At 38.5% G+C, this 57,671-nt stretch carries 50 protein-coding genes and 1 tRNA gene (2 of these 51 only partly in view); 23 read left to right on the top strand and 28 right to left on the bottom strand.

What is annotated here, in order from left to right:
• On the top strand, positions 1–29 hold the 3' end of the coding sequence (locus V3564_RS06900; RefSeq protein WP_455480828.1) for a DsbE family thiol:disulfide interchange protein. Its footprint begins 604 nt before the window's first position; 29 of the gene's 633 nt are visible here — the last part of the coding sequence; its start codon lies beyond the left edge, outside the window; it ends in the stop codon at positions 27–29.
• Positions 30–458: 429 nt separating this feature from the next.
• Here V3564_RS06900 and V3564_RS06895 read toward each other — a convergent pair whose 3' ends face one another.
• Entirely contained in the window at positions 459–983 is a 525-nt protein-coding gene (locus V3564_RS06895) for a GcrA family cell cycle regulator (protein ID WP_455480827.1), read from the bottom strand.
• Between the two features lie 467 nt (positions 984–1,450).
• On the opposite strand from V3564_RS06895, the gene V3564_RS06890 reads away from it, so the two are divergent.
• From V3564_RS06890 to V3564_RS06880, 3 genes are all read left to right on the top strand, one after another.
• Positions 1,451–2,659, top strand: a complete 1,209-nt coding sequence (locus tag V3564_RS06890; protein WP_455481479.1) for an acetylornithine transaminase — start codon at positions 1,451–1,453, stop codon at positions 2,657–2,659.
• A gap of 180 nt (positions 2,660–2,839) precedes the next feature.
• Positions 2,840–3,190: a hypothetical protein gene (locus V3564_RS06885; RefSeq protein WP_455481478.1), complete on the top strand. Its 351-nt coding sequence runs from the start codon at positions 2,840–2,842 to the stop codon at positions 3,188–3,190.
• 242 nt (positions 3,191–3,432) lie between these two features.
• Positions 3,433–4,434: an Hsp33 family molecular chaperone gene (locus V3564_RS06880; protein WP_455480826.1), complete on the top strand. Its 1,002-nt coding sequence runs from the start codon at positions 3,433–3,435 to the stop codon at positions 4,432–4,434.
• 869 nt (positions 4,435–5,303) lie between these two features.
• Here the strand turns inward: V3564_RS06880 and V3564_RS06875 are convergent.
• Together V3564_RS06875 and V3564_RS06870 are read right to left on the bottom strand one after the other, a co-directional pair.
• Positions 5,304–5,894 carry a Smr/MutS family protein gene (locus tag V3564_RS06875; protein WP_455480825.1) on the bottom strand — a complete coding sequence of 197 codons (591 nt, stop codon included), beginning with the start codon at positions 5,892–5,894 and terminating at the stop codon, positions 5,304–5,306.
• Between the two features lie 57 nt (positions 5,895–5,951).
• Positions 5,952–6,644, bottom strand: a complete 693-nt coding sequence (locus V3564_RS06870) for a Tim44/TimA family putative adaptor protein (RefSeq protein ID WP_455480824.1) — start codon at positions 6,642–6,644, stop codon at positions 5,952–5,954.
• 184 nt (positions 6,645–6,828) lie between these two features.
• On the opposite strand from V3564_RS06870, the gene V3564_RS06865 reads away from it, so the two are divergent.
• On the top strand, positions 6,829–7,335 hold the full coding sequence (locus V3564_RS06865) for an FxsA family protein (RefSeq protein WP_455480823.1): 507 nt from the start codon (positions 6,829–6,831) through the stop codon (positions 7,333–7,335).
• A gap of 146 nt (positions 7,336–7,481) precedes the next feature.
• Positions 7,482–7,958 carry a protein-export chaperone SecB gene (secB, locus tag V3564_RS06860; RefSeq protein ID WP_455480822.1) on the top strand — a complete coding sequence of 159 codons (477 nt, stop codon included), beginning with the start codon at positions 7,482–7,484 and terminating at the stop codon, positions 7,956–7,958.
• A gap of 49 nt (positions 7,959–8,007) precedes the next feature.
• Here the strand turns inward: secB and V3564_RS06855 are convergent, their stop codons facing one another.
• Positions 8,008–10,308 (bottom strand): NADP-dependent malic enzyme, encoded by a 2,301-nt coding sequence (locus tag V3564_RS06855; RefSeq protein ID WP_455480821.1) that lies wholly within the window; start codon positions 10,306–10,308, stop codon positions 8,008–8,010.
• Between the two features lie 208 nt (positions 10,309–10,516).
• On the opposite strand from V3564_RS06855, the gene mutS reads away from it, so the two are divergent.
• On the top strand, positions 10,517–13,261 hold the full coding sequence (gene mutS, locus V3564_RS06850; protein ID WP_455480820.1) for a DNA mismatch repair protein MutS: 2,745 nt from the start codon (positions 10,517–10,519) through the stop codon (positions 13,259–13,261).
• Positions 13,262–13,552: 291 nt separating this feature from the next.
• On the opposite strand, the gene ilvD is transcribed toward mutS, so the two are convergent.
• The 3 genes from ilvD to V3564_RS06835 all read right to left on the bottom strand — a co-directional run bounded on the left by ilvD (position 13,553) and on the right by V3564_RS06835 (position 16,557).
• A complete protein-coding gene (gene ilvD / locus V3564_RS06845; RefSeq protein ID WP_455480819.1) occupies positions 13,553–15,391 on the bottom strand; it encodes a dihydroxy-acid dehydratase in 1,839 nt (612 codons plus the stop codon).
• Between the two features lie 590 nt (positions 15,392–15,981).
• Positions 15,982–16,057: transfer RNA gene (locus V3564_RS06840), tRNA-Ala, on the bottom strand.
• Positions 16,058–16,176: 119 nt separating this feature from the next.
• Entirely contained in the window at positions 16,177–16,557 is a 381-nt protein-coding gene (locus tag V3564_RS06835; protein ID WP_455480818.1) for a TIGR02300 family protein, read from the bottom strand.
• A gap of 186 nt (positions 16,558–16,743) precedes the next feature.
• On the opposite strand from V3564_RS06835, the gene aroA reads away from it, so the two are divergent.
• The 4 genes from aroA (at position 16,744) to pncB (ending at position 22,391) form a co-directional block, all read left to right on the top strand.
• The gene (gene aroA / locus V3564_RS06830; protein WP_455481477.1) at positions 16,744–18,072 is read left to right on the top strand and encodes a 3-phosphoshikimate 1-carboxyvinyltransferase; all 1,329 of its coding nucleotides are present in this window, start codon (positions 16,744–16,746) and stop codon (positions 18,070–18,072) included.
• Entirely contained in the window at positions 18,069–18,731 is a 663-nt protein-coding gene (gene cmk, locus V3564_RS06825; protein WP_455480817.1) for a (d)CMP kinase, read from the top strand. The genes aroA and cmk overlap by 4 nt, the downstream gene beginning before the upstream one ends.
• A 120-nt stretch (positions 18,732–18,851) precedes the next feature.
• Complete coding sequence (gene rpsA, locus V3564_RS06820) at positions 18,852–20,552, top strand: 30S ribosomal protein S1 (RefSeq protein WP_455480816.1); 1,701 nt, start codon at positions 18,852–18,854, stop codon at positions 20,550–20,552.
• 564 nt (positions 20,553–21,116) lie between these two features.
• Positions 21,117–22,391: a nicotinate phosphoribosyltransferase gene (gene pncB, locus V3564_RS06815; RefSeq protein ID WP_455480815.1), complete on the top strand. Its 1,275-nt coding sequence runs from the start codon at positions 21,117–21,119 to the stop codon at positions 22,389–22,391.
• A 362-nt stretch (positions 22,392–22,753) separates the two neighbouring features.
• On the opposite strand, the gene V3564_RS06810 is transcribed toward pncB, so the two are convergent.
• The 10 genes from V3564_RS06810 to nth all read right to left on the bottom strand — a co-directional run bounded on the left by V3564_RS06810 (position 22,754) and on the right by nth (position 32,491).
• Entirely contained in the window at positions 22,754–23,140 is a 387-nt protein-coding gene (locus tag V3564_RS06810) for a YbaN family protein (RefSeq protein WP_455480814.1), read from the bottom strand.
• 409 nt (positions 23,141–23,549) lie between these two features.
• A complete protein-coding gene (locus tag V3564_RS06805; protein ID WP_455480813.1) occupies positions 23,550–24,455 on the bottom strand; it encodes a metal ABC transporter permease in 906 nt (301 codons plus the stop codon).
• A 7-nt stretch (positions 24,456–24,462) separates the two neighbouring features.
• Positions 24,463–25,317 (bottom strand): metal ABC transporter permease, encoded by an 855-nt coding sequence (locus V3564_RS06800; protein WP_455480812.1) that lies wholly within the window; start codon positions 25,315–25,317, stop codon positions 24,463–24,465.
• A complete protein-coding gene (locus V3564_RS06795) occupies positions 25,314–26,144 on the bottom strand; it encodes a manganese/iron ABC transporter ATP-binding protein (protein WP_455480811.1) in 831 nt (276 codons plus the stop codon). Before V3564_RS06795 ends, V3564_RS06800 begins: the two co-directional genes overlap by 4 nt.
• Positions 26,141–27,049 (bottom strand): metal ABC transporter substrate-binding protein, encoded by a 909-nt coding sequence (locus tag V3564_RS06790; RefSeq protein ID WP_455480810.1) that lies wholly within the window; start codon positions 27,047–27,049, stop codon positions 26,141–26,143. The genes V3564_RS06795 and V3564_RS06790 overlap by 4 nt, the downstream gene beginning before the upstream one ends.
• Before the next feature lie 280 nt (positions 27,050–27,329).
• Positions 27,330–29,744: a phenylalanine--tRNA ligase subunit beta gene (gene pheT / locus V3564_RS06785; RefSeq protein WP_455480809.1), complete on the bottom strand. Its 2,415-nt coding sequence runs from the start codon at positions 29,742–29,744 to the stop codon at positions 27,330–27,332.
• Between the two features lie 31 nt (positions 29,745–29,775).
• Positions 29,776–30,861, bottom strand: a complete 1,086-nt coding sequence (gene pheS / locus V3564_RS06780) for a phenylalanine--tRNA ligase subunit alpha (RefSeq protein ID WP_455480808.1) — start codon at positions 30,859–30,861, stop codon at positions 29,776–29,778.
• 96 nt (positions 30,862–30,957) lie between these two features.
• Positions 30,958–31,359: a 50S ribosomal protein L20 gene (gene rplT, locus V3564_RS06775; RefSeq protein WP_455480807.1), complete on the bottom strand. Its 402-nt coding sequence runs from the start codon at positions 31,357–31,359 to the stop codon at positions 30,958–30,960.
• Between the two features lie 33 nt (positions 31,360–31,392).
• Positions 31,393–31,596 carry a 50S ribosomal protein L35 gene (rpmI, locus tag V3564_RS06770; protein WP_455480806.1) on the bottom strand — a complete coding sequence of 68 codons (204 nt, stop codon included), beginning with the start codon at positions 31,594–31,596 and terminating at the stop codon, positions 31,393–31,395.
• A gap of 154 nt (positions 31,597–31,750) precedes the next feature.
• On the bottom strand, positions 31,751–32,491 hold the full coding sequence (gene nth / locus V3564_RS06765; protein ID WP_455480805.1) for an endonuclease III: 741 nt from the start codon (positions 32,489–32,491) through the stop codon (positions 31,751–31,753).
• 118 nt (positions 32,492–32,609) lie between these two features.
• Between nth and V3564_RS06760 the strand changes: the two genes are divergently transcribed.
• Both V3564_RS06760 and V3564_RS06755 read left to right on the top strand, forming a co-directional pair.
• Positions 32,610–33,038, top strand: coding sequence for an Hsp20 family protein (locus tag V3564_RS06760; RefSeq protein WP_455480804.1), 429 nt, complete (start codon positions 32,610–32,612; stop codon positions 33,036–33,038).
• A gap of 29 nt (positions 33,039–33,067) precedes the next feature.
• Entirely contained in the window at positions 33,068–33,319 is a 252-nt protein-coding gene (locus V3564_RS06755; protein ID WP_455480803.1) for a BQ00720 family protein, read from the top strand.
• Between the two features lie 495 nt (positions 33,320–33,814).
• Here V3564_RS06755 and V3564_RS06750 read toward each other — a convergent pair whose 3' ends face one another.
• Both V3564_RS06750 and V3564_RS06745 read right to left on the bottom strand, forming a co-directional pair.
• The gene (locus V3564_RS06750) at positions 33,815–34,402 is read right to left on the bottom strand and encodes a transglycosylase SLT domain-containing protein (protein WP_455480802.1); all 588 of its coding nucleotides are present in this window, start codon (positions 34,400–34,402) and stop codon (positions 33,815–33,817) included.
• Positions 34,403–34,504: 102 nt separating this feature from the next.
• The gene (locus tag V3564_RS06745) at positions 34,505–35,689 is read right to left on the bottom strand and encodes a DNA recombination protein RmuC (protein WP_455481476.1); all 1,185 of its coding nucleotides are present in this window, start codon (positions 35,687–35,689) and stop codon (positions 34,505–34,507) included.
• 90 nt (positions 35,690–35,779) lie between these two features.
• Here V3564_RS06745 and def point away from each other — a divergent pair, with 90 nt between their 5' ends.
• Genes def through truA form a run of 3 tightly spaced genes read left to right on the top strand, consistent with a single transcriptional unit; the run spans position 35,780 to position 37,984 of the window.
• Positions 35,780–36,310: a peptide deformylase gene (gene def, locus V3564_RS06740; protein WP_455481475.1), complete on the top strand. Its 531-nt coding sequence runs from the start codon at positions 35,780–35,782 to the stop codon at positions 36,308–36,310.
• Complete coding sequence (fmt, locus tag V3564_RS06735; RefSeq protein ID WP_455480801.1) at positions 36,310–37,239, top strand: methionyl-tRNA formyltransferase; 930 nt, start codon at positions 36,310–36,312, stop codon at positions 37,237–37,239. The genes def and fmt overlap by 1 nt, the downstream gene beginning before the upstream one ends.
• A gap of 1 nt (position 37,240) precedes the next feature.
• Positions 37,241–37,984 (top strand): tRNA pseudouridine(38-40) synthase TruA, encoded by a 744-nt coding sequence (gene truA, locus V3564_RS06730; protein WP_455480800.1) that lies wholly within the window; start codon positions 37,241–37,243, stop codon positions 37,982–37,984.
• Between the two features lie 32 nt (positions 37,985–38,016).
• Here truA and V3564_RS06725 read toward each other — a convergent pair whose 3' ends face one another.
• On the bottom strand, positions 38,017–38,883 hold the full coding sequence (locus V3564_RS06725) for an LOG family protein (RefSeq protein WP_455480799.1): 867 nt from the start codon (positions 38,881–38,883) through the stop codon (positions 38,017–38,019).
• 106 nt (positions 38,884–38,989) lie between these two features.
• Here V3564_RS06725 and dapD point away from each other — a divergent pair, with 106 nt between their 5' ends.
• A complete protein-coding gene (gene dapD / locus V3564_RS06720) occupies positions 38,990–39,838 on the top strand; it encodes a 2,3,4,5-tetrahydropyridine-2,6-dicarboxylate N-succinyltransferase (protein ID WP_455480798.1) in 849 nt (282 codons plus the stop codon).
• Between the two features lie 78 nt (positions 39,839–39,916).
• Here the strand turns inward: dapD and lepA are convergent, their stop codons facing one another.
• The 5 genes from lepA to dnaK all read right to left on the bottom strand — a co-directional run bounded on the left by lepA (position 39,917) and on the right by dnaK (position 49,277).
• Positions 39,917–41,722, bottom strand: coding sequence for a translation elongation factor 4 (gene lepA / locus V3564_RS06715; RefSeq protein ID WP_455480797.1), 1,806 nt, complete (start codon positions 41,720–41,722; stop codon positions 39,917–39,919).
• A gap of 522 nt (positions 41,723–42,244) precedes the next feature.
• Positions 42,245–43,141 (bottom strand): DMT family transporter, encoded by an 897-nt coding sequence (locus V3564_RS06710; protein WP_455480796.1) that lies wholly within the window; start codon positions 43,139–43,141, stop codon positions 42,245–42,247.
• A gap of 31 nt (positions 43,142–43,172) precedes the next feature.
• Complete coding sequence (gene argB, locus V3564_RS06705) at positions 43,173–44,078, bottom strand: acetylglutamate kinase (RefSeq protein ID WP_455480795.1); 906 nt, start codon at positions 44,076–44,078, stop codon at positions 43,173–43,175.
• A 1,994-nt stretch (positions 44,079–46,072) separates the two neighbouring features.
• The gene (gene dnaJ / locus V3564_RS06700) at positions 46,073–47,221 is read right to left on the bottom strand and encodes a molecular chaperone DnaJ (protein WP_455481474.1); all 1,149 of its coding nucleotides are present in this window, start codon (positions 47,219–47,221) and stop codon (positions 46,073–46,075) included.
• Between the two features lie 157 nt (positions 47,222–47,378).
• Positions 47,379–49,277 (bottom strand): molecular chaperone DnaK, encoded by a 1,899-nt coding sequence (gene dnaK / locus V3564_RS06695; RefSeq protein ID WP_455480794.1) that lies wholly within the window; start codon positions 49,275–49,277, stop codon positions 47,379–47,381.
• Positions 49,278–50,164: 887 nt separating this feature from the next.
• Between dnaK and V3564_RS06690 the strand changes: the two genes are divergently transcribed.
• Positions 50,165–50,707, top strand: coding sequence for a copper chaperone PCu(A)C (locus V3564_RS06690; protein ID WP_455480793.1), 543 nt, complete (start codon positions 50,165–50,167; stop codon positions 50,705–50,707).
• Positions 50,708–50,842: 135 nt separating this feature from the next.
• Here the strand turns inward: V3564_RS06690 and lysM are convergent, their stop codons facing one another.
• On the bottom strand, positions 50,843–51,298 hold the full coding sequence (gene lysM / locus V3564_RS06685) for a peptidoglycan-binding protein LysM (RefSeq protein ID WP_455480792.1): 456 nt from the start codon (positions 51,296–51,298) through the stop codon (positions 50,843–50,845).
• A gap of 375 nt (positions 51,299–51,673) precedes the next feature.
• Here lysM and V3564_RS06680 point away from each other — a divergent pair, with 375 nt between their 5' ends.
• The 5 genes from V3564_RS06680 (at position 51,674) to V3564_RS06660 (ending at position 55,554) form a co-directional block, all read left to right on the top strand.
• Positions 51,674–52,396, top strand: a complete 723-nt coding sequence (locus tag V3564_RS06680; protein WP_455480791.1) for a response regulator transcription factor — start codon at positions 51,674–51,676, stop codon at positions 52,394–52,396.
• A gap of 39 nt (positions 52,397–52,435) precedes the next feature.
• The gene (locus V3564_RS06675; protein WP_455480790.1) at positions 52,436–54,220 is read left to right on the top strand and encodes a stimulus-sensing domain-containing protein; all 1,785 of its coding nucleotides are present in this window, start codon (positions 52,436–52,438) and stop codon (positions 54,218–54,220) included.
• Between the two features lie 23 nt (positions 54,221–54,243).
• Complete coding sequence (locus tag V3564_RS06670; protein ID WP_455480789.1) at positions 54,244–54,708, top strand: HPr kinase/phosphatase C-terminal domain-containing protein; 465 nt, start codon at positions 54,244–54,246, stop codon at positions 54,706–54,708.
• Positions 54,709–54,842: 134 nt separating this feature from the next.
• Entirely contained in the window at positions 54,843–55,241 is a 399-nt protein-coding gene (locus tag V3564_RS06665; RefSeq protein WP_455480788.1) for a PTS sugar transporter subunit IIA, read from the top strand.
• A gap of 16 nt (positions 55,242–55,257) precedes the next feature.
• Positions 55,258–55,554, top strand: coding sequence for an HPr family phosphocarrier protein (locus V3564_RS06660; protein WP_455480787.1), 297 nt, complete (start codon positions 55,258–55,260; stop codon positions 55,552–55,554).
• A 1,295-nt stretch (positions 55,555–56,849) separates the two neighbouring features.
• Here the strand turns inward: V3564_RS06660 and grpE are convergent.
• Positions 56,850–57,512 (bottom strand): nucleotide exchange factor GrpE, encoded by a 663-nt coding sequence (gene grpE / locus V3564_RS06655; protein ID WP_455480786.1) that lies wholly within the window; start codon positions 57,510–57,512, stop codon positions 56,850–56,852.
• A 125-nt stretch (positions 57,513–57,637) separates the two neighbouring features.
• Positions 57,638–57,671 carry the final stretch of a heat-inducible transcriptional repressor HrcA gene (hrcA, locus tag V3564_RS06650; protein ID WP_455480785.1) on the bottom strand. It continues 1,037 nt past the right edge of the window, so the window shows 34 of its 1,071 coding nt (coding positions 1,038–1,071); the start codon falls outside the window, past its right edge; the stop codon is at positions 57,638–57,640.

Raw genomic sequence — 57,671 nt, 5'->3', positions numbered from 1 at the left:
ATGCGTTGATTCATAAAGATAATTCATAATTTTCCCATATCGAATGAGTACACAGTTAGATTTTCTTATTTCAAACTCCTTTATGATAAATCATCAAAAATGCTTGCTTTCATGTCGCAATAAGAAGTGGTGTGTGGATAAAAATTGTTTGAGAAAAAATTCAACATATCTCTTATGAACTATTTTAATATAAAAGCAGGTGCAACATTAAAAGCTAGGTAATAATAATGATGGTACTGATTTGTGCCTTCATAAGCGAAAAAATGATGGGATTAAAAGTAAGAGAATATATCTTTGAGACAAATGCATGAATGAACAACACAATGGGCACGCTATTTTAGCGAAAAACATAATCTCATAAAAAACACGAAAAAATAACACCTGAATGAGCTCCTTTATGAAAGAATCCACACTCATTCAAAGCTCCACTTTCGCAAATTTTTCTCTCACTGCGAATGTTATACTCTTATCCGTCGTCTTTCAGATATTGGTTGAAATGCTATTTTAGCGTGAAAAGCGCAATAAGGACCATTTTCGCCAGAATCGGCACCACAAAAATGAAAATCTGACGACAAAGGATCCCCAACTGGCCACCTACATGTATTTTCACTCAATTGCAAAAGATTAAGCTGGCGCGATATAGGCACAACTACATTTGACTTCTCGGGCATATTAGTTTCTGTCACATCCTCCACAAACTTCGGATTTACAGCTGTTTCTTCAACACTGCAAGACGCAGCATTTGTTGGCAATACCGTCGATGTGGTGCGACGCATACGCGAAGATGATGGGCTAGCAGGTATCTTTTGTGCACGCGATACTCCCTGTGCTGTCTTACCACGTCCCGGTAACTTTAATCGGTGCACTTTACCGATTACTGCATTCCTGCTGACCCCACCTAACTGAGCTGCAATCTGACTTGCACTTAACCCCTCACTCCAAAACTTCTTAAGAAGTTCAACGCGTTCACATGTCCAACTCATACCAACACTCCATTCTGATCACCTCATTGAGATGCTATCCCTTTTGCACCTTCAGATGTTTGAATAATATTTCCAATGAGCTGAATGAAAAAAATGTACACTCTATCCAAGCACAAAAAATTCCTTCAACTATGGAACTTATAAATCGAAACACAATCTTGCTTGCTGATTTAAACTACAATATGCACTGACTCTATGACAAGAGGCTTTCCTTCTTGAAGAGTCTATTTAGAATGTTTTCCCCAACTTGCGAATCAAGTATGGGCAAAATTATCGTATTTTCTTAAGACTTTTTCTAACAACTGCTTCTTTACAAAACCTTTTCAGTGCAATGATCTATAATGTAAAAGTAACTATTGATCGTAATGAAACGCTGATCGCGCTGTACCTAAAGATACAAGCTTATTCCATTTGCAGCATTGTTTTGTTTATTGTATGACAGAGTTCAAAATATAAAGGGAATAATGATGAGCACTACCGCTATACAGCCACTTTACGAATGTTTTGCTCGACGTAATTTGCATTTCAAACAAGGCAATGGTGCGTGGCTTATTTCCGATAAAGGTGAACATTATCTTGATTTCACATCTGGCATTGCTGTCAATGCACTGGGGTATGCACATCCAAAATTAGTTGATACTCTCAAAATACAAGCTAAAAAACTTTGGCATATTTCCAATCTTTTTCAATCACCTGAGCAAGAAGCTCTCGCTGCACGGCTTTGCGCAAACAGCTTTGCTGACAAGGTTTTTTTCTGCAATTCTGGTGCTGAAGCACTAGAATGTGCATTCAAAACCGCTCGTCACTACCATTATGCATCTGGCCACACAAAACGCATTGAAATTATTACTTTTGAGGGTGCATTCCATGGGCGCACACTTGCAACGCTTGCTGCTACCGGACAAGAAAAATATCTTGAGGGCTTCGGACCCAAAGCTGATGGATTTATTCAAGTTCCTTTTTGTGATAAAATTGCTTTGCGTAATGCTATCAATAAAAATACCGCTGCCATTCTTATTGAACCCATTCAGGGAGAAGGAGGAGTACGAACGGTATCTCATGAATATTTAAGGTTTTTGCGCAAAATATGCGATGATAATAATCTGTTATTAATTTTGGATGAAGTCCAAACAGGTATTGGACGAACAGGGAAGTTTTTTGCTTATGAATGGAGTGATATCACACCTGATATTCTTACCCTCGCAAAAGGACTGGGTGGTGGATTTCCGTTGGGAGCTTGTCTTGCAACAGATAAGGCTGCAAAAAGTATGACACCAGGAACCCATGGATCAACCTTTGGAGGAAATCTTCTCGGAATGGCTGTAGGCAACAGTGTTCTTGATATCATATTAGAAGCAGGCTTTCTCCACCACGTTCAACACATGGGGAATAAATTAAAAAGTGGACTTTCGAGCATTCTCAATATCTATCCTGATATTATCTGCGCAATTCAGGGTGTGGGTCTTATGATAGGCATTCAGTGTGTTGTTCCCTCCAATGTTGTTGTCAGTGCCTTGGAAAATGAATATGTTCTAAGTGTCAGTGCCAACAACAACGTGGTGCGCCTATTGCCTCCCCTTATTATAACTGAAGAAGAAATAGATGAAAGCTTGCATCGTATTAAAAAAGCAATTGCTTATCTTTCGAAAACAAACAAAAAAAGACAAATATCATAAACATGGTAAACGCTTTTCGCCGCTTCAGCGACTTATCTATTTTAACCCTGCTAGTCGCACGCACTGTTATCAATTATGTGAAACCCTTCAAAGTATCTTTCAAAACAGGAAAAGGTTCAAAACCTTTTGTTAGTAAAGCATTAGCAATAATTTTAAAAAAAACCGTCCACACGAACCCGTATTCCATCCCACATCAGCATACATCAGTCTGGTACAGACAAGATCATGCCAACGGGCTCAGAGATGCAGGTTGGTTATAGTAAAACCATAGCCGAAACAGTACGTGTGTTATCGCGTTTTATGAATATTGTTACATTACACACAACAATACACCACCGAATACTCAAATTGGCACAATACGTACAAATTTCTATCGTTAATCCCCTTATAGATAACACACATCTTTACCAAATTTTAGCGGATATCTTGACTTATGAAGAACACTGCAAGCCAATTGCTAGAAAAATATTTGCATGGATTGTAGCTAGCAATAATGTGTTTTACTCCTTAGTCAAAGCAACTGCTCTATAAAGTCAATAAAATTTTAATAAAATTAGCCAGACCTATGCTCTTTTCATACATTATCTTCCCGCTCATCATGGTAAAAAAGCTTTCTATACTGTGATAGATGAATTGCATCTGTTGTTTTTGATGAAGCAGAAAATCATCTCCATGCTTAAAAATCAAAGCTTTATTGATGTTTAAAAGATGCTTTTTTCTCTCTATAACACCCCGAATAGCCTGCCAAAACAAATCATATAAAAGGTAAAGATATGAATAAAAAAACCACAAATGAAGCCTCTCTCAACAACATCTTCTGGAATGAAGATGATACCGCTATCCCCTTTCAAGTCGAAAAACTTGATATTCGTGGACGTGCTGTACAACTTGGCGAAAGTGTAAATTCTATTCTCACAAGACATCAATATCCCGAACCAGTTTCTTACCTTCTAGCAGAGGCATTAGTTTTGACCGTTCTGCTTGGAACTTCCCTGAAACTTAAGGGAAAATTTATTTTACAAACTCATTCTAATGGACCAGTAAATATGTTGGTATGCCACTTCTCTCCACCTTCCAGTCTACGCGGTTATGCTCGTTTTGATAAAGAACAGTTAAAACAAGCAATAGCTAATGAACAAATATCTTCAGAAACACTTCTGGGAAAAGGTACTTTAGCCTTTACTATCCACCAAGACGCTCATATGCAGCCCTATCAGGGAATTGTCGCATTAGATGGATCAAATTTACAAGAAGCTTCCCGTATTTATTTTGACCAATCAGAACAAATTCCCACCGATATCCGTTTGGCAGTTGCTATATTGCTCAACAGAGATCAGCAAGGGAAACAACAGAAAAGCTGGCGAGCAGGAGGTATTTTGACCCAGCTCTTACCCAAAGCATCGTCTCATCATAAAATATACGAACTTGATAAAAAACTAGAAGAAACTAAGACTCATACACAACTTGAAGATCAATGGCAAGAAGCAAAAGCACTGACAGCAAGCATTGAAAGTGCAGAATTGACAGATCCCCAAGTCGGCAATAAACGGTTATTATTCCGTCTTTTCCATGAACACGGCGTCAGAGTTTTTAATCCCTTTTCTCTTGTGGATCAATGTTCTTGTTCACGCAAAAAAATTAAAGGAATACTGGAGGGATTTCCCATTGATGAACGTAAAAAAATGGTTAAAAATAAATATATTGCAGTCACATGTGAATTTTGTTCAACAACTTATCGTTTTAAACTACAAGAATTTTTTGAAAATAAAACGTAACAGATATTCCTCACAAAAAGAAAGTCTCGATGGCGGCTAAGACCACTTTTATTACCAAAATTGCCAACTGAAGCTTAGCGACAGCTAACATCAACTTTTAAAACATTTTGTATATCTTATTCTCTTAGAGCTAAGCGTTTTCATTACTTACACAATCATACGCCTGTTCAAATCAGTGCTCATTTCATATACTGTTTATAAAAATAGCTTACACTTTAAAATGCAATTTATCCTTTCTGAAAATATCTCTCTTTTACTTTTAACATCTCAAAAGTTATTTTTTTACAATGAACAAGTTTCTGTGAACTCTTTTCTAAGTTTATTAATATATTTATTTTTAATGATAGTTTATCTTTTCCGTATTGAATCAAATCGCTGAGTATAGTCACATTTTTTACTCAAACTTTTTTATTAAGAATCAAAAAGCTATTTACTTACATATCAAAAGAAAATTATCGTGGGAATAAAATAAAACGTATAGAGAACTTATAGCTCTTGTGATTTATCTTAATGCAAGAACAAATATAGCATGAGTTTAGTAAATAAAATGATGATGCTCGTTTGTTATTTTATAAACATAAGAATGGTGGCAACAAATATTTAATCGTTTAAGAAAATGGGTAACCTATCAAAACTCCTGTTGTACTTTGGATGTTTTTTATACAGATTACTTATTCCACAAATATTTTTTGGCGATAATGATAATCCTTTTATAATTATAAAATCGCTTAAACGGAATCGCTACCTGTTAAAATTGGAAGCAATGGCGTGAATATCACAGAAAAACTCTTGCTTCACATTTTTCCAAGCGAGTATGACGCGCAAAATACTCTCTTTGATGAAATTAAATTAAAACAATATCAAAAATATCATATCTGTTCCTCTGGTACAAAACGGCGTAACCGAACATAAAGTGCACCATCGCCCCCATGATGACGAGCGGCACGCTCAAATTCATGGACATAATACCGAAAAGCTGGTGTTGACAACCAATAAGGAACACATTGATACAGAACACCATGGCTCCCATGCGATCGACCTTTTCCTGTGATTACAAGCACATAGCGCAATCCATTTTGCAGAGATGATTTCAGAAAACTTTTTAATAAAAAATAGGCCTCTTCCTGCACACAACCATGAAGATCAATACGAGCTTCAATAGGATAATGACCTTTAGCAATTTTACGATGTGTAACATGGTCTAAGAGACGAACCTTATGTGCTTGCACAACTATCTTCTTTTCTCTTTTATCCTCCATCTTTCTTTGTTGATTTTCCTGAAAAAATGGAAGGATTTGTGTTATACACTGTTTCTTATTTTCGATATTCATAACATCTTCTGGGATAGAAGGATGAGATTTATCATAAAGCGGTACTATAGTACGACAAACCTTCTCCCATAAAAGACGATCTTGTAAGATCAATGGATCCTTTCTTTTTCTCCTTTCATCCGTAGCCATTTCAATTTTTAATCTCTAATAAATCTTATTCATACAATTTTATGGATGAAAGACGCTTCAATTTTCATCTTCTGTCGCAAAAAGCTTCCAATTTAGATCCGGCGATAAACTATTGCGAACAAAAGTCCAAACATCTCTAATTTCTACAATCGCATCAGGATCACCGTCTATACGTTCTTCCTGCTCATTGTAAGTCACAGAAATCATTTCACTGACAATCCGTACAGTCACGAATTCTTCCTTTGCTCGCATTTCTGCTACCACAAATTCAATCTTATTAATTCCAACAAAAGTAAACTGGACTCTTTCATTGTTTTTTTCGCGTTCCTCAATAACTGCACAAAAACTCTCAAAAACATCTTGAGACAGCAATCTCTTAAGTTGTTCACGATCACCCTTTGCAAAAGCTGTTAAAATCATTTCATAAGCAATTTGTGCACCCTTTATAAAAAGTTGAGGAGAAAAATGAGGATCACTCTGACGGAGTGTCCGCAAACCTTCATTCAAAGCACTTCCTTCTGGTGCAATTGCATCAATTTCACTAAAGTCACCTTTTTGAGAATTAGTTTGATGAGGGAACGAAACAATATTGTCAGCCGTTTCTGTCTCGCTCTGTTTTTTGGAACAACCTGAATAAGCATCAAAGGGAGGTTTCTCAAAACCAATCCGTTTTCCTAACACATTACGAAGTTGCACAAAAACGACAACCATAATAACGAGAGCTATGACAAGTACAACGTCAAATTCCATGGGTGCTGTCAATCTCCAAACTTAAGATAATCTTATGACAAATATTGCAGTCAATACCATTTATCAATAAACATGTAAAATAGGGAATCTACTCTTCAATACTTTTATAACCTATAAGTTGAAGTTGAAAAGAGATAGCTTCTTAATAATTTTCTGCCACAGATCTTAAAAAGGGAATGTTCATGTGATCAAGTTTTATCCAATAAATCCTCGCTTTTTTATCATTGCTATTCTCGGTGCTCTTTTAATTGAAATCGCCGGTTTTATCTTTGTCGGAAGAGAAATTGGAATTTTGGCAACTTTGAGTTTAATCGTTTTAACAACAATGGCTGGAAGCATTCTATTGCGAATTCAAAGTATTAGCCTTTTAAAAAATATACAGCGTGAACTGGTACAAAGGCGTACATTAGATAATGATATCATCAATGATGCCTTTACCGTTGTTGGTGCGATTTTGCTCATTCTTCCTGGATTTATAAGCGATATTTTTGGAATATTACTTCTTATTAAACCGGTTCGTAACGTTTTCTGGCATTTGTTTGTGTCATTGAAAAATAAACCCAGCGACTATACTAAGAACAATGCCAATGCCAAAAATAAATTTGAAAAAGTAATTGAGCTTAACACCGAAGACTACGAGATCGATAATGTCAAAGAATCACCATGGTATAAAAATGACGATGAACATTGAAATGCCAAGAAGATCTATGACGAATATAAACAAAATAATTGAAAACAAAAAGAGCGTTCCTTGCAACCTTTTGCAAGGCATGATAACCAGCTTTGTCCTTAGATCTAAAATAGAAGTACACACGTTATGATGAGAGGTTTGTAATTATGGCCGAAAGTGAAATTAACAACAATGGTGGAGAGCCTATTTTTTCTGTATTGACACAATATTTAAAAGATTTTTCATTTGAGAACCCAAGTGCCCCTCGCTCACTACGTGCACGTGAAAATGCGCCACAAATCGACATCAGTATTAATGTCAATGCTAATCCAATTGGTGATGACAATTATGATGTCGTTTTATCGCTCTCAGTCAAGGCCAACGATGGCACCGAAACATTATTTCACGTAGAACTGATTTACGGTGGTGTTTTTCATATTAAAAATATTCCACAAGAACATATTATGCCGCTAGTCTTTATTGAGTGCCCTCGTCTTTTGTTTCCATTCGCTCGACAAATCATATCTAATGCCACCCAAAATGGTGGTTTTCCACCTTTGTGGATTGATCCAATTGATTTTGCAGCCTTATTTCAAAAGCGTATTGCTGAAGAACAAAAAAACAGCCAAACACAATCATCTTAGGGATATGCTGTTTATTATAAAGGCTCTGAAATATCATGAGCCTTTATTTTTATACAATTTTTTTTGCATGATAAGCAGCTAGTGTTGCAATATTGACAATATTCGTATCGTTTCCACTAAACGGTACAACTTGAACAGATCTTTCCAATCCAATTAAGATAGGGCCAATAATGGTTGCTTCACCGAGCTCTTGCAACATTTTGCTAGCAATGGAAGACGCATGATATCCAGGCATCACCAAAATGTTAGCAGGTTCTGTTAATCCCATAAAGGGATATTGCTGCATCAACTTCAAATTGAGTGCTACATCAGCACCCATTTCTCCATCAAATTCAAAATTAACTTTACGTGCATGCAAAATATTAACAGCATCCTGAATATGCTGCGTAACCTGTCCTTTCATATAGCCAAAAGTAGAAAATGATACAAATGCTACCCGTGGTTGATATCCCAAACCACGGACAAATGAAGCCGTCTGCTCCGCTATATCAGCAAGTTCTTCAGCATTAGGATTCTCGTAAACAGCTGTATCCGCAATAAATACAGTTCGCCCACGACAAATAGCCATTGAGATGCCAATTAACCGTTCTTTTGGTCTTTCATCAATCACCCGGCGTATATCGATCAATGCTGTTTCATAATTACGTGTTACTCCTGTAACCATTGCATCAACATCCCCTAATGCCACCATACAAGCAGCAAAATAATTGCGATCATTATTGATGCGACGGTAACAATCACGCAACAGCCAGCCTTGGCGCTGCATCTTTTTATAAAGATAATTAGCATAATCATCAGTGCGACAGGAAAGTTTGGCATTCATAACAGAAATGCCTTCACGCTCAAGATCAATCCCAGCAACAGCAGCAGTTTCCTTAACTTGCTCTTCACGACCAATCAAAACCGCCTGTCCCAATTTTTGATGCACATAGGAAACAGCTGCTCGCATTACTTGCTCTTCTTCACCTTCTGCAAAAACAATTTGCTTGGGAGCTTGACGAACATGATTATACACACCACGCATCATGGAAGAAATGGGATCACGTCTCGCATTCAAATCACGCTCATAAGCTTCTAGATCATCAATGCACTTTTGTGCAACACCGCTTTCCATTGCCGCTTTCGCCACCGCAATTGAAACAACAGTGAACAAACGCGGATCAAAAGGGACAGGGATGATGTAATTCGAGCCAAATTTCAATCGCTTTCCACGATAAGCCTCCGCAACGCTGTCAGGCACTTCCTCATGAGCCAAAGCTGCTATAGCTCTTGCCGCAGCAATTTTCATGTCTTCATTGATGGTCGTCGCACGCACATCAAGTGCACCACGAAATATATAAGGAAAACAAAGGACATTATTAATCTGATTTGGATAATCCGAACGACCTGTCGCTACAATAGCATCATTGCGCACTCTTCTAACCTCTTCCGGTGTAATTTCTGGATCAGGATTAGCCATGGCAAAAATGATTGGCTGAGGTGCCATTGACTTTACCATATCAGAGGTAATTGCGCCTTTAACAGAAACACCGAAAAACATGTCAGCGCCTTCCATCGCTTCAGCGAGAGTGCGTTTATCTGTTCGAACAGCATGGGCAGATTTCCACTGATTCATCCCCTCTTCACGACCTTCATAGACAACACCCTTACTATCACATAATATGATATTCTCAGACCGAAATCCCATTGCCTTAATGAGTTCAATACAAGCAATTCCCGCAGAACCAGCGCCATTACAGACTAACCGTGTATTTTGCATATCGCGCCCCGTTAAATACAAGGCATTAATCACGCCAGCAGCCACAATGATTGCTGTACCGTGTTGATCGTCGTGAAAAACAGGAATATTCATGACTTCGCGTAAGCGACTCTCAATTATAAAACACTCTGGTGCTTTAATATCTTCAAGATTTATACCACCAAAAGAAGGCTCCAAATGACGCACAAGATTAATAAAACTTTCCGTATCATTCGTATCAACCTCCAGATCAATTGAATCAATATCCGCAAAGCGCTTTAAAAGTACTGCTTTCCCTTCCATAACAGGCTTAGATGCCAACGCCCCTAAATTTCCTAAACCTAGGATAGCGGTTCCATTTGATATAACAGCGACAAGATTTCCCTTTGCTGTATAGTCATAAGCTAACGATGGATTTTGAGCGATTGCTTTAACCGGAACAGCGACGCCTGGCGAATAAGCAAGTGCTAAATCATGCTGCGTTGCCATAGATTTTGTTGCAATAATCTCAAGCTTTCCAGGCCGACCACGACTATGAAAATCAAGAGCCTCTCGCTCACTGGCAGTATAAGCCGTTTGACGCGTTTTCTGATCCTGATCATTTTTTTTCATCTCACTTAGCTTTCTCAAAAACAGTGTAAATTCTGTTTAATAATACATGTAATTATCTGATTTTAAAATTTGATTCATATGCTAGAAATCGCTATGCTTATCTTAACAGTTCTCATCATGCGTTCTAATTCAGAGATAGTGAAGATAGACATTGAAGTAAATAAAAAAAGGTATAAAACTCTTCATTGAAGGAAATGAGCGCACAAAAATGGATAAGAAGACTGACCACAAAAATGATTTAATCCCAAATCTTGCGCCATCCCCTGCTCCACATAAAGAACACCTCACACCTATGATGGAGCAATATATAGAAATCAAAGCAGTCAATAACGATTCGCTTCTCTTTTATCGTATGGGTGATTTCTACGAATTATTTTTTAACGATGCGATTGAAGCTGCTCAAGCTTTAGGAATCACACTCACAGCGCGCGGCAAACATTTGGGTAAAGATATTCCTATGTGTGGTGTTCCAGTTCATGCTGCAGATGATTATTTGCAAAAACTAATCTCATGCGGTTATCGCGTCGCTGTTTGTGAACAAACAGAAAGCCCAATAGAAGCTAAAAAACGTGGAGCAAAATCGGTCGTTCGGCGCGATGTTGTTCGTCTTGTTACACCCGGAACCATAACAGAAGAAAAGCTTCTTGACCCAACGCGCGCAAATTATCTTATGACGCTTTCCCGCATCAAAACCAGCGACGGAGAGGAATTTGCCCTTTCTTGGATTGACATCTCAACAGGTATATTCCGTGTAACAGAAAGCCGCCATGAAAAACTTTTGGCAGACATTATGCGTGTAGACCCACAAGAAATTATTGTAGCTGACTCCTTTTTTCATGATAAATCCCACAAATCGCTTTTTAATGTTCTTGATCGTATCGTCTTACCTCAACCAGCAAATCTCTTTGATACAATCACCGCTGAACGCGACATTTGCGATTACTTTAAACTTTCAACTCTTGAAGGTGTTGCCGATTATTCACGCCCAGAACTTTCTGCAATCGCCGCGGCTATTCGTTATATTGAAAAAACACAAATTTCCCATCGCCCTCCTCTCATGCGTCCTGAACGACAAAATGAAAGTGCAACTCTTTTTATTGATGCAGCGACCAGATTGAGTCTTGAACTTGTTCGAACCACATCAGGTCAACGTGATGGAAGCCTACTAAAAGCTATTGATCGCACTGTTACAGGAGGGGGCTCACGTCTTCTTGTTGATCGCTTAATTGCTCCTCTAACTACGCCTTCAGCTATTGATAGACGCTTAGATTCGATTGCTTTTTTCCTGCAAAATACATCTCTTGCAGAAGCTATAAAGCTCATTCTAAAAGGGGGACCAGATATGCCCCGTGCCGTTTCACGTTTGGCTCTTGGACGAGGAGGACCACGTGACATGGCTGTAATTCAACGTGGCTTTGAAATCATTCGTGAACTCAATCAACTTCTTGACAATCAATTACTTCCTCAAGAAATAAGCGATATACAACAGGTTTTTTCACATTTCCCTACCGCTTTGCACTTGCATTTAGAACAAGCATTAGCCGATGATCTCCCACTACTTAAACGTGATGGTGGTTTTATTCGCCCTCATTATCATAAAGAGCTTGATGAAATGCGTGCTCTACGTGATGAATCTCGCCGTGTTATCGCGGAACTTCAAGCACAATATGCTCAAGAGACAGATATTAAAACACTCAAAATAAAGCATAACAACATCTTAGGATACTTCATTGAAGTAACCAATTTACAAGCGCCTGCTCTCACAAATACCCCGCAAGCAAAAGCACGTTTCATTCATCGACAAACAATGGCAAACGCTATGCGTTTTACCACAACAGAACTTGCCGAGCTTGAAAGCCGCATTACTCATGCAGCTGGTCATGCTATGACTCTTGAACTGGAAATTTTTGATATTCTTGTTAATGAAATCACTGAGCACGTTGACTTTATTCGCAAAGCCGCTGAAGCGCTTGCTATTTTAGATGTATCCGTTGCTTTAGCGCATTTAGCTGAAGAGCAAGGTTATTGCCGTCCTAAAATTGATCAGTCACTTACATTTAATATCACCGCAGGACGTCATCCTGTGGTAGAGCAAGCATTACGAAAGCAAGCAGCAGAACCATTTGTTGCCAATAACTGCGACCTCTCTGTACAAAAAAACCATCAATATGCAGCAATCTGGTTATTGACGGGCCCCAATATGGGAGGAAAATCAACTTTTTTACGGCAAAATGCTCTCATTGCTATTATGGCACAAATGGGTTCTTTTGTTCCAGCCACTGTAGCGCATATTGGTGTTGTTGATCGTTTATTTAGCCGTGTTGGTGCTTCTGATGATCTTTCTCGGGGACGCTCAACCTTTATGATGGAAATGGTTGAAACCGCAACGATTCTTAATCATGCTAGTAGCCATTCCCTTGTTATTCTCGATGAAATCGGACGAGGCACATCAACCTTTGATGGACTTTCAATTGCGTGGGCAACGGTTGAATACCTTCATGAAGTTAATCACTGTCGCGCTATCCTCGCCACACATTTTCATGAAATGACAGCACTTACCGAAAAACTTGACCGTCTTCATAATGTAACAATGAAAGTCAATAATTGGAATGGCGATGTCATTTTTCTGCATGAAGTCACGCAAGGAGCTGCTGATCGATCTTACGGAGTACAAGTTGCAAAGCTTGCTGGGCTTCCTCCAGCAGTTATTACACGTGCTACAGATGTTCTACATCAATTAGAACGAGGCGAAATGGCTGGAAAAGGACATAAATTAATTGATGATTTACCGCTATTGTCCCTGAAAGCAACATCTTCTACAAATGAAAAAATAAATAAACCTTGCGCACTTCATGAAGCTTTAAAAGATATCCACCCTGACGAGCTCTCTCCTAAAGATGCTTTAGAAGCGCTTTATCGCCTCAAACAACTTGAAAAAAGTGACCCCTTATAAAAGATCAAAGACAGCGTTCGTTTTTGATTATTTTCACTGCCTTTTATATTTACGCACTCTGTGTATCTACAAAGCATATAGAGGAAAAATTTGCGCAAAATACTTCATAAGCTATATAAGCTATTGGCTCTCATACAAACAAGGATAAAATCCACGCCAGCTCTAAAACATATTCATAATAAATTAAAATATCTCGCTAAACCAATAAATAACCCACTTAGAATATTGGCAAAAGATAAAAAGAAGCTCTCAAAATCTTATTTATCTTCTTTAAGAGAACTTATTGACTTATCAAACATTACGAACCGCACCCTTTGCAGCAGAAGTTGTCATAGCGGCATATGCTTTAAGAGCTTTTGAAACTTTACGCTTACGCTCCTCAATCGGTTTCCACGCTGCCTTTCCCTTTTTTTCCATTTTAGCATGACGATGCATAATTTCAACGTCATCAACTAACATGTTAATGGTACGGTTTGGAATATCAATTTCTATTATATCACCCTCTTCCACTAAAGCAATTGCTCCTCCTTCAGCAGCTTCTGGTGAAATATGTCCGATAGAAAGTCCTGAAGTTCCTCCTGAAAAGCGACCATCTGTTATAAGTGCACAAGCCTTTCCTAATCCTTTAGATTTAAGATAACTCGTTGGATAGAGCATTTCTTGCATTCCAGGTCCACCGCGTGGACCTTCATAGCGGATTAAAACGATATCACCTGACTTAATTTTATCCGTTAAAATCGCCGAAACAGCAGACTCTTGGCTTTCAAAAATTTTTGCTGGTCCCCTAAAAGTTAAAATGGACTGATCAACGCCTGCTGTTTTCACAATACAGCCATCTTTTGCAAGATTTCCGTAAAGAACTGCCAATCCTCCATCTTGCGAATATGCATGTTTAACATCTCGGATCACACCTTTTTCACGATCAAGATCAAGGGTATCATAGCGACAAGCTTGACTAAAAGCTGTCTGTGTTGGAACACCACCTGGTGCTGCACGATAAAATTCATGAATCTCTGGCTCATTAATTTGTTTCACATCCCATCGACAAAGGGCTTCTTTCATCGTTTTCGCATGAACTGTATGAACAGATGTATCAATGAGTCCAGCTGCATCCAATTCCCCTAAAAGCCCCATAATACCACCAGCGCGGTGAACATCTTCCATGTGTACATTAGCAATAGCAGGTGCAACCTTACATAAAACAGGGACACGGCGCGAAAGACGATCAATATCCGCCATGGTAAAATCTACCTCACCTTCTTGCGCCGCTGCTAAAAGATGCAACACAGTATTGGTTGATCCTCCCATGGAAATATCAACAGTCATTGCATTTTCAAAAGCCTTGCGTGAAGCAATAGAACGCGGCAAAACTGTTTCATCACCTTTTTCATAATAATGCTTAGCCAGCGCAACGATCTTTCGTCCAGCTTCTTCAAAAAGCATCTGACGATCTGCATGCGTTGCTAACATGGATCCGTTTCCAGGAAGAGAAAGCCCTAATGCTTCTGTAAGACAATTCATAGAATTCGCAGTAAACATTCCTGAACAAGAGCCACATGTAGGACAAGCTGCACGCTCCATTTCAGCAACTTCTTCTTCTGAATTATGCTCAGAAGCCGCAGCAATCATTGCATCAACTAAGTCAACGTGAAGCTCTTGATCTTTCCATTTAATCTTGCCTGCCTCCATAGGACCGCCTGAAATAAAAATTGTTGGAATATTTAACCGTAAAGAAGCCATCAACATCCCAGGCGTAATTTTATCACAATTGGAAATACATACTAGTGCATCAGCACAATGGGCATTGACCATATATTCAACAGAATCAGCAATAATTTCACGGGAAGGCAAAGAATAAAGCATTCCGTCATGCCCCATAGCAATTCCGTCATCTACAGCAATTGTATTAAACTCCTTCGCGACACCGCCAGCCACAGTTATCTCTTGTGCAACCAGTTGTCCGAGATCCTTTAAATGTACATGCCCTGGTACAAATTGTGTAAAAGAATTCGCAATCGCAATAATGGGTTTGCCAAAATCAGTATCTTTCATCCCTGTTGCACGCCAAAGACCGCGAGCCCCAGCCATATTGCGTCCATGAGTTGATATTCTTGAATGGTAAGAAGGCATTATTTTTCCCCTCAAATAATTCCATTTTTGTTGTGCTACAATTCAGTCCTAAAAACAAGAACTCTCACGTAAGAAATAAAAAAAGCTTTTTATGGAGATATAATAAATCACAAAAATTTAAGCTATATCTAAACCCAACACGCAATAACAATTATTCATAAACCAAATCAACTTTTCTTAAGACAAATTCTAGTAATCACTTGTAAAAGCAATAACTGTAAAAGTAATAACAACTACCTTTTAGCTGTACAAAAATCTTTAGATGAGGGCCACAATATTGGAACAGGCGTTCACTTAGGTTGTAGAAATATTTGTGCGCACTACAAAAATAACACTAATCTGCTTTTTAGCTTTCATGACAACAAAATCTCATAAATAATGGCTTCTGCTCAAGTTAAATCAGCAATCCTACTTGCTGGACTTAATACTGAAACTAAAAAAGCGCATAGTAAATAATCGAGCACAAGTACATTATAAAATTGTTGAAAAATACAAGAAAGAATTGCTCCAGATAGTATAACGCCTCTCAATCAGCGCATAAGTCCTTTTTACAAATACCGACGCTCTATTGAGCAAATATTTGATCTTTTTGGTGGAGCTAAGCGGGATCGAACCGCTGACCTCTTGCATGCCATGCAAGCGCTCTCCCAGCTGAGCTATAGCCCCACATTAAAGATAGGTCTCCCTTAAAAGGACATTCAACAACCCTAGAGAAATTTTGTAGAACGAGAAAAATTGAAGATCAAGAAGAATTTGCATTCAATGAAAAGAATACCTTCTCACTTCTAAGAATCATCATCGTTAGAAACGCCACCTCCGAGAATATCAGCAACGTCATCATTCTCATCATCTTCATCGTGAGACAAAAACGTATCATCGTCATCACCAAGATCAACATCACTATCCTCCAAATCAGGAAGATCGTCATCTTTAGAATCGTCACCATCCTCTTCAAGAAGCATAAAAGCAGATTTTTCAAGTGCTGTATCAAGCTCTTCAGTGTCAACATCTTCTTCACTATTTGCTTCAGCTGCTGCAACCTCAAAATAAGAACGCGGATAAGAAATCCCTGTATAAGGTGACACAATAGGGTCGCGATTAAGATCATAAAACTTCTTTCCTGTTTCTGGATCAATACGCTTAGTTCCAAGATCCTGTTTTGCCATGAGCCATGCCTCTTTGGTTAACTATAATTCTATTAAAAGATAAATTTTATGGTGCTTAATCAAAAAATAATGTCTTTGTCAAAGATAAATACATCATTCCCCGTGGATTTCCTCATGACGCCTTTCAAAGCATGTGCTAAAGGGTGTTTATTTAATAAAATGCAGATAGAGCTAAATAGAACTTCTATGCAAAAAGCAATACCCATAACGGCCTACAAATCTACCAGTCTTTCTGGCAAAATTAAAATACCAGGAGATAAATCAATCTCCCATCGATCTCTTATATTGGGAGGGTTAGCAAGTGGCGAAACACATATTCACGGACTTCTTGAAAGCGATGACGTTCTCAATACAGCTGCTGCTATGCAAGCTATGGGCGCCTGTATCCATAGGAAAAACGGTCTCTGGATCATTCGTGGGACAGGAAATGGCTGTCTCTTAACTGCACAAAAACCTTTAGATTTTGGCAATGCTGGAACAGGTGTTCGCCTAGTTATGGGGCTGGTTGGTTCTTATCATATGAAAACAACTTTTATTGGGGATGCCTCTCTAACCAAACGTCCAATGGGACGTATTCTCGACCCATTACGTTTAATGGGCATTGAAATCGAAGCAACACATGGCAACCATCTCCCTTTAACGCTTTATGGACCGAAAATGGCTAATCCGATTCGCTACCGTGTTCCAATGGCTTCTGCCCAAATTAAATCAGCAATCCTACTTGCTGGACTTAATGCTGCTGGTACAACAACTGTTATTGAACCAATTCCCACTCGAGATCATACTGAAAAAATGTTAAAAGCGTTTGGAGCTGAGCTTGAAGTAGAAGTCAATGCAGAAAATATACGTCTTATTCATTTGAATGGCCAGACACACCTTACTGGACAAACTATTGATGTTCCAGGCGATCCCTCTTCTGCAGCTTTTCCAATGATCGCAGCTCTTCTTGTAGAAGATTCTGATATCACTATTGAAAATGTTCTTATAAATAATTCTCGAATAGGGCTTATTGAAACATTATGGGAAATGGGTGCTAAGATTGAACTTTTGAACCAACGTCAAACAGGTGGAGAAGATGTTGCCGATCTGCGAGTAAAATCATCAATTCTAAGAGGTGTAACTGTCCCCAAAGAACGAGCGCCATCAATGATTGATGAATATCCCGCTTTGGCGGTAGCAGCGGCTTTTGCTGAAGGCAAAACAGTTATGCTAGGAATTGAAGAGTTGCGTGTTAAAGAATCAGATCGATTGTCTGCTATTGCCCAAGGACTAACAATTAATCACGTAGACTGTGAAGAAGGTAAAGATTTTCTCATTGTTCATGGAAAAAACTCAACAAAAGGATTGGGTGGTGGACACGTCACCACACATCTTGATCACCGAATTGCTATGTGTTTTCTTGTTTTTGGACTAGCATCAGAAAAACCTGTTACTATTGATGATAAACGAATGATCGCTACCAGCTTTCCAGAATTTATCCCTTTCATGCAACAACTTGGGGGACAAATTTCTTGAAACCTTTTGTTATTGCAATTGATGGACCAGCAGCATCAGGTAAAGGAACTTTAGCACGAAAAATTGCTGCTCATTATCATCTTCACCATTTAGATACCGGCCTCACTTATCGCGGTGTCGCCCATGCGCTTCTGAATCAAAAATTGGCTCTCAATGATGAAAAAAATGCTGTTGCTTATGCTGTACAACTCGATTTTAACACCTTAAATCCAGCTGTCCTTTCTTCTCACGAGCTTGGCGAAGCTGCTTCAAAAATAGCACTCATACCGGCTGTACGCGAAATTCTTATTACAAAACAACGTGACTTTGCTAAAATTCTGCCAGGCAGTGTACTCGATGGCCGTGATATTGGAACTGTTGTCTGCCCGCATGCAGATATCAAACTCTACATTTTAGCCGATGTCCAAACACGTGCAAAACGTCGCTATCAAGAAATTTTGGAAAAAGGTGTTCACGCAGATTATCATGAGATCCTTACAAATCTCGAACAACGCGATAATCGTGATATAACCCGTAAACAAAGCCCGCTAAAACCAGCAAAAAACGCCCACTTGCTTGATACGTCAGAATTGAGTATAGAAACGACATTCATAACTGTATGCGCTTTTATCGATCCTATCATAAAAGCTCATTGTGGTTGGATGGAGTCGTTACGGTAATTTCTAGCCTAGCGCTAATTTTTCTTCCTATAGGCAAGAAAAAAGGCAAGAGTTTACCTTATATCAACACTAACCTAGCGCTTACACCTTTTACAATAAAGGCGTGTATCAGGAGTTTTTATGTCACAATACAATCCCACAACAGCGGATTTCGAAGCCCTTTTAATGGAATCCTTTCAAACAAATGATCTTAATGAAGGATCCGTTGTTAAAGGCCGTGTCATTGCAATCGAAAAAGACATGGCTATTATTGATGCTGGACTTAAAGTCGAAGGACGCATTCCACTCAAAGAATTTGGAGCTAAAGGAAAAGATGGCTCTTTGCAAGTTGGCGATGAAGTTGAAGTTTACATTGAACGCATTGAAAATGCGATGGGTGAAGCTGTTCTATCACGTGAAAAAGCACGGCGCGAAGAAAGCTGGATTCGTTTGGAAGAAAAATTCAATGCTGGTGCACGCGTCGATGGAGTTATCTTTAGCCAAGTAAAAGGAGGATTTACAGTCGATCTCGATGGTGCTGTTGCTTTCTTACCTCGCAGCCAAGTTGATATTCGCCCTATTCGTGATGTTTCACCTTTAATGCACAATTCACAATCCTTTGAAATTTTAAAAATGGATCGTCGTCGTGGTAATATTGTTGTTTCACGTCGTACTATCTTAGAGGAAAGCCGTGCCGAGCAACGTTCAGAAATCGTACAAAATCTTGAAGAAAACCAAATCGTTGAAGGTGTGGTTAAAAATATCACTGATTATGGTGCCTTTGTTGATCTTGGTGGAATTGATGGCCTCTTACACGTCACAGATATGGCTTGGCGGCGTGTTAACCATCCATCTGAAGTCCTCGCGATTGGTCAAACTATTAAAGTCCAAATTATTCGCATCAATCAAGATACACACCGCATCTCTCTTGGCATGAAACAACTTGAAAGTGATCCTTGGGAAAGCATCAGCGCTAGGTATCCAATCGGTAAAAAAATTACTGGTGCTGTTACCAACATTACTGATTACGGTGGTTTTGTTGAAATAGAGCCAGGAATCGAGGGACTAATCCACGTTTCCGAAATGAGTTGGACAAAGAAAAATATCCACCCAGGAAAACTTTTATCCACATCACAAGAAGTAGAAGTGGTTGTTCTTGAAATTGATCCTTCTAAACGACGTATTTCTCTTGGCTTAAAGCAAACATTCGAAAATCCATGGGTCGCTTTTGCTAATAAATTTCCTGTGAATTCGCAAATCGAAGGAGAGGTCAAAAACAAAACAGAATTTGGTCTCTTCATTGGCCTTGAAGGCGATGTTGACGGTATGGTTCATCTTTCTGATCTTGATTGGAATCGTCCTGGTGAACAAGTCATTGATACTTACAGTAAAGGTGATATCGTTAAAGCTGTGGTTCTTGATGTTGATGTTGAAAAAGAACGTATCTCTCTTGGAATTAAACAACTTTCCAATGATAAAGTTGGAGAAGCAGCAGCCTCTGGTGAACTTCGCAAAGGTGCTGTCGTAACATGTGAAGTTACTGCAGTTAATGACAATGACATTAGTGTAAAATTAATTGACCATAATCTTGAAACAACCATTCGCCGTGCTGACTTAGCTCGTGATCGTGATGAGCAGCGCCCTGAACGTTTTTCAATTGGTCAGAGGGTTGATGTCCGTATTACTGCATTTGATAAAAAAACACGTAAACTCTCAGTGTCTATCAAAGCTTTAGAAATTGCAGAAGAAAAAGAGGCCGTTGCACAGTATGGTTCTACAGACTCAGGTGCTTCTCTTGGCGATATTCTCGGTGCAGCTTTGAAAAAACAAGAACAAGACTAGTGTACAATTGTTAAAATTAAGGCCGCTCATCTTTCTGGCGGCCTTTTTCATTTTTCAAAGAAACTGTCTAATTCTTTCTTCAATTGTCTCGTAAAAAATTATAAATATTCTCAAATAAAAACAAAAAGTTTATTCTTTCCTATGACAGGATACAATCCCTTCTCTGCATTTACCTATAATATTAATCTGCTACTGAGACAAACAAAGAAAACAATCTTCTATCTTGGTGGTACTGGAAATACGCAAGAAGCTAAAAAGTTACCAAGTACGTACAGGTGATTTTTAAGTTATTCAAGAATAACAAAAATAAAAATGGAATGGGGATCTGAAAATATGCTCAGTGTCAATAGTAAAAAATATGCCAAGATTCATGCAGGAGTATAATTACAAAAAATGGAAAAACATGAAATTATATGCACTTTTAAATCTTAAAAACAGAAAAGATAAAAAGCTTTTTTACTCTTGCTCAAAACTATAGAGTTGTTATAGGCTTTTGCGTTCTCTATATTGATCTTTTTGGTACACAAAAATTTTAGATTCCACAAAACCGAAAGAAAAAGGGTTATGAATCACCCAGATATTGCTAGACGCGTTTACAATCATACTTGGAAACTTGATCCCATTATCCGTTCACTTCTTGATACGGATTTTTATAAGCTTCTTATGGTACAGATGATTTGGGGACTTTATCCAAATGTAAATGTCACTTTCTCTCTCATAAACCGCAAAAAAACAATACGTCTTGCCGATGATATTGATGAGGGTGATCTGCGTGCCCAACTTGATCACGCTCTTAGTTTACGCTTTACGAAAAAAGAAATGATCTGGCTTGCTGGTAACACATTTTATGGACGTAAACAAATTTTTGAACCAGATTTTCTTCATTGGCTTGAGAATTTTCAACTACCAGAATATGAACTAACCCGCAAAGATGGTCAATATATTCTTCATTTTCACGGCCCGTGGACCCATAGTTCTATGTGGGAAATCCCCGCCCTTGCCATTATCAGTGAATTGCGTTCACGTGCTGCTATGAAAAAACTAGATCGTTTTGCTCTTGATGTGCTTTATGCACGTGCTAAAGCAAAAATGTGGAGTAAAGTTGAACGTCTCAAAAAATTACCTGATATTAAAATATCCGACTTTGGTACAAGGCGGCGTCATTCTTTTTTATGGCAACGTTGGTGTGTTGAAGCATTAAAAGAAGGTATTGGTGATTCTTTTACTGGGACTTCCAATGTCCTTCTCGCCATGGATACAGATTTAGAAGCTCTTGGTACCAATGCACATGAATTACCCATGGTTATTGCTGCTCTTACCAATAATGATAATGAATTGCGTAAAGCTCCCTACCAAGTCTTACAAGATTGGAATCGTTACTATGGTGGAAATCTTCTTATCGTTTTACCTGATACCTTTGGCACAGAAGCATTTTTACGCAATGCGCCAGATTGGGTGGCTGATTGGACAGGTTTCAGACCTGACAGTGCTCCTCCCATTGAGGGTGGCGAACGCATTATTGAATGGTGGAAAGAAAAAGGAAAAGATCCACGTGAAAAATTATTGATTTTTTCTGATGCTCTTGATGTCAACACGATTGAAAAAACCTATCATCACTTTCATGGTAGAGTGCGCATGGGTTTTGGGTGGGGAACAGATCTTACTAATGATTTTGTAGACTGCGCACCCCAAGAAATTGCAACCTTTGATGCTCTTTCCCTTGTTTGTAAAGTCACCCATGCCAATAGCCGACCAGCCGTCAAACTCTCGGATAATCCTGAAAAAACCACCGGTAACCCAGGAGAAGTGCAACGTTATCTCAATTTTTTTGGTAATTAAAAACGTGTGGCTAAGCCCATAAAGACTTAATCATACGCTCATTTACATAAAATTAAAGATAAATGACTACGAAATCAGTCACTGATGGAACCAGTAAGCAGAATCAATGCGATCTATCATTGTTAATCAAAGTGGCTTGAAGAGCATTTGGTTAAATTATTCGCACACAGTCCTCTTTGGTAATAAAATTCTTTGACGAAAATATCATTCTGTCCAATGAATCGTTCTAAAAAGGCTCATTATCTAATATACACTCTTAATATATAAACATTATCCCTAAATTTTTGAAAAAAAACTCTTTGTCAATAGCTCTAATAAATCAGCAAAGAGCATTTAGCTCATAAAATTTTTTATTTCTATCATTATGAAGATGGACGTGTTATAATATAAATGATGATCAACAGCAGAATAGCCGCAATCAATAAGGCAAACCACAAAGCAGGATGAATCATCACCAAAAAGGATAAGAAACCACATACCATACTTACCACCGCAAAAACTTTAATAACTATGGAAATGGCTCTCTTTTCTTCCCACTGCTTAATAGGCGGACCGAAAACGCGATGATTATGCAACCAATGATGAAAACGCGGTGATGAACGAGCAAAACACCATGAGGCAATTAATAAAAAAGGCACAGTTGGCATAATAGGCAATACTACGCCGATAACACCCAATACAATCATTGCCCAACCTAATATAGAAGTGCAAATACGCAAAAGGTGAGATATCTTAAAATCTTTTTCCATCCTCTAGCGCTATTTTCCTTTACGAAAGACCATTATATATTTTCTTGCTTTTCGCATGCTTTATTGTACAAGCACTACTTAATACTACCTTATACGTAAGCGTATTTTTGTGATAACTTCTTTTACAGTACAAGACAGCTTACGCAATATGATAATTATTTCAAAATTTTCAAGCAGCCGGAATGAATTTTTAGAAAAGAAAAAAATAAAAAGGCTGCATAATAAATCATAATAAATCAACGCAGCCTCTTAATTATGAGTGCAGTCATTGGGGGGAGGAGAATATACACTGCACCCATCCGCTAGATATTAGGAGGAAAACAACCTAGCGCTTCCACCTTGTAGTTACAGCAAGAGTAAAAGACAATACACAAAAATGTATGGCTGGTATGCATGAACTTTATCACACTTAAACTCCTTGAACTGTAACCTGACGCAAGAAAACCGACATGAAAATGGCGACAAAAATTAATGTTAAAATCAACACAATCGTAGAAGCAGAATCAGAACCAAGAAATAAGCTTAGATAAACTCCTAAAAAACCAGAAAAAGCCGCAACAAGTATGGCAATCACCAACATAAAAGAAAACCGCTTCGTGATAAGATAGGCAATTGCTCCCGGCGCTATCAGTAAAGAAATAACGAGAACAATTCCAACAGCTTTCAAAGCCGCAACAATAGTGAGAGAAATCATCGTTAAAAGAGTATAGTGGAGTACCGATATCTGTAACCCCATTGCACGACCTTGAACTGAATCAAAAATATACAGCATAAAATCGCGCCACTTTGCTCCTAGAATAAAAGTAACAATAACAGAAATTATCGCTGTCTGTGTAATATCAAGCCAGTTAACACCCAAGAGATTACCGAATAAAATATGATTCAAATCCAAACTACTATAAATAGCCGTTGCTAAAACAAGCCCCAAACCAAACATAGATGAAAAAACAACACCCATCACCGTGTCCTGTTTGATACGGCTATTACTTCCTAAAAAACCTGTTGTAAGCGCACAAACCATACCCGCAACAAAAGCACCACAAGTAATCAAAGTCATTGTAACATTAGCCGGACGCACATTCTGGAACCAAGCAAATGGCAAAGAAGTCAAAAACGTTATCACCCACGGTGTTGCCATATAACCAACAACGACACCAGGAAAAACCGCATGGGAAATTGCATCGCCTAAAAGTGCCCACCCTTTCAAAATAAGAAAACAAGAAAGCATTGCCATTGGAATAGAAAGGATCATGACAATAAGCATGCCCTTAAGCATAAAAGAAAACTGAAAAGGAAGTAGTAATTGATCAATCATGATAACATTACACCTTTTTTGCCGCTTTTATACGTAAGCGCGCAGCAATAAACCCGTATTTAGGAGCAAAAATAAAAGCTAAAATAAATAGAAATGCTTGAAAAAGCACCACAACACCACCCGTTTGCGCATTCAAAAAATAACTCACATAAACACCTAATACGCTTGTGAATGTCCCAAGCGTAACTGCAATAACTAAAACATTCATAAAACGATCACTTAAAAGATAAGCTGTTGCTCCAGGTGTCACAACAAGACAAATGACCAAGAACGCCCCAACTGTTTGCATAGCGGCAACAGTACAAGCGGCAAGCAGTGTAAAAAAGAGAATCTTTAAAAACTTTACGTTTAATCCAATAGCACGCGCATGCGTTTCATCAAATAAAGAAACGAGGAGATCTTTCCATTTCAAAAGCAATATAAACAAAGAAAAAAAACCAATAAAAGCCAACTGTACAATATCTGATGAACTGACTGCTAAAATATTTCCCAAAACAATTGTATCAATATTAACAGCCATTGGTTTTAATGATTTGAGAAACAACCCAAAAGCAAAAAAAGAAGAAAAAATTAAACCAATAATTGTATCTTCTTTCAACTTCGTCCGCTGGTTAAAAAAGAACATCGCTGCCGCGGCAAGCCCACCAGAAAAAAACGCTCCAAGCGAAAAAGGTAACCCTAAAAGGTAAGCCCCTGCTACGCCAGGAACAATTGAATGGGAAAGCGCATCACCAATCAACGACCAACCTTTTAACATCAAAAAAGCAGAAAGAAAGGCACAAACACACCCAACTAACCCCGAAACCCACATCGCATTAACCATATACTGATAACTTAACGGTTCAAGCAACCAAGAAATCATGCAACATGCTCCATTCTTTGAACATCCTCAGAAAGGAGAGGTTCTTCTCCCTTTATCAAAACATTATTTTTTTTTGCATCTTGAAGGTCAAAAATATGATGGTGCAAAGCGCCACCAAAAGTTTTCTCAAGATTTTTCTTGGTAAAGACGGTTTCAGTTAATCCAGAAGCCAAAACTGTTCCCTTTATTAAGACTGTGTGATCACAAAACTCACGAATAGAGCCTAAATTGTGGGTAGAAACCAATATCACAGCGCCTTCTTTACGCAAATCTTGCAACAAAGCTATGATCTTATCTTCCGTTGTGACATCAACCCCTGTAAATGGCTCGTCCAATAAAATAGCTTTTGCCTGCTGTGCAAGAGCGCGCGCTAAAAAAACGCGCTTTTTCTGCCCACCAGAAAGTTCACCAATTTGACGCTTAGCAAATGCCAACATATCGACGCGTTCTAATGCAACACGGACAGCTTCATAATCCCGTGCCCGTGCATAACGAAAAAAATTCATGTGACCATATCGGCCCATCAAAACAACATCTTCAACGAGAACAGGAAAATTCCAATCAACATCCTCACTCTGAGGAACATAAGCAATAAGGTTTTTTTTCAAAGCCGCATTAACAGGCAAACCAAAAATGCGAATTTTTCCTTTTGATGGTCGCACAAACCCCATAATAGCTTTAAATAATGTTGACTTACCTGATCCATTAACGCCAACCAATGCTGTAATGGAACCTGTTGGGCTTTCAAAATTCACTTCACGTAAAGCCGTGTGTCCATTACGATAAGTTACTGTTATCCCTTGGGCAAATATTCCAGATCCCGTCATTGACCTTTTACTCCATCTAATAAAGCATTACTAATACGTGTGCTTGTAACACGTAATAAATCAATATAGGTTGGTACCTCCCCGTTTTCCTCACTCAAAGAATCAACATAAAGAACACCGCTGTATTTAGCTCCTGTTTCTCTCGCAACCTGTTTGGCAGGTGCAGGGGAAATAGTGCTTTCAGAAAAAACTGCTTGGATATTGTATTTGCGAACCATATCAATAACATGCTTAACCTGCTGTGGTGTCCCTTGCTGATCAGCGTTAATTGGCCATAAATAAAGTTCTTTTAAATCAAAATCACGGGCTAGATAGCTAAATGCACCTTCACTCGTTACAAGCCAACGCTTGTCTTTGGGTACGGCTTCCAGTTCAGCCCTGATTGGATCAACCATTGCGCGAATCTTCTGCTTATAAATTTCGGCATTCTTTTTATAAACAGCAGCATGCTCAGGATCGTACTTCATAAAAGCATCGCGAATATTATCAACGTAAATCAAAGCAGCGGTCGGTGACATCCATGCGTGAGGATTTGGCTTACCACTGAAGGGCCCCTCACCAATTTTAATCGGTACAACGCCCTTTGAAACAACGACACTCGGAACATTCTTGATATTTTGAAAAAACTTTTCAAACCAAAGCTCTAACTCTAACCCATTCCACAATATAAGATTTGCACCTTGTGCGCGCATAAGATCGCGAGGTGTAGGCTGATATTCATGAATTTCAGCGCCTGGTTTTGTAATTGATTCAACATTAGCAACGTCACCTGCTACATTTCGCGCCATATCAGCAATAATAGTAAATGTCGTAACAGCTTTAAACTTACCAGCAGATGAAGCTAAATTGGGCATAAAAAAAATAATACCCCCCAAAACTATGGTAAAAAACGTTTTTACGTTCATTGATCCTCTCTTTATTATTGCTAATGGTTTGCATTACTATTTAGAAATAACAGTTATCTTTCACATTTGCAATGAAGGACTCTTACAAAAAAAACTTTTCAAGATATTTAGAAACATTCTTTCTCACCTTGAACTTGAAAAAAATTAATGATTCACAGAGATGCTGCTTTTGTTATGGAAAAATTATTTCAAGCAGCTCTTAGACCTTGAACGCTAAAAAATAAAGGAGCACTCAAAGTGCTCCCAATTTATAAAATAATCCAATAAAAAATAAATATACTCAACGACGCAGAAATGCACCCGTCGCTTTGGTAACATTTTCCACCACCTTTGCAGCTATTTCTTCTAGGTCTTTATCTGTCAAAGTACATTCAATAGGTTGGATAGCAATCTCAATTGCAATAGATTTTTTATCCTCACCAAGCATTTTATCTTCAAAAAGATCAAAAACCCGTACTGAATGAATAAGCTTCTTATCCGCTCCACTTGCAGCACGGACAATAAGAGAAGAAGCAACCGTCTTATCAACTACAAACGCAAAATCACGCCGCACCATTTGAAAAGGCGACAACTTCAAAGGGGAGCGGCTTTTCGTTGCCTTTTTCTTTGGCTCTGGAATTCGATCTAGAAAAACTTCAAAACCGCATAAAGGACCACTGACACCTAACTTTTCTAATGTAGCAGGATGAAGAACACCAAAAAAACCAAGAACAACCTTTGATCCAAGCTTCATAACTCCTGAACGACCAGGATGATACCAATCAGGTGCTCCCACCTCAATCTGAACCTTGCCGATATCCATATGGCACGCTTCTAAAACAGCTAACGCATCTGCTTTGGCATCAAAAACATCAACTTCTGTCGCGTTTCCATCCCAAAAGCGCCCTGCTCCTTTAAATTGTTCCGCTCCACGACGAATACCACTAGCAACACATTGTTGTTTATCAGGGGTGTCGCCTTCATAGATGCTGGAAACTTCAAACAATGCAAGATCGGGAAAACCACGATCAGCATTTCGCTGTGCCGCCACAAGCAAACTAGGCAAAAGAGAAGGACGCATTACTGACATATCAACAGCAATAGGATTTACTAATTTAAGCTGTGCTTGACCGCCTCCAAAAGCACGCGCCTGACTTTCAGAAATAAAGGACCACGTCACCGTTTCTTTCATACCACGATGCGCTAAAGCCAAACGCGTAACACGTGAACGAAACCTTGAATATGTTAAAATTTGATCTTTTTTCTCTGCAAAATTTTCTAATGGAATAGGCTCAATTTTATCCAGCCCATAAATCCTCATCACCTCTTCCACTAAATCAGCTTTACCAACAATATCAGGGCGCCATGTTGGTACTTTAACCGTAACTACATCTCCTTTCCCCGCAACATAAAACCCAAGCTTTGTTAAAATAGTAATGACTTGTTCACGCTCTATTTCCAAATGCGTCAAACGTTTAATTTCAGAAAAGGGAAAAGCGATCTGTTTGACTTCTAACTGCTGATAACCAACAATCTTTGTCTTGGATACTTCACCACCACAAAACCGTAAAACCAATTCTGTTGCAATCTCAAGCCCTGTTTCCATAAAAGCTGGATCAACTCCCCGCTCAAATCGATAACGTGCATCACTGATAAGTACTAATGCACGCCCTGTTTGCGCAATACTCTGTGCATCCCAAAGCGCAGATTCAATAATAATGCGGCGCGTCGTTTCATCACAGCTCGTTCTTTCACCTCCCATGATACCAGCAATCGAAATAACTCCCTCTTCATCTGCAATAACACAGTCTTGAACGCCCAAATTATAGACTTTTCCATTAAGTGCCTGAAACTGTTCACCTTCATGACCACAGCGTACACTTAAATTCCCTTTAATCTTATCTGCATCAAAAACATGAAGTGGACGGCCAAGATCAAAACATATGTAATTAGTTATATCAACCAGCGCATTAATCGGTCTCAAACCAATGGCACTCAAACGCTGCTGTATAAATTGTGGTGATTCACCATTTTGAACATTACGAACTTCACACCAAGAAAAGCCTAAACATAACGATCGGCCCTGCGAAAAATCTAACGAAACGTGAAGCGGCGTTTCAAAGAAAGTCTCAAATTTTGGCAAAGACAATTCTTTTAATCGCCCGATGCCAGTGGCAGCAAGATCACGTGCAATACCACGTACACCTGTGCAATCAGAACGATTGGGTGTCAAACCAATATCAATGACCGGATCATCTAAACCAGCATAAACCGCAAACGAACTTCCAATAGGCACATCTTCTGGAAGCTCAATAATCCCATCATGCTCACCCGATAATTCAAGCTCCGCTTGTGAACACATCATCCCAAAACTTTCAACACCACGGATTTTGCCTACAGATAATGTCACATCAAGTCCAGGCACATAAGTGCCAGGCAATGCAAGAACACCAACAAGCCCAACACGTGCATTTGGTGCTCCACAGACAACTTGCGTAAGCGTATCAGACCCTGTATCTACAGACAAAATTTGTAATTTATCTGCATCAGGATGTTTAACTGCTGTTAAAACTTTTGCAATTACAAAACCTTTTAAAGAAGAACGATCATCAACATAATCAACTTCAAGACCAATAGCCGTCAGTTTATCGCAAATTTCATCCAAAGACGCATCTGTCTCTAAGTGATCTTTCAACCAAGACAATGTAAATTTCATTTTAAAACCTCACATGAAAGCTATGAAAAGATCACATATTTCTTAAACCAGAAAAAAAGGCAGACATGTCAAAACAGCGAAAGCCATAATGATCTAACCAACGGAGATCAGCATCAAAAAAAGCCCGTAGATCAGGCATACCGTACTTTAACATAGCAATACGATCAATACCCATTCCCCACGCAAAACCCTGATACTCATCGGGATCTAAGCCAACATTCTTTAAGACATGAGGATGCACCATTCCGCATCCTAAAATTTCTAGCCAATCCTGTCCTTCCCCGAATTTTACTTCTGAACCAGAACGATCACATTGAATATCCACTTCCATCGATGGTTCTGTAAAAGGAAAAAACGAGGGACGAAAACGCATCTTCAAAGAAGAGACTTCAAAAAAAGCTTTACAAAAAGTCTCATGAAGCCACATCATATGCGCAATAGTCGAGGTTTTATCAATCACAAGACCTTCCACCTGATGAAACATCGGTGAATGAGTTGCATCTGAATCCATGCGGTAAGTTTTTCCAGGAATAATAATACGTATCGGTGGTTGTCGCTTTTCCATTGTACGAATTTGTACAGGTGATGTGTGGGTGCGCAATAACTTCCGCTCTTGTGTTTTATCAGCATTAAAAAAGAAGGTATCGTGCATTTCGCGAGCTGGATGGTCTTCAGGAAAATTTAATGCAGTAAAATTATAATAATCTGTTTCAATATCTGGTCCCTCTGCAAGAGAAAAACCTATATTCATATAAATGGCTATAATTTCTTCGATCACTTGTGAAATAGGATGAATACGCCCCCTCTCAACAGGAGAAGAACGAACAGGTAAAGTTACATCAACTGTTTCACTAGAAAGGCGTGCATCCATTGCTTGGCGCCTAAGAAATTCACGCTTTTGCATCCATAATTCTAAAATGCGATTTTTTAATCCATTAAGAACTGGTCCAACTTTATGGCGTTCTTCAGCGTCCATCTTTCCTAATGCTTTTAATTTTTCAGAGATGCTGCCTTTTTTACCTAACGCCGCAACGCGCACTGTTTCAAGTGCCTGTTCATCATTAGCTGCTTCTAAAGCTAAACAAATCTCTTGTTCCAGACGCTCAATATCGCTCATATTTTTGCCTATTTTAAAAAAATAAAAAAATCCCGCACTAGCACAACCAGCACGGGACCCCGAATAAATGAATGGCCTTAAGAGAACACGACTGGCTTACTTGACAGCGCCTTCAAAAGCATTAGGCGTTGTATCTTTTAAATATTCCAAAGCCTTCTTTGCAGAAGCTACTAAAGCAGAAAATGCTTCTGCTTCGTGGACTGCTATATCTGAAAGAACCTTGCGATCAACCTCAATACCAGCTTTTGATAAACCATCAATAAAGCGCCCATAGGTTAAACCTTCTGTACGAACAGCCGCATTGATTCTCTGAATCCACAAAGCACGGAAAGTACGTTTCCTATTTTTGCGATCACGATAGGCATACTGCTTTGAACGATCAACTGCTGCTTTAGCTGCACGAATAGTATTTTTACGCCGACCGTAAAAACCTTCAGCCTGTTTAAGAACTTTTTTGTGCTTAGCGTGCGCTGTCACACCTCTTTTTACACGTGCCATGTAATCATCTCCTAAAAATCAAAAGCGTAAGGTTTAGAAACCATTCGGCAAATAATATTGAATAACTTTTTTAGCATCTTGTTCAGCTAAAACCATTGTTCCACGCGCATCACGAATAAACTTATTCGAACGTTTAATCATACCGTGACGTTTACCTGCAGCTGCTACTTTAACTTTGCCTGACGCAGTGATTTTAAACCGCTTCTTAGCGGATGATTTGGTCTTCATCTTGGGCATTTTGCTACTCCATACATTTTTTATTCAGTCAAGTGGACCAATTCATTCAAGCGGACCAACGCTTGAATAAGCATTTAAACAGCCACGGCATGCCCTGCCGGGCGGCTCTAACAGCGTTCTCATAAGCCAGTATATACAAAATAGCAAGACCGTATCAAAAAAAAATCGGAGCTCCATTGCCTTGAACTTCAACCAAAGGTGCTGGAATTGCATTTGTTTTGATTGCTGCTTTACATAAATCGGCAATAATGCATTGCGTACATTGCACTTTACGCGCTTGGCAAATATAACGCCCATGTAAAATAAGCCAATGATGCGCATGACGAAGATAATGAACTGGTATAATCTTTAGCAATTTTTCTTCAACAATTTCTGGTATTTTACCAGGCGCTAAACCAAGACGGTTTCCAAGGCGTAAAATATGCGTGTCTACCGCCATAGTAGGCTGACCAAAAGCAACATTCAAAACAACATTTGCAGTTTTACGCCCTACACCAGGAAGTGCCATAAGTGCTTCACGCGTATTAGGCACTTGGCCGTCATACTGGTCAATTAAACAACTACAAAGTGCGTAAACATTGCGCGCTTTTGCACGCCAAAGACCAATTGTACGAATATAACGTGCAATCTCTTCTTCTCCTAATGCAACCATTTTTTCCGGTCGATCAGCGATGCAAAATAATTCTTTTGTCACTTTATTAACACTCGCATCTGTAGCTTGAGCTGAAAGAACAACAGCAACTAAAAGAGTAAAAACATTGCTATAGATAAGATCACTCTTAGGAGTAGGACGTTGAACAGAAAAACGCCGAAATATTTCTTCAACTTCATCTTTGCTATATAATATTCCAGCAGATTTTCGTGCCTTTGACAATTTTTTTATCCTTTGAGTCATTAAACTCTCTCATCTTCTCTCTTGAAGTTATCACTCATACTCGCCATATGAGAAGAATGCAGCAAACACTTTTTATAGAGTTCGGTCAAGTCGAACTGCTTTGAAGAGGACACTCACAATGGCACATGTGACGCCTTTCTCCAATCCCTTTCTTTTAGGATTTGAAACGGTAGAAAAAACGTTGCGACGTATTGGTAAAGCTGATGAGGCTTATCCAGCCTATAATATTGAGCGTTTACACAAAAATGATGACGCAAGCCATATACGCATAACTTTGGCTGTTGCTGGATTTACAATCAATAATCTCAATATTTTGCTCGACGATAATCAACTAATCATTCATGGTAAGCAAATAGAAAGCCAAAATCATCAATATTTACATCGCGGTATAGCTGCACGCCAATTTCAACGCACCTTTGTTCTCGCAGAAGGGATGCACGTTAAAAATGCCGAGTTGAAAAATGGTCTCTTATCAATTAACTTACATCAACCAAAATTAAAAAAACAAATAAAGCAGATTCCAATCAAAGTCAGCAGTGATGAGTAATAAAAGTCAAAGCGTAAAGGAACAGTGAAATGGGAGAGCATAAACAAAACTTGTTGTTGCAGAACACATTCGACTCTGATGCAAGGCAGGTTGCTTATTTAAAAAAAGTTTGTACAGATGATCTCGCTAGAAATTTTCCAGATCTTCCACCAATGACCCCAGGCATTACAATATGGGCTCTCTTTGGTGAAACAGGTTATCCAATCATTTTATCTGATGAGCGATCTATCGCTCTTGCCGGAGCTAATGAGCATGAGCTACAAATTGTAACTCTCCATTAGATTGCTTCACAAAAATAGATTGCTTCACAAAAAATAATTGGGGCATCTTTATAGACTTATCAGTTCTGTCTGATAAGATATAATAGCAAGCCTTTTTATGGATAAATTGGAAGCAAATAGTTTCAATTTAAGTGAGATCATATCTGTTTTAATCAAGAAGTGCGCTTGCACTTAACTTCGCGCTATCCTTCTTACAGACTGTCAATCTTTTGAGCGATAATATTTGTTCTTTCTTCCTTTTTTCACTCTACTGTCTGGCTTTTATATTGAACTTTTTATCTCTCTATATTGCATTCTCTTTTTAAAAAAGGTTTTAATGAAAAAATCCTCTATGTAATGTTCTCAAATGCATTAGAAGAGTTTCTTGTCATCTAGATTTATTCAATTCGCATAACTAAAAAATCACATTTGCTTATTCGAGCTATAAGAAATTCTGTACTTAAACCAATTTCAAAACCAATATAATCCTTGCTTCATATATTTTTATAATTCTCCTTAACGCCGCCTACATGCCCTCAATTGCTTTTCATATTGTATAGACATTCTTTCCATACGCCGTGCCGCTTGTGCAAGCGCAGCAGTTACATGCCCTCTACTGCGCGCATAAGCACTATGCCCCATATAATAATTTAAATAAAGGTTATACGCATCATTAGCCCTCACACCATTGCGTTGAACACTTTGGCGATGGTACCAAGCAACAAAATCGGCAGCATCTGCAAAATTAGTACGCCGTGCGAAAAACCTTCCCGTAGAGCGGACATACATTGCCCATGTACTATCAAGCGCTTGAGAATAACCATATGCTGTCGACCGACGCTTCCATGGAATAAAACCAAGCAGTTTTGTGCGTGGAGGACGTGCATTGTAACGAAAACTTGATTCCATATTAATGGTTGCAAGAATAATAGGCATAGGAATCCCATAGTGTATTTCTGCCCTTTTAGAGGCTTTTTCCCAACTATCAAAAAAACCGTCCTTTTGAGCTAAAACAGTGCAAGCATTGTCTGTATAGATCGGAGAGGTTGTTGCACACCCCTCCAGCAGAAACACCAATGCCCCTAAAAACAAAAGGTGTCGCATATTCTCTCTTCCTCTTATTAGGAAATAATGAGATATGAATACTAAAAAATTATTACCAATCCATAAAGAATATAAGCATACTTACGATTACTGAGAGCTTTTTTACTCCTCATCAAGCAAACGCAATGTTTGCGATTGAACAGACGTTGTCATTTCGGTTGGCTCAGAGCTACTCTCTTTTAATTCAAAAGTTTCAATGCGATTAACGCGTTTCATAATTTTGGAGGATGATATTAAAATTCCCTCTATATCTTCACCCGCTTTGTAAAAATGCTTCTGCAAAGCACGAACACGGATATCCATTCGTCCAAAATCTTCCATCAATTTCGCTACTTCTGACTGAATCAAATGCGCTTGTTCACGCATCCGCGCATCTTTCATAATGGTTTGTACAACCTGAACAGATAGCATCAACAAAGACGGAGATACAATGATCACATGCGCTCGATTGGCTTTTTGTACCAATGGCTCAAAATTCTCATAGATTGTTGCAAAAATCGATTCCGATGGCACAAAGAGAAAAGCAGTGTCATGTGTTTCCCCAGGAATCATATATTTCTGTGCAATATCACGAATATGAACTTCCATGTCGGTACGAAATTGGCGTTCTGCCTCTTGACGTTCTTGAGTTGATGTTGCTTTACGCATAGCATTCCAAGCCTCCAGAGGAAACTTAGCATCAACAACAAGAGAAGGTGCTTTATTCGGCATGTGAATGAGACAATCTGGTCGCTTTCCGTTTGAGAGAACTGCCTGAAAAACATAAGCATTAGCTGGTAAAGCATCAGCAATAATTGCTTCCATCCGTCCTTGACCAAAAGTGCCACGCGTCTGCTTATTGCTTAAAATAGCCTGCAATTGAACAACTTGTCCTGTAAGCGACTGAATATTATTTTGCGCTGCATCAATCACCGCTAAACGCTCCTGCAAACGAGTTAAATTTTCATAAGTAGATTTGGTCTGCATTTGAAGAGTTTGCCCCAAATTGGCTGTCATCCCATTCAATTGTTCACTGAGTGACTTGTTCAATTCAGCCTGTCTTTGACCAAAAATTTCTGCCATAGTCTGCATTCGTCCTTGCATTTCAGCTTGTGTTTTCAGCAATGTAGCCATCTGCGTTTGTGCTTCACGGGCACGTTCAGCAGTTTCATTTTCCCAAGCTGCTTTTTTTCGATGGGAACGTATCAGCATAAAAAATATTAAACAAACAAGTATAAGTAAAAGAAAAACCATCAGTGTACTAAAAGACTCACCAAAGAGCATAAAAGAGAAAAACGAATCAAATATGAGAGGTAACATAATGCCCTTGCCGCAAAAAAGTGCAAGAATCTGTTATTCAATATTGACCCACAACAAACCTTTGATTAGTCTATGCTTATGCCAATGAAAACTTTAGTTACTTTACCTGATCCGATTTTACGGGAAGTGTCCAGACCTGTCGAGCATGTTGATTCAACTCTCCAAAAGCTTGCTGATAATATGCTGGAAACTATGTATAATGCTCAAGGCGTTGGCCTTGCTGCTATTCAAATTGGCATACCACTACGCATATTGGTCGTAGATGTCTCCGGAAATGATGCCCAAAAAAACCCGCTTGTTATTATCAACCCGGAAATCTTATGGCTCTCAGATGAGCGTAATATTTACAAAGAAGGTTGCCTCTCTATTCCTGAGTATTATGCAGAAATTGAGCGTCCTAAACGCCTTTGTATTCGCTATCAAGATCGCGAAGGCAAACAAACAGAAATTGAAGCAGATCATCTCCTAGCCACTTGCTTACAGCACGAAATCGATCACTTAAACGGCTGCCTTTTTATTGATCATATTTCAAAAATGAAACGTGATATGGTGATACGGAAATTTAAAAAACGCACAAAAGAAAAAAACGCAAAGGAAGCAATTTTGTAATGGCATTGCGATTAAGTTTTATGGGGACACCTGATTTTTCTGTTCCCATTTTAAATGCTTTGCTGGATGCTGGTCATGATGTTGTAGCTGTTTACAGCCAACCCCCTCGCCCAGCAGGACGTCGTGGCCTTAAACCGGTTCCTTCACCTGTTCAAAATGCAGCACAAGTTAAATCTATTCCTGTATTCACGCCTCAAACACTTAAAACAGCCGAACAACAAGCTCAATTTACAGCACTTTCCGTTGATGCTGTTGTTGTTGTTGCCTATGGACTCCTCTTGCCGAAAACTATCCTTGAAACACCGCGTTTTGGTTGTTTTAATGCTCATGCTTCACTCTTACCACGTTGGCGTGGCGCAGCACCTATTCAGCGTGCAATTATGGCTGGTGATAAAGAAACAGGAATGATGATTATGAAAATGGATGAAGGGCTTGATACGGGGCCTATCGCTCTCTCTCATTCCATCCCTATCACCGATAACATGACGACCTATGAACTTTCAGATAAACTTTCACATATAGGTGCAGAACTTATGATAGAAGCTCTATCGGCTCTTGAAAAAGGACAGCTTAAACTTACTCCACAATCAGAGAAAGGCATAACCTACGCTTCAAAAATCAAAAAGGAAGAGACTCGCATTGATTGGACAAAGCCTGCAGAGCTTATTCATAGACATATCTGTGCACTTTTCCCCTCTCCTGGTTGTTGGTGCAACATGAATATTGGTAATAGAGAAGAACGCGTAAAAATTCTTGGAAGTCGCTTAACGGCGGGTTCTTCTCTTGAAATTGGTCAGATAGAGCCAGATTCTTTGATTATCCATTGCGGACAAGGGCGTTTGGAAATAACCCATCTCCAAAGATCTGGTGGTAAAATTCTTGATAGTGCAACGTTTTTGCGAGGCGCTCATATTTCTGCTGTTTTTTAATATGCCACGTTTTAAACTCACCCTTGAATATGATGGCTCAAATTACGCTGGCTGGCAGCGTCAAGCAAAGCTCCACACCATACAAGGAGCTCTTGAAGAAGCCATTTTTCGTTTTTGCGGCCAACAATTGACCATTACGACAGCTGGTCGGACTGATGCAGGTGTACACGCTACAGGGCAAGTTGCGCACATTGATTTTGAAAAAAACTGGCACACACATACTGTACGTGATGCACTCAATGCTCATTTGCAAAAACAGGGAGAAGATATTTCAATCTTGAATGTACAAAATGTTCCCGATGACTTTGATGCACGATTTTCCGCAATCAAACGCCATTATCTTTTTAAAATTCTCAATCGCCGCTCTCCACCAACCTTAAACGCAAAACGCGTATGGTGGTTGCCCAAACCCCTCAATGCTGAAGCCATGCATGAAGCAGCCCAAAAGCTTTTAGGACAACATGATTTTACGACTTTCCGCTCAGCACATTGCCAAGCCAAAAGCCCTATTCGTACCCTTGAACGTCTCGATGTTCAAAAAGAAGGAGAAGAGATCTTTCTCTATGCGCAAGCCCGCTCCTTTCTTCATCATCAAATCCGTTCATTTGCAGGAAGCCTCATGGAAGTTGGTGTCGGACGCTGGACGATACAAGATCTTGAAGCAGCTCTTCATGCTAAAGATCGCACACGTTGTGGTGTCGTAGCACCACCTTCAGGACTTTATTTGACCAAAGTGGAGTATTAGCTATCCTACAAACATTGTTTTTTCAAAAGCAATTAAGGAAGTTTATAAAAGGAGCGAATTTCTTCAAAAGCTTCCGTTGCTGTATTGACAAATTTTACAAAATCAACATCGGAAGGAGAAATTGTACCTTGCGCTGACAAATAACCAAAATTGATAACATTGTTCCAAAATTCTTTGCCAAATAATAAAATTGGAACCTTTTCCATACGTCTCGTCTGCATTAAAGTTAACGTCTCAAACAACTCATCCAAAGTACCAAACCCTCCAGGAAAAACAGCAAATGCCTTCGCTCGCATTAAAAAATGCATTTTGCGCATCATCAAATAATGAAAATTAAAACATAAATGCGGAGTCACATAAGGATTAGGCTCCTGCTCATGTGGTAAAACAACATTCAAACCAATCGTTGGTGCACCAACATCAACGGCACCACAGTTCCCCGCTTCCATTATCCCTGGCCCTCCTCCTGTGACAACAACAAATTCACGATACTCAGTCGTAGCAGAATAACGTGAGCACAAACGCGCAAATTCCCTCGCCTCATCGTAATAATGCGACATAGCATGCAAATTCTTCTTCTGTGTTTCATTTTTTGCTGCCCATGCTTCTTGCCCAGATTTAGGAATACGCGCACCACCAAACAAAACAACTGTTGATTGAATATCACATTCTTGAAGTGTTATTTCGGGCTTTAAAAACTCAAGACCAATACGTTGTGAACGTAATTCAGGACGCATCATAAACTCTTGATCAATATAAGCCAAACGGTAAGTAGACGAACGCATTTGTGCTGAATCAGAAATCTTATGTTTCTGTTGCAGAGCATCCTTCACATGAAGGAGTGGCGCTAAATTATTCTTTTGTTCTTCTTTTATTTTTTCTTTACAGCCTTTTTTCATATACCTGTCCTACTTCTTCATCGTTTTATTGACTGAAAACATTTCTTCGCGTAGTTTATAAAGAATAAAACTTCAAGTTTTCAACTTGTTTAACGGAATTCCGGTCATGACTAATCTCACACAACTTGAAATAATTATTGAAAAAGCATTTGACGACCGAAATTCTATCAATACCACCACAAAAGGTGAAATTCGTGAGAGTGTCAAGCACGCATTAAACCTTCTTGATAAAGGTGAAATCCGTGTCGCGGAACGTCAAAAAAATGGACAATGGCATGCTCATCAATGGCTGAAAAAAGCCGTTCTTCTCTCTTTTCGGCTCAATCCTATGCAGATTATTACCGGTGGAGTAGACGGAACACATTGGTGGGATAAAGTTCCTTCAAAATTTTCTGGTTGGCAAGAAGTTGACTTTAAAAAAGCTGATTTCCGTTCAGTTCCTGGAGCAATTGTACGACATTCTGCTTACATTGCACCCAACGTCATATTGATGCCATCCTTTATAAATCTTGGTGCCTTTATCGATGAAGGAACAATGATTGACACATGGAGCACTGTTGGTTCCTGTGCACAAATTGGCAAACATGTTCATCTTTCCGGTGGAGTTGGCATTGGAGGCGTTTTGGAACCACTGCAAGCAAATCCAACAATTATTGAAGATCATTGCTTTATCGGTGCACGTTCCGAAGTCGTTGAAGGCTGCATTATCCGTGAAGGTGCTGTTTTAGGGATGGGAGTCTTTATTGGAAAATCTACAAAGATTATTGATCGCGCAACCGGTGAAATTTTTACAGGTGAAGTACCAGCCTATTCCGTTGTTGTTCCAGGTTCTCTTCCCGGAAAACCATTACCAAACGGTGAAATAGGTCCGAATCTTTATTGTGCTGTTATAGTGAAACGCGTTGACCAAAAGACACGAGAGAAAACATCCATTAACGATCTTTTGCGTCATTAAAAAGCACTCTTCAAGAACCTCTGCTAATCAAGAGAATACAAAAGCGCAATCAATAAAGGAAAATACTCCCCCTTTTCATTATTTATTCATTTTAAGCGCTTGAATAAAAGCCGACTGAGGAATTTCTACTTTTCCGAATTGACGCATCCGCTTTTTGCCTTCTTTTTGCTTTTCCAAAAGTTTGCGCTTACGCGTCACATCGCCCCCGTAACATTTAGCCGTTACATCTTTGCGCAAAGCACGAATTGTTTCGCGCGCAATGATTTTACCGCCAATCGCAGCTTGTACCGGAATCTGAAACATATGTTGAGGAATAAGATCTTTTAGTTTTTCGCACATAGAACGCCCACGCTTCTCTGCAATAGTCCGATGCACAAGCATCGACAATGCATCAATAGACTCTCCATTGACCAAAATAGACATTTTAACCAAATCTCCTTCAACATAGTTAGTCATCTGATAATCAAAAGAAGCATATCCCTTTGAGATTGATTTTAAACGATCATAAAAATCAAAAACAACTTCATTCAGCGGCAAATCGTATGTCACCATGGCACGCGTCCCAACATAGGACAAACCAACCTGTATCCCCCGCCGTTCTTGGCACAGCTCTAAAATTGCCCCAAGATAGTTATCAGGAGTCATTATTGTCGCCCGAATCCACGGTTCTTCGATGGAAGAAATTTTAACAATATTAGGCATATCCGCTGGGTTATGCAATTCCTTAACAGAACCATCATTCATATTCATACGATAAACAACTGAAGGTGCTGTCGCAATTAAATCCAAATTAAACTCGCGCTCTAATCGCTCTTGAATAATTTCAAGATGAAGAAGCCCTAAAAAGCCACAACGAAAACCAAACCCCAAAGCCGCTGATGTTTCCATTTCAAAAGAAAAGCTCGCATCATTTAAGCGTAATTTTCCCATGGCTGCACGCAAATCATCAAAATCAGCAGCATCAACTGGAAAAAGTCCACAAAAGACAACTGGTTGCGCAGATTTAAAACCAGGTAATGCCTCTTCACAAGGGCGGCGCTCTTCAGTAATGGTATCACCAACCCGTGTATCAGCAACTTCTTTGATAGAAGCCGTTATAAAACCAATCTCTCCTGGCCCTAATTCATCAACTTGAATCATTTTTGGAGTAAATACCCCAACCCGTTCAACTGGATATTTTACACCCGTACCCATCATGCGGATGGTTTGACCTTTTTTTAAGATACCATCTATTACTCGTACCAAAACAATAACGCCAAGATAACTATCATACCAACTATCAACCAACATTGCTTTCAAAGGATTCTTAACATCACCAGTGTGTGGAGAGGGCAATTGTGTAACAATTGCTTCTAAAACATCAGGAATACCTAAACCTGTTTTTGCTGATATTTCCACTGCCTGAGATGTATCAATGCCGATCACATCTTCAATTTGTTCTTTAATACGCTCAGGATCTGCTGCTGGAAGATCTACCTTGTTGAGCACAACAACCAACTCATGAGAATTATCAATAGCTTGGTAAACATTAGCCAATGTCTGCGCTTCCACTCCTTGGCTTGCATCCACCACCAACAGCGAACCTTCACAAGCTGCCAAAGAACGTGAAACCTCATAAGCAAAATCCACATGACCAGGTGTATCAATAAGATTTAAAATATAGGTTTCACCATTCTTCGCTTTATAGTGTAAACGTACTGTTTGTGCCTTAATAGTAATTCCACGCTCGCGCTCAATATCCATGGAATCGAGCACTTGCTCTTTCATCTCCCGTGTTTCAAGCCCTCCTGTCATTTGAATCAAACGATCAGCTAAAGTTGATTTTCCATGATCGATGTGCGCCACAATGGAAAAATTACGGATATAATTACGATCTACTGTCATACGAGGCGATTTAGCAAAGAATAGCACAAAACGCAAAGACCAATTGCCAATTATACTCCTTTGAGAACCTTTCAAAAAAATACAAATGAAAAAAGCTTCTGGAAACACAATACATCATAGCCCAAAAATGAGGCTTTCGTTTGCTAAACTCAATACAAATAGTTAAAAGTACCAAAATGCTCTTAACTTTTTTATATCCGCCGGTCTTATCACTCATGTGCCACTGCAATATTAGAAATGCATATATAGCTTAAATTTGTGATAAAATTTCAAGAAATACTTCTTGCTATTTGTACAAAAAATAAAAAAGTCTAGTATCGGAGCAGTCAATCTTCTCAATTGTCAAAAATTTACAAACACGCCCCCTTACACAACATCTTTTGAAAAAGCACATACTTTCTAGAAGGTTTCTTTCTTCTTCCTTTAAAGATGGAAAAACACCAAGACTCCTCTTAATTTCTTTAAAAAACAGAAAAAATAAAATCTTAATTGAAGAAAGATCAAGTTAATCAATTTTTTCAATCACTTTGTTTTTTTACGCCATTGTGAAGGTTGCAATTCAGCTACGGTGATCCCAATCAAAATAAGCAAACCACCCAATAAAGCTAAAGGAGACAAACGCTCACCAGCTAAACGCCCAACAATGCCAGCCCATACAGGTTCACCTGCATAAATGAGTGTTGCACGCGTAGGTGAAATAGACTTTTGTGCCCAATTCATTGCTAATTGAATTATAGCACTCATCAATGCCAATCCTATACCGATACTTAGCCATACCCATGAAAATTCAGGAATGCTCTCACCCATCAAAGACATACAAAAAAATGAAAAAAGACCACTAAAAAATAACTGTATAATTGTTACGCGCCGGCTATCAACCTTGCTGGCAAAAACTCCGATGAGTATCACCTCTCCAGCAATTGCTAAAGCTCCTAACAAAGTTAAAATTTCACCTTTTGAAAAATCAAACCTTCCCAACTTTTGTCCAGAAACAAGTATAAGGCCAATAAAAGCGAAAACAATACCAATCCAAGAAGCTAAACGGGGTGACTTTTTAAAAATAATCCACTGCAATATTGGAACCATCGGAACATACAGTGCCGTGATAAAAGCCGACTGACTACTCATAATCGTTTGAAGTCCCATAGCTTGCAAAGCATAACCAAAAAACATTCCTAAACCAATAGACATTCCAGCAAAAATCTCATAAATGGTTATACTTTTCATAGAACGCCCAAAAATTGCCCCACATATAAGTGATGCGGCAATAAAACGAAATCCAACAAAGAAGAGAGGACCGCTATAGCGTACCGCGATGTGAATTACTAAAAATGTAATGCCCCACAACATCGTCGCAGCAAATAATACCAATTCCGGCTTGCTTAATAAAGGATATTTCAACTGTTTTATATTAATCATGAAAGGTTTTTCCTCCAATTTTTTGCGCACCTTATGAAACAATAAGCGTTCCAGCTCCTTGTTCGGTAAATAGTTCTAGCAAGACAGAATGGGGGGTTTTGCCATTTAAAATGACAACACCTTCCACACCATTTTGAAGGGCCTTTATACAAGTCTCTACTTTTGGAATCATACCATCTGAAATTGTTCCATTTTTAATAAGGCTTTCAGCTTCAGAAATCGTCAACTCCTTTAAAAGTCTGCCTTGTTTATCCAAAACACCAGAAACATCCGTCAAAATTAAAAGACGTTTGGCCTCTAATGCACCGGAAATAGCTCCAGCAAAAATATCAGCATTAATATTATAAGTTTTTCCATCGCGACCCGGAGCTACAGGAGCAAGGACTGGAATCATTTCAGAACATGCCAAAAGATCCAATAATCTGCGATCAACTTCAACAGGTTCACCAACAAATCCTAAGTCTAAAACACGTTCAATATGCGAATCAGGATCAATCACAGTCTTATAAGCCTTTTCGGCAAAAACCATATTGCCATCTTTGCCGCACAACCCTATTGCCCATTCACCTTCAGCGTTGATGAGAGCAACAATTTCCTTGTTTATGGAGCCCGCTAAAACCATTTCAACCACTTCAACGATCCGCTCATCAGTTACGCGTAAACCGTTTTCAAACCGCGACTCAATCCCCATTTTCATCAAAATTTCAGCAATTTGAGGACCTCCACCATGAACGACGACAGGATTAATTCCTGATTGCTTTAATAGAGCAATATCACGCGCAAAAGCTCGCCCCAAAGTAGAATCACCCATAGCATGACCGCCATATTTTACAACGACCGTTTCATTTTCATATTTTTGCATATAAGGTAAAGCAGACGACAAAAATGCTGCTTGTTTTTTAAAAACATCTGCAACATCGTTTTCAACATCATCCATCAAAAGAGCCTCCTCATCACTTTTACCCTCTCTTAGTGAAGTTTAGAAAAAGCGAAAAAAATTTTCAAACAAGTTTTACTCTATTTATCCCCCTGAAAAGCGCTAATTTTCCCTTAAATTACAACCAAAGCAGTAACGATATGACACAAAGGCAGCTTCCTTTAAAAAAACTAGCATCTAAAGATTGAGCAAAATAAGTGTACAAAATGTCATTGTCTTATGGCCTTATATATAAAATTTGGAAGTAGAATTTAGAACAATTTTCAAGCCACGCCGTACATTTAACTCATTGATTTTACCCTATGGATCTTTAACAATGAATACGAACATATACAACCATTGATTTTATAAGGATAATTAATCACCTTGCAACTTAAATGGGAGCCTCGAATACAGGAGTATTCTCTCACTTTAAATCTTCTTATGATAATCAATAAAAACCGCTCGCTTACATGTTACAAATGGGATTTTCGTGTAGATAAAACTGTTTTAAAAGGACTAAAAATATCTCTTATGAAACATCTCAATACAAAAGCAGTCGCAATATTGAAAGCCAACAAATGAACGATAGTACCAGCTTGTTACAGCATCACATTAGAAAACCTGTAGCACAATCTAGCATTGTATTCTTATTAGACCATCAAAATTCCCTTGAAGAGATCCGTAAAATCGTTCAATTATTCCTTATATTAGCTGTTCTCATAATGATAGATTGAAGTCATTCACAGATAGCAATAGCAAATCATTATGAAAGAAACAAAAATACTCTTTCAAAAAATTCATCTGCTCAAAATATGAACGCCGTCTTATTCATCAAGAATAAAATCGAACTTTCCTCTTTTCTCTACGAAAAATTACTTGTCTCTTCTTATTGAAAATACCAGCTTGTTTTATGTAGCAAATGCATACAATATTTTACTTAACAACATGCAAACAGATAAATGATAAAGGCATTTATTTTTTCACCTTCTCATACGATACAAGCATTACTTTTTACTTATCCATCTACAAAAGAAACAAAATCAGAGTATTCAGCTCCAGCTTAAACCATTTTAACCTGATCTATGCTGCCAATTTAGATCTCTCTTTTTGTTCATAAACCATCTGCTCCATTCAAGGAACAATGGTATTCTTTTGTAAGTGATAACTAAAGCTTTACTCATATTTTTTCTCAACTCATTATGATTCAATGAAAGTTAAGAACGAACCGTAAAAACTATTCTTTCAGATAAAAATATTCAAAATTAAAGTTATTATTTTTGTTAGCTTACAGGAAGGAGTACATGATTCGTTAATTAACAAGCATTCACAGTCCAAAAAGATATCAACCTTAAATGAGGTATTTGAAATACCATCATAATCCTCAAACTACAATGCTCTTTCATATAAACAAACTTAAGTGCAACAGAGTAAATAAGGAAAAACTCCTATTCGTTTGATTCCTATTATTCAAACACTTTGGAGTACACGACAATATACTCGCAAATTTGAATGAAAAGCATCTCTACAACTTACCTATACAGATAATCCTTGTGAAACATTTTACTAAAGTTCTATGTTATGCACTAAATTTGTGTTGTTGTAATCTTATCAATTTTTGTTTTTAATCAAATAAATATACAATGTGTATTTAAATGACAGCCTGATTGCAAATTTTAAAATTTACAAAAAAGAAAGACGGGTATAAAAAATTTTATATACGTTAAAGTGTTGCTACACTGACACTGGAAGTATTGTTTGTATATTCAATGGATTCTTACACAGATAAACTGTCGTTCAAATCTCATAGACACACAAAATAAAACTTATTCATGGAACTATGTAATGAAACATAGAAACTAGACCTGCAACAGAAACGCATCCTAAAATAGCCACCCCTTCTCTCTTTAAGCAACACAAATGTTAACCTTTTCAAAGATTTATAATGTAACAAAAATTTAATTAAAATAATCTTCCAAGTAACTCTTCCAACATTCCTTAATTCTGATAGGTATTCACGAATTTTGGCCGGAAATATTCTCAAAAAACTCTTTCATACGTGAAAAAAAACCATGTGATTGTGGTGAATTTTCACAATTTGAAAGCTTCTCAAACTTTTGTAGCAATTCGCGTTGTTCTTGCGTTAGTTTTTGCGGTGTTTCAATAGTAATATGAATATAAAGATCACCCCTCGCTTGCTGACGACGTAACATAGGCATTCCCTTACCTTTAAGGCGGAATTGACGCCCATTTTGGGTTCCCTCTGGAATCTTAACACGTGCTTTGACACCATCAAGGTCAGAAACCTCAAACTCTCCTCCTAAAGCAGCTGTAACCATTGAAATGGGAACGCGACAATGAAGATCTGCTCCTTCTCGCTGAAAAAATTCATGCGGTTTAATGGAAAGAAAAATATAAAGATCACCGTTAGGACCACCACGAATGCCAGCATCTCCCTCACCAGAAAGGCGAATACGCGTACCATCTTCAATACCAGCTGGAACGTTCACGCTCAATGAACGTTTTTTTTCCACCCGTCTCGTCCCCTGACATTTTGGACATGGATCCGTAATGGTTTCACCACGTCCATGACATACAGGACATGTTCGTTCAATGGAAAAGAAGCCTTGCGCAGCGCGTACACGGCCAGCTCCATGACAAGTTCCACAAACTTGTGGCTTAGAACCCTTTTTCGCGCCAGATCCTTCACAAACATCACAAGTAATAGAACTAGGAATATTAATCTGCGCAGTTTTTCCTGAAAATGCCTCTTCTAAAGTCACTTCCATATTATAACTCAGATCTGCACCACGTTCGCGGCCATCACTACGCTTACGGTGCATCCCCCCCATAATTTCGCCAAAAAAATCTTCGAAAATATCAGCAAATCCGCCACCGGCAGCAAAGCCACCAAAGGGGCTTGCTCCTTCTCTGTTATTATTTTCAAAAGCCGCATGACCAAATCGGTCATAAGCAGTTCGTTTTTGAGGATCTTTGAGAACTTCATAAGCTTCAACAATTTCCTTAAATTTTCGTTCTGCTTCTTTATCCCCCGCGTTGCGATCAGGATGATATCGCATCGCCAACTTACGAAAAGCAGACTTCAGCTTTTTATCATCACATTCACGAGTCACGCCAAGAATTTCATAATAATCAACCTTCATCATGTATTCCTGATAATTTTTTCCATCCATCTTAATGGATAATATTTGCTTTCAATTTATATTTTTAGTCACAAAGTTTCAACTCATCTCAAATAACAAAGCCCAGCCTTATATTTCAAAGACCGGGTTTATTAATTAATCAATCCATCTGCTTATATTATTTCTTCTTATCGTTAACTTCTTCAAAATCAGCATCGACAACATCATCATTATTATTCTTTGTGTCTGTTTCAGTATTTGCTGTTGCTGCTTGTGAAGCCTCATACATAGCCTGTCCGAGTTTCATACTAACTTCTGCTAATTTCTGCATTTTTGCTGTTACTTCTTCAGTATCAGTGCCATCAAGTGCAGACTTCAAATCAGATATTGCAGTTTCAATCTGTTCCTTCTCTTCCGCTGATACCTTATCACCATACTCTGTAAGCGACTTTTCAGTTGAGTGGATAAGAGCTTCTGCTTGATTTTTAACTTCCACACCTTCACGGCGCTTTTTGTCCTCAGCTGCATGCTCTTCCGCATCCTTGACCATTTTTTCAATGTCAGCATCACTTAAACCACCTGATGCTTGAATACGAATTTGATGTTCTTTCCCAGTTCCTTTATCTTTAGCCGAAACATTTACAATACCATTCGCATCAATATCAAAAGTAACCTCAATCTGAGGTATACCACGCGGCGCCGGTGGAATACCAACAAGATCAAATTGAGCTAGTAACTTGTTATCGTTAGCCATTTCGCGTTCACCTTGGAAAACACGAATAGTCACAGCATTCTGATTATCATCAGCCGTTGAAAAAACTTGTGACTTTTTAGTTGGGATAGTGGTATTACGTTCAATGAGACGTGTGAAAACTCCACCCAACGTTTCAATACCCAAGGATAAAGGTGTTACATCCAGCAGCAACACGTCTTTTACATCGCCCTGTAATACCCCACCTTGAATAGCAGCACCCATCGCTACAACTTCATCAGGATTAACGCCTTTGTGTGGATCCTTGCCGAAGAAGTTTTGCACAACTTCTTGAATTTTGGGCATACGCGTCATACCACCCACCAAAACAACTTCATCAATTTCACCAGCTTTTAATCCTGCATCTTTTAATGCAGCTTTACAAGGCTCAATAGTGCGCTGAACCAAATCATCAACGAGAGACTCAAATTTCGCCCGAGTCAATTTCATTGTTAAGTGCTTGGGGCCAGATTGATCTGCCGTAATAAATGGCAAATTGATTTCCGTTTGTTGTGAAGAAGAAAGTTCAATCTTTGCTTTTTCTGCTGCTTCTTTCAGACGCTGTAACGCTAATTTATCATTTTTCAGATCAATCCCTTGTTCTTTCTTGAATTCATCAGCAAAATAACCAACCAAGCGCATATCAAAATCTTCACCGCCTAAAAAAGTATCTCCGTTGGTTGACTTAACTTCAAAAACACCATCTCCGATTTCAAGCACAGAAATATCAAATGTACCGCCACCAAGGTCGTAAACAGCAATAGTTTTTCCATCTTTTTTATCCAAACCATACGCTAAAGCAGCAGCTGTTGGCTCATTGATAATTCGTAAAACCTCTAGTCCAGCAATTTTACCCGCATCTTTAGTAGCTTGACGTTGCGCATCATTAAAATAAGCAGGAACAGTAATAACCGCTTGCTCAACTTTTTCACCAAGATAAGACTCGGCAGTTTCTTTCATCTTTTGCAAAATCATAGCTGAAATTTGTGACGGAGAATACTTCTTACCTGCTTCTTCGACCCATGCATCACCATTGTCACCTTTAACAATTTTGTAAGGTACAAGCGCTTTATCTTTTTCAACCATAGGGTCATCAAACCGGCGTCCAATTAAACGTTTAACCGCAAAAACTGTTCCTTCAGGGTTCGTAACTGCTTGTCGTTTAGCAGGCTGCCCAACAAGCCGCTCACCTCCATCAGTAAAGGCAACAACAGAAGGCGTCGTCCTCGCTCCTTCTGAATTTTCGATAACCTTTGCATTTTTGCCATCCATAACAGCAACACAAGAGTTAGTCGTCCCCAGATCAATACCAATTACTTTTGCCATATTATAATCTCCATTCAGCAAGCTACCTCAACCTTCATCAAGCATCTTTCTAAGACAGCTCCTTATAACACTTAAAGCCTGCACCTCACTTCAAGTTACACAAACAATAAACTGCAAGTCGCAACAAGCCTTTCTGCTTCGTATATAAGAACAGGCTCTTATCGCTACAAGAGAATAATGAGAGAAACATTCTCAAAATAAAATTTTTCTTTAAAAATAGGCATTCTGCTTACGCATAAACGTCTTCTTTGATTAATGAAAGGTACATCATAGCATATTTTTCTGCAACTCTCATAGGCATATCAACCTATAAAGATTAAAAAAAGAGAAATAATGATAGAACATCTTCCTCAATCTCTTACAGCCCCACGAAGCACTCATATAAAAGCTTTTTAAAATATCACCCAGATACAATAAAATTTATGCTACGAATACCATAGTCTTTCTTAGCAAGACATTCTATTATTCGCTATATGCTCACCTAGTCAATAAGCCAAATGTTTCTTACATCGGTTATTTAATGACGTTAAACTCTACCTTGCTAAACTAATATTTACGAAAATATCATCTACTAATCTATTCTTAGAAGTTCTGTTTCTAACAGTCTAAACACTTAATTATACTGTTTGAAAGTCATCTTTTAATGTATCCAACATAAATTTTTCTTTAACCTATATACTTCTTTCTTAAATTTGTAAGTACATAAAAACAAACCTTTTGCCCTTAAGTGCATTACCATCTTAAACTTTAATTTTCTTCCCTAAAAAATCGATAAACTCATGCACTTCTATCCTCCCAATATAACTCGAGTAATTCTTTCTTTTATTTTGAACAAAAACTCTGCTAAAATACAATTGAAAGTGAATCTCATGAAGGAGGGTAAATCAATGATGACATCTATTGCCAAGAGAATAAAGAATTCTATGTTTAAGGATTCTTATTGCGCACGATATTCACTCAAAAAAATTATTGTAAATGCGATGTGCGCTCTTAGCTTTGTTTTCATAACTCTGCCACCCGTATTCGCTCACCAATACCGGCTTGGTGACATAGAAATCATTCATCCTTGGACGCGCGCAACACAAAAAGGTATACAAGTTGGAAGTGGTTATCTCTATATCATTAATCATGGCAACACACCAGATCGTTTAGTTTCTGTCTCAACAAATGAGGCACAAACAGCAGAAATCCACTCCATGACAGTCATTAACAATATTATGAAAATGGAAAAAATGCATAATGGCATTGAAATTCCAGGCAATGGCGAAATCACACTTAAGCCTGGCGGTAATCATATTATGTTCATGGGACTTTCACAACCATTCAAAATAGGTGACAAAATCAGTGCAACATTGACATTCGAGAAAGCGGGAACAATTGACGTTGACTTCTTTGTAAATACCATGAGAGCAACATCACCTTCAAAATAAGCTCCTGCTTACTAAACCTTTCCATCACTATTAATCTAACATTCTAAAATAAGAAACGTGGAAAAGATTTCTACGTTTCTTATTTTTGTTTAGCGTCGTAAAATAGAGTGTAAAAAAGACTCACCTTCTGTGTAATTAGACACGGTCAATTTCAGGAATACGCAAAACTTGTCCAGGATAAATTTTATCAATCGATTTCAGCATTGGTTTATTGGCTTCAAAAATGAATGCACTTTTATCACCTTGCCCTTTTCCGTAAACTTCTTCAGCAATTTTCCAAAGATTATCACTAGATTTTACCTCATAAAAACGAGAGGCTTTCATAGATGCATCACCTACAATCTTTAATTGGTCAATATCAACAGAAGAGATACCCTGCGAATTGCCAACAACTAAAAGTGCTTTTTCAAGTGTTTCTCTGTCTGGAACTTCACCACTCAAAGTCGCTTTACCATTTTCAACCAGAATATTTATTTTTTCTGTGTCGAGCTGAAAGTTATCAAATGCAGCCTTAAAATCTTTTTCTTCTGGCTCATGATCCCCAATGCCAAGCTTTTCGCCAACCGCTTTAACAAAATTAAAAAATCCCATTATGATCTCCTTTCATGCAGTGGAGGCAAATTTCTTGCACATACATCACTACACTTATGTCTTTGCTGTTAAAACAAATAGGCAGATTTTCTAAACTTCAACGATTGAAAACAAACCTGTTCAATTCTGGGACAGAGACAAGAATAAACTTTGGTAAAAAACGTCCCAATAAAAATTTTATCCTGTGTGAAGGGATCTTAACACGCGCAAAAGCATTATCAAATTGCAAAGTTAAAACAAGCTTTTACCGTAAAGATAAAAGGTTTTTTACTCTGCTACAGTTTGTACTAGATTTGTTTTGCAAAAAAAATGCGAACTCCCATATAAATAGCGTGGGTAATTTGCTACCACGGCAATAGAAAGGTCTAAGAAGCCATGAAGGATACTACAACAATCACACAAACGATTGTACTTGTTGATGATGACCGCAATATTTTAACATCTTTATCTTTTGCACTTGAAACAGAAGGCTATCGAGTTGAAAGCTATACAGATGGAGCATCTGCACTCAAAGGTCTAACACTACACCCCCCACACTTAGCTATTTTTGATATTAAAATGCCTCGGATGGACGGTATGGAACTTTTGCGCCGATTGCGCCAAAAATCCGATATTCCAGTTATTTTTCTTACCTCTAAGGATGATGAAATTGATGAGCTGTTTGGACTCAAAATGGGAGCTGACGATTTTATTACTAAACCTTTCTCGCAACGTCTTCTCATTGAACGCGTGAAGGCTATTCTGCGTCGTTCCAATGCCCGTAACCAACCGCTTGCAACAGGAGCCTCGCCTGCCTCTTCTCTGAAACGTGGAGATCTTGTGATGGATCAAGAACGTCATACCTGTACATGGAAAGATAAACCTGTTATCTTGACTGTTACGGAATTTTTGATTCTACAGACCCTAGCACAAAGACCAGGAATTGTGAAAAGTCGCGACGCTTTGATGGATGCTGCCTATAGTGATCAAGTCTATGTAGATGACCGCACTATCGATAGTCACATTAAACGTCTACGTAAAAAGTTTAAACAAGTGGATGATGATTTTGCAATGATTGAAACACTTTACGGTGTAGGCTATCGTTTTCACGAGGTGTAAAACTGTTTTGTCGCAAAAGTTTGAACGGCGATCAAATCAATGACAAAAAATACTCAATTGGAAACTCCGCGAAAAACAGCACTAAGTGGCGTTTTTTCAACACCATTTTCCATGTTTGCTTATCTGCATCTTCGAGTACAACGTCTCCTCAGACAATTGCTTTTTTCCAGTCTTACACGTCGCATTGTCATGCTAAATATCGCTGCCCTTGCCGTTCTGGTTACAGGTATTTTGTATCTTAATCAGTTCCGCGATGGTTTGATTGAAGCGAAAATTAAAAGTTTATGCACCCAAGGAAAAATTATTGCTGGAGCAATCGCTGCTTCTGCAACGGTAGATACAAACTCTATTCTCATTGATCCCCAAAAGCTTTTAGAATTACACGCTGGAGAAAGCGTTACACCTGCACCCCAATCAACCGACTCTTGGGATTTTCCTATTAACCCTGAACAAGTTGCCCCCCTTTTACGACGCCTCATCACACCAAAAACGACAAGAGCACGTATCTATGATCGTGATGCTACTTTACTTCTTGATTCGCGTGTTCTCTATTCTAGTGGTGAAGTTTTTAGCTATGATTTACCCCCACTTAAAACTGAACAAAACATGTGGGAACGCTTCTATTCATGGTTTTCAAGCGCATTTTATGGCACTGGTATTGCTATTGATAGAGAGCAAGCAAAAAACACCGGTATTGCTTACCCAGAAGTGTACCGAGCATTAAATGGATCTCTCGCTACTGCCAAACGACGCAACAGACAAGGTCAATTAATCGTTTCTGTTGCCGTGCCTGTTCAACGTTATCGTGCAGTGGTAGGGGCGCTTCTTCTTTCAACTACCGGTTCAGATATTGACAACATTGTAAAGGGCGAAAGACTGGTCATTTTTAAAGTTTTTGCCGTTGTAGGCAGCGTGCTTTTGGTACTTTCTCTATTTTTAGCCCATACAATTGCGCATCCATTGAGCAAATTATCTGCCTCTGCCAACCGTGTGCGTCACGGCAATAATAAGCGTGTAGAAATTCCCGACTTTTCAATGCGTGAAGATGAAATTGGTCACCTTTCAACTTCTATTCGTGATATGACTAATGCCCTTTATATGCGTATTGAAGCCATTGAACGCTTTGCTGCTGATGTAAGCCACGAATTAAAAAATCCACTTACCTCACTACGTAGTGCTGTTGAAACGCTCCCACTAGCTAAAAACGAAGAAGCACAGGAACAACTGTTTGAAATTATTCAACATGATGTGCGCCGCCTTGACCGTTTGATTACTGACATTTCTGATGCCTCTCGGCTAGATGCAGAACTTGCTCGTGAAACTGCACAGATTGTTGATATGACACTGCTTTTGGAAAGCCTCGTCCATGCTGTTCAAGAAGTATACCGTAATACGCAAACCATTGATATAAGCCTTAATATTGTCCCACGTCCTCATGGAAAAGCTTATCTTGTGTTGGGACATGAACTCCGTTTAGGGCAAGTTATTTCCAACCTCATTGAAAACGCACGTTCCTTTATTCCTCATGATAGCGGTAAAATTCGTATAACCATGAAAAGTCATGCTTCAACTCTCATTTTAACCATTGAAGACAATGGCCCCGGTATCCGTTCAGAAAATATTGAACGCATTTTTGAACGCTTCTATACCGATCGACCAAACGAAGATACTTTTGGACAAAACTCAGGACTTGGTCTTTCTATTAGTCGACAAATCATTGAGGCTCATAATGGAACAATTACAGCCGAAAATATTGTTGACCCCGAACTTGGAAATAGTAAAACTGGTGCACGTTTTATTATTATGCTTCCCTTCGCTAAATAAATCTTTTATCCAAAGCAAAAGGTATGAAAACAAAAAATGAAATACTACATGCAAATTGCCTTCAACTAGGAGGAAAGGGTCTGTTAATTATAGGCCCATCGGGATCAGGAAAATCAACCCTTACCCTTTCTTTGCTCGACCGTGCTGAGTGGTCAAAACGTGAAGCAAAACTTATTAGTGATGATTACACAATGCTCGGTGTAGAAAATGGAAAACTTCGCGGATATACTCCAGAGGGTTTGCAGGGCGGTATTGAAATTCGCGGTGTTGGCCTTTACACGATAGAATTTGAAAAACAAACAACTATCGATTGTGTTATTCTTCTTGGTTCTGAATATGAACGCTTCTCTACAAATCAGACTTTTAAATTTGCAGATCTACATATTCCCCTTTTAAAGCTCCCTAGTCTTCATGAAGCAGACTGTACAGCCATTTGTCAGGCTATTGAAGCATTCTTTTTTAGAAAAATATGGCGTAAATCTGTCTAATTTTCCTCTAAAAATAGAAAAAATCATTATTTTTGCCTTTTTTTACAAATTTTTCTTGGCAGCAGGACAAAGCCTTGTACAATATCTTTTCCACTAATATGGTCGGATCTTGAGTTAACAGGAGTTTTTGTAAAATGATTGGACTCGTGCTTGTAACGCACGGTGAGCTGGCTATCGAATTTCTAAATGCTGTGGAACATGTTGTTGGAACACAAGAGAAATTTGCAACAATATGCGTCTATCCCGATGATGATATGGATCAGCGCCGAGGTGATATTATAGCCGCAGTTTCCTCTACAGATACAAATCATGGCGTGATCATATTAACAGATGTATTCGGTGGAACACCGTCAAATATGGCTATCCCTGCTATTGAGAAAGGGCGTGTCGAAATGATTGCGGGTGTTAATTTACCCATGCTCATTAAACTGATTTCTATTCGCCAATGCCCTGATATTTCATTATCAGAAGCTTTAAGAATAGCGCAAGAAGCAGGGCGTAAATATATTAATGTACCAAGTATGATTTTATAGCGGGTAATTAACACTGATGCTTTCTAAAAATTCTTTTCCATGTACACTAAGTCGTCATTTCAGTATCTGTAACAAACGTGGCTTGCATGCACGTGCTTCTGCAAAATTTGTACAAACTGTTGACAATTTCAATGCCATTGTTGAAGTTGAAAAAGATGGGAAAATCGTTGGCGGTTCATCAATTATGGGACTTATGATGTTAGCAGCTTCCCCTGGTTGCAACCTCACGATTCGCGTTTCAGGACCAGAAGCAACGGACGCTCTCGACGCTCTTGAAAATCTTATAAAAAATAAATTTGGAGAAGAAAACTAAAACTTTTATTGGAAAAAATATTATCATCACCTTTACGAAATGAAAAAAACTTTTTCCTATCATTATCTTGATTAACTTTCCTGTTTTTCTCTTACCCACACCAGCGCTCATATTTGTTATAAAGAGGGTGCTTTTAGTGGTACGTAGTTATCGCAGCTATAAACATTTTGGGTAGTCATGTCGTATCAAAACTCTGTATCAACTTTCCTCTTCAATCAATTTTACTCATTTGAACCTTTGTTGATCATTATGATTATCGCCACGCTTAATACCCATGGTTAAATAATTATAGAAGAAAAATATACATCTTTTAATTCAATATACTCAAGCATTTTTGAATCTGCTTTTAGCAAATATTAATACTATTTCGTGATCAAAAAACTATCGATTTTTCTTATTTTAGAGTATTTATAACAATAATAATTGGAATATAAATAATTCTTAATCACATATTCTAGCAAAAAGTTCACATAAATACAGTTCTTATTGACATTACGACTGTTCTCTTAGAACAACAAACTTCATCAATTCAATTTATAATTATAGCAGTCATTCTTTTAACATTTTTTATCTACATTACTGATTATTGTCAGAGAATTGGTGATATTGTCCGTTATCAACTTATCCGTACTTATGTTTGCGGTGAAATTTTTTAAGTATAAGAAAGTGTTATGCTACGCTGTGCTCTGCAAGTTTCTCTAGAAACAATTATGTCGTTGGCAAAATGAATTACTAAGGGGACAACACACTAACGTACAAAGTTTTTGCGTTACTTTGTTTTTTTTCGGTTAGATTGAAAGTCTTCCTAGCAGATGAGCTTATGTGCACCTTTGATACAATAAAATTCCATCCTTCTGTGTTATAAACAAGAGAGGTTGATATTTTTAGTTCAGAAAGTGTTCCACATTTTCCTAATTCGTATTGAGCCCTGTGCAACTCTTAACCTTTTATACGCAAAAATGCAATGTATTTTTAGCAGCTTAGGGGGAGCGCCTCATTAAAAAGGACTCACTCCACATATTACTCTTGCGCAACTGTTTTATTAAATCTAAAGATTTTTATTCTTATCTATCTCTCAGAGTGATTTTTCGTTTCCTCTTTTTCTGCTTGATTATTTTGTTTTATTATTATCGCTATTCCCTTAAGCGATACCCGTATATTGTGAAAAATCTGGACACTTCAAGGATAAAAAGGTGTTTTAACCCCCTTAGAACTCTCTTTGATAAAATGCTTCAAAAATATGAAACTGCACACAATGCCACATTTTTGCGCTGGAATATCATTATTGATATGTTTCAAGCTGAATCCGGTTCAATAGAAACTTCTTTTGTTCCCCCTTTGGCTACACCAACTATCGCCGGACGCAGAACACGCTCACCGATAATGTAACCCGCCTGCACAACTTGCTGAACAGTGTTATCTGGAACATTGGAGTCAGAAATTTCAAACATCGCTTGATGAAAATGAGGATCAAATTTTTGCCCTTCTGGAAAAATCTTCTTTACCCCGTGACGTTCTAACGCTGCTATCATTGCACGCTCGGTCATTTCAACACCCTCTGCTAATGTTTTCAAACCAGCATCATTTTCCCGTGCACCTTCTGGAATAGCTTCCAAAGCACGACTGAGATTATCAGAAACAGATAACATGTCACGTGCAAAATTAGCAATTGAATACGCCTTCGCATCCGCCACATCACGCGCAGTACGGCGTCGCAGATTTTCCATATCTGCAGCAAGACGTAAAAGCTGATCTTTCAACTCTTTATTTTCGTCCTGCAAAGCAGCTAAGGGATCTGTAATTTCATTTTCTTTCTCTTCAACCTCTGCACGAGTCTCCGCTTCACGCGTTTTTAAAAACTCATCAGCCGCTTGTTTCAATGCATCGCGATCAGTTGAATTTTTCAAATTGGAATTTTCAAATGAAGCGTCAGTAAATTTGTTTTTTTCATCAGACATAAAAATTCTATTCCTTCATAAGAGTTGTTATTATCGATATCGAAATTTTACAGACAAAAATCAAGAGGTATTTACGAATCTTAAATACAATACGCGTTTATAGTACAGATACTCACCTAGTCGTTTTAACGCAACAGTTGTGATAAAAGTTGAGCGGTA

Source organism: Bartonella sp. B12(2025), from assembly GCF_053795135.1.
This window is presented reverse-complemented; position numbering and strand designations above follow the sequence as displayed.

What these genes read in the sequence shown, in the direction of transcription:
- truA (WP_455480800.1), top strand. Translation starts at nt 37,241, where the DNA reads ATGCCACGTTTTAAACTCACCCTTGAATATGATGGCTCAAATTACGCT.
- V3564_RS06760 (WP_455480804.1), top strand. Translation starts at nt 32,610, where the DNA reads ATGGCACATGTGACGCCTTTCTCCAATCCCTTTCTTTTAGGATTTGAA.
- dnaJ (WP_455481474.1), bottom strand. Translation starts at nt 47,221, where the DNA reads ATGAAGGTTGATTATTATGAAATTCTTGGCGTGACTCGTGAATGTGAT.
- V3564_RS06710 (WP_455480796.1), bottom strand. Translation starts at nt 43,141, where the DNA reads ATGATTAATATAAAACAGTTGAAATATCCTTTATTAAGCAAGCCGGAA.
- pncB (WP_455480815.1), top strand. Translation starts at nt 21,117, where the DNA reads ATGAATCACCCAGATATTGCTAGACGCGTTTACAATCATACTTGGAAA.
- lepA (WP_455480797.1), bottom strand. Translation starts at nt 41,722, where the DNA reads ATGACAGTAGATCGTAATTATATCCGTAATTTTTCCATTGTGGCGCAC.
- argB (WP_455480795.1), bottom strand. Translation starts at nt 44,078, where the DNA reads ATGGATGATGTTGAAAACGATGTTGCAGATGTTTTTAAAAAACAAGCA.
- fmt (WP_455480801.1), top strand. Translation starts at nt 36,310, where the DNA reads ATGGCATTGCGATTAAGTTTTATGGGGACACCTGATTTTTCTGTTCCC.
- V3564_RS06855 (WP_455480821.1), bottom strand. Translation starts at nt 10,308, where the DNA reads ATGAAAAAAAATGATCAGGATCAGAAAACGCGTCAAACGGCTTATACT.
- V3564_RS06810 (WP_455480814.1), bottom strand. Translation starts at nt 23,140, where the DNA reads ATGGAAAAAGATTTTAAGATATCTCACCTTTTGCGTATTTGCACTTCT.
- rplT (WP_455480807.1), bottom strand. Translation starts at nt 31,359, where the DNA reads ATGGCACGTGTAAAAAGAGGTGTGACAGCGCACGCTAAGCACAAAAAA.
- mutS (WP_455480820.1), top strand. Translation starts at nt 10,517, where the DNA reads ATGGATAAGAAGACTGACCACAAAAATGATTTAATCCCAAATCTTGCG.
- pheS (WP_455480808.1), bottom strand. Translation starts at nt 30,861, where the DNA reads ATGAGCGATATTGAGCGTCTGGAACAAGAGATTTGTTTAGCTTTAGAA.
- V3564_RS06890 (WP_455481479.1), top strand. Translation starts at nt 1,451, where the DNA reads ATGAGCACTACCGCTATACAGCCACTTTACGAATGTTTTGCTCGACGT.
- V3564_RS06895 (WP_455480827.1), bottom strand. Translation starts at nt 983, where the DNA reads ATGAGTTGGACATGTGAACGCGTTGAACTTCTTAAGAAGTTTTGGAGT.
- pheT (WP_455480809.1), bottom strand. Translation starts at nt 29,744, where the DNA reads ATGAAATTTACATTGTCTTGGTTGAAAGATCACTTAGAGACAGATGCG.
- V3564_RS06725 (WP_455480799.1), bottom strand. Translation starts at nt 38,883, where the DNA reads ATGAAAAAAGGCTGTAAAGAAAAAATAAAAGAAGAACAAAAGAATAAT.
- V3564_RS06870 (WP_455480824.1), bottom strand. Translation starts at nt 6,644, where the DNA reads ATGGAATTTGACGTTGTACTTGTCATAGCTCTCGTTATTATGGTTGTC.
- V3564_RS06800 (WP_455480812.1), bottom strand. Translation starts at nt 25,317, where the DNA reads ATGATTTCTTGGTTGCTTGAACCGTTAAGTTATCAGTATATGGTTAAT.
- V3564_RS06875 (WP_455480825.1), bottom strand. Translation starts at nt 5,894, where the DNA reads ATGGCTACGGATGAAAGGAGAAAAAGAAAGGATCCATTGATCTTACAA.
- dapD (WP_455480798.1), top strand. Translation starts at nt 38,990, where the DNA reads ATGACTAATCTCACACAACTTGAAATAATTATTGAAAAAGCATTTGAC.
- V3564_RS06750 (WP_455480802.1), bottom strand. Translation starts at nt 34,402, where the DNA reads ATGCGACACCTTTTGTTTTTAGGGGCATTGGTGTTTCTGCTGGAGGGG.
- rpmI (WP_455480806.1), bottom strand. Translation starts at nt 31,596, where the DNA reads ATGCCCAAGATGAAGACCAAATCATCCGCTAAGAAGCGGTTTAAAATC.
- ilvD (WP_455480819.1), bottom strand. Translation starts at nt 15,391, where the DNA reads ATGCCTTCTTACCATTCAAGAATATCAACTCATGGACGCAATATGGCT.
- V3564_RS06660 (WP_455480787.1), top strand. Translation starts at nt 55,258, where the DNA reads ATGCTTTCTAAAAATTCTTTTCCATGTACACTAAGTCGTCATTTCAGT.
- V3564_RS06670 (WP_455480789.1), top strand. Translation starts at nt 54,244, where the DNA reads ATGAAAACAAAAAATGAAATACTACATGCAAATTGCCTTCAACTAGGA.
- V3564_RS06690 (WP_455480793.1), top strand. Translation starts at nt 50,165, where the DNA reads ATGATGACATCTATTGCCAAGAGAATAAAGAATTCTATGTTTAAGGAT.
- def (WP_455481475.1), top strand. Translation starts at nt 35,780, where the DNA reads ATGCCAATGAAAACTTTAGTTACTTTACCTGATCCGATTTTACGGGAA.
- V3564_RS06805 (WP_455480813.1), bottom strand. Translation starts at nt 24,455, where the DNA reads ATGATTGATCAATTACTACTTCCTTTTCAGTTTTCTTTTATGCTTAAG.
- V3564_RS06795 (WP_455480811.1), bottom strand. Translation starts at nt 26,144, where the DNA reads ATGACGGGATCTGGAATATTTGCCCAAGGGATAACAGTAACTTATCGT.
- nth (WP_455480805.1), bottom strand. Translation starts at nt 32,491, where the DNA reads ATGACTCAAAGGATAAAAAAATTGTCAAAGGCACGAAAATCTGCTGGA.
- aroA (WP_455481477.1), top strand. Translation starts at nt 16,744, where the DNA reads ATGCAAAAAGCAATACCCATAACGGCCTACAAATCTACCAGTCTTTCT.
- rpsA (WP_455480816.1), top strand. Translation starts at nt 18,852, where the DNA reads ATGTCACAATACAATCCCACAACAGCGGATTTCGAAGCCCTTTTAATG.
- V3564_RS06675 (WP_455480790.1), top strand. Translation starts at nt 52,436, where the DNA reads ATGACAAAAAATACTCAATTGGAAACTCCGCGAAAAACAGCACTAAGT.
- V3564_RS06880 (WP_455480826.1), top strand. Translation starts at nt 3,433, where the DNA reads ATGAATAAAAAAACCACAAATGAAGCCTCTCTCAACAACATCTTCTGG.
- V3564_RS06680 (WP_455480791.1), top strand. Translation starts at nt 51,674, where the DNA reads ATGAAGGATACTACAACAATCACACAAACGATTGTACTTGTTGATGAT.
- lysM (WP_455480792.1), bottom strand. Translation starts at nt 51,298, where the DNA reads ATGGGATTTTTTAATTTTGTTAAAGCGGTTGGCGAAAAGCTTGGCATT.
- V3564_RS06755 (WP_455480803.1), top strand. Translation starts at nt 33,068, where the DNA reads ATGGGAGAGCATAAACAAAACTTGTTGTTGCAGAACACATTCGACTCT.
- secB (WP_455480822.1), top strand. Translation starts at nt 7,482, where the DNA reads ATGGCCGAAAGTGAAATTAACAACAATGGTGGAGAGCCTATTTTTTCT.
- dnaK (WP_455480794.1), bottom strand. Translation starts at nt 49,277, where the DNA reads ATGGCAAAAGTAATTGGTATTGATCTGGGGACGACTAACTCTTGTGTT.
- V3564_RS06790 (WP_455480810.1), bottom strand. Translation starts at nt 27,049, where the DNA reads ATGAACGTAAAAACGTTTTTTACCATAGTTTTGGGGGGTATTATTTTT.
- grpE (WP_455480786.1), bottom strand. Translation starts at nt 57,512, where the DNA reads ATGTCTGATGAAAAAAACAAATTTACTGACGCTTCATTTGAAAATTCC.
- V3564_RS06665 (WP_455480788.1), top strand. Translation starts at nt 54,843, where the DNA reads ATGATTGGACTCGTGCTTGTAACGCACGGTGAGCTGGCTATCGAATTT.
- V3564_RS06835 (WP_455480818.1), bottom strand. Translation starts at nt 16,557, where the DNA reads ATGGCAAAACAGGATCTTGGAACTAAGCGTATTGATCCAGAAACAGGA.